The organism is Bradyrhizobium sp. 23AC, from assembly GCF_054863025.1.
Genome location: NZ_JAVAYN010000011.1, coordinates 1 through 56,930 on the forward strand (window position 1 = coordinate 1; position 56,930 = coordinate 56,930).

General features: G+C 59.7%; 54 protein-coding genes, 2 pseudogenes and 2 riboswitches (1 of these 58 running past the window's edge). Of the genes and pseudogenes, 8 read left to right on the forward strand and 48 right to left on the reverse strand.

Annotated features, from left to right (window positions below):
* Window positions 1-342, forward strand: a 342-nt coding sequence (locus RAD10_RS24075; RefSeq protein WP_461619510.1) for a TCP-1/cpn60 chaperonin family protein, incomplete at its 5' end; no start/stop codon positions are given.
* Window positions 343-1,119: 777 nt separating this feature from the next.
* Here the strand turns inward: RAD10_RS24075 and RAD10_RS24080 are convergent.
* The 20 genes from RAD10_RS24080 to RAD10_RS24175 form a co-directional block, all read right to left on the reverse strand.
* Window positions 1,120-1,578, reverse strand: a complete 459-nt coding sequence (locus RAD10_RS24080) for a hypothetical protein (protein ID WP_270162978.1) — start codon at window positions 1,576-1,578, stop codon at window positions 1,120-1,122.
* Between the two features lie 595 nt (window positions 1,579-2,173).
* On the reverse strand, window positions 2,174-3,457 hold the full coding sequence (locus RAD10_RS24085; RefSeq protein WP_270162979.1) for an NAD(P)/FAD-dependent oxidoreductase: 1,284 nt from the start codon (window positions 3,455-3,457) through the stop codon (window positions 2,174-2,176).
* A gap of 746 nt (window positions 3,458-4,203) precedes the next feature.
* Window positions 4,204-4,671, reverse strand: coding sequence for a hypothetical protein (locus tag RAD10_RS24090; protein WP_375849324.1), 468 nt, complete (start codon window positions 4,669-4,671; stop codon window positions 4,204-4,206).
* A 344-nt stretch (window positions 4,672-5,015) separates the two neighbouring features.
* Entirely contained in the window at window positions 5,016-5,966 is a 951-nt protein-coding gene (locus RAD10_RS24095) for an ABC transporter substrate-binding protein (protein ID WP_461619511.1), read from the reverse strand.
* Window positions 5,967-6,092: 126 nt separating this feature from the next.
* Window positions 6,093-7,205: a hypothetical protein gene (locus RAD10_RS24100; protein WP_270162982.1), complete on the reverse strand. Its 1,113-nt coding sequence runs from the start codon at window positions 7,203-7,205 to the stop codon at window positions 6,093-6,095.
* 239 nt (window positions 7,206-7,444) lie between these two features.
* Entirely contained in the window at window positions 7,445-8,248 is an 804-nt protein-coding gene (locus RAD10_RS24105; RefSeq protein ID WP_270162983.1) for an ABC transporter ATP-binding protein, read from the reverse strand.
* Between the two features lie 49 nt (window positions 8,249-8,297).
* A complete protein-coding gene (locus RAD10_RS24110) occupies window positions 8,298-9,074 on the reverse strand; it encodes an ABC transporter permease (RefSeq protein ID WP_270162984.1) in 777 nt (258 codons plus the stop codon).
* Window positions 9,075-9,711: 637 nt separating this feature from the next.
* Entirely contained in the window at window positions 9,712-10,710 is a 999-nt protein-coding gene (locus RAD10_RS24115; protein WP_270162985.1) for a CobW family GTP-binding protein, read from the reverse strand.
* A gap of 3 nt (window positions 10,711-10,713) precedes the next feature.
* On the reverse strand, window positions 10,714-11,181 hold the full coding sequence (locus RAD10_RS24120) for a RidA family protein (protein WP_270162986.1): 468 nt from the start codon (window positions 11,179-11,181) through the stop codon (window positions 10,714-10,716).
* Between the two features lie 25 nt (window positions 11,182-11,206).
* Window positions 11,207-11,947: a GntR family transcriptional regulator gene (locus RAD10_RS24125; RefSeq protein WP_270162987.1), complete on the reverse strand. Its 741-nt coding sequence runs from the start codon at window positions 11,945-11,947 to the stop codon at window positions 11,207-11,209.
* Between the two features lie 255 nt (window positions 11,948-12,202).
* Window positions 12,203-13,192: an isochorismatase family protein gene (locus RAD10_RS24130; RefSeq protein ID WP_270162988.1), complete on the reverse strand. Its 990-nt coding sequence runs from the start codon at window positions 13,190-13,192 to the stop codon at window positions 12,203-12,205.
* Window positions 13,189-13,389 carry a 2-hydroxymuconate tautomerase gene (locus RAD10_RS24135; RefSeq protein WP_200518423.1) on the reverse strand — a complete coding sequence of 67 codons (201 nt, stop codon included), beginning with the start codon at window positions 13,387-13,389 and terminating at the stop codon, window positions 13,189-13,191. The genes RAD10_RS24130 and RAD10_RS24135 overlap by 4 nt, the downstream gene beginning before the upstream one ends.
* Window positions 13,389-14,024 carry a resolvase gene (locus RAD10_RS24140; RefSeq protein ID WP_270162990.1) on the reverse strand — a complete coding sequence of 212 codons (636 nt, stop codon included), beginning with the start codon at window positions 14,022-14,024 and terminating at the stop codon, window positions 13,389-13,391. Before RAD10_RS24140 ends, RAD10_RS24135 begins: the two co-directional genes overlap by 1 nt.
* 47 nt (window positions 14,025-14,071) lie before the next feature.
* Window positions 14,072-15,418 carry a dihydroorotase gene (locus RAD10_RS24145; protein WP_270162991.1) on the reverse strand — a complete coding sequence of 449 codons (1,347 nt, stop codon included), beginning with the start codon at window positions 15,416-15,418 and terminating at the stop codon, window positions 14,072-14,074.
* Window positions 15,415-16,305: a dipicolinate synthase subunit DpsA gene (locus RAD10_RS24150; RefSeq protein WP_270162992.1), complete on the reverse strand. Its 891-nt coding sequence runs from the start codon at window positions 16,303-16,305 to the stop codon at window positions 15,415-15,417. Before RAD10_RS24150 ends, RAD10_RS24145 begins: the two co-directional genes overlap by 4 nt.
* Window positions 16,302-17,390, reverse strand: coding sequence for an NAD/NADP octopine/nopaline dehydrogenase family protein (locus RAD10_RS24155; protein WP_270162994.1), 1,089 nt, complete (start codon window positions 17,388-17,390; stop codon window positions 16,302-16,304). Before RAD10_RS24155 ends, RAD10_RS24150 begins: the two co-directional genes overlap by 4 nt.
* Window positions 17,391-17,587: 197 nt before the next feature.
* Window positions 17,588-18,865, reverse strand: coding sequence for a D-amino acid dehydrogenase (locus RAD10_RS24160; RefSeq protein WP_375849329.1), 1,278 nt, complete (start codon window positions 18,863-18,865; stop codon window positions 17,588-17,590).
* A 147-nt stretch (window positions 18,866-19,012) separates the two neighbouring features.
* Window positions 19,013-19,115, reverse strand: a riboswitch (glycine riboswitch).
* Window positions 19,116-19,166: 51 nt separating this feature from the next.
* A complete protein-coding gene (locus RAD10_RS24165) occupies window positions 19,167-20,606 on the reverse strand; it encodes an amidohydrolase family protein (RefSeq protein ID WP_270162996.1) in 1,440 nt (479 codons plus the stop codon).
* A gap of 118 nt (window positions 20,607-20,724) precedes the next feature.
* A complete protein-coding gene (locus RAD10_RS24170; RefSeq protein WP_270162997.1) occupies window positions 20,725-21,903 on the reverse strand; it encodes a M24 family metallopeptidase in 1,179 nt (392 codons plus the stop codon).
* 34 nt (window positions 21,904-21,937) lie between these two features.
* On the reverse strand, window positions 21,938-23,098 hold the full coding sequence (locus RAD10_RS24175) for a mandelate racemase/muconate lactonizing enzyme family protein (protein WP_461619512.1): 1,161 nt from the start codon (window positions 23,096-23,098) through the stop codon (window positions 21,938-21,940).
* A gap of 171 nt (window positions 23,099-23,269) precedes the next feature.
* On the opposite strand from RAD10_RS24175, the gene RAD10_RS24180 reads away from it, so the two are divergent.
* Window positions 23,270-23,575: a hypothetical protein gene (locus tag RAD10_RS24180; RefSeq protein WP_270162999.1), complete on the forward strand. Its 306-nt coding sequence runs from the start codon at window positions 23,270-23,272 to the stop codon at window positions 23,573-23,575.
* A 209-nt stretch (window positions 23,576-23,784) separates the two neighbouring features.
* A complete protein-coding gene (locus RAD10_RS24185; protein WP_270163000.1) occupies window positions 23,785-24,804 on the forward strand; it encodes an aromatic ring-hydroxylating dioxygenase subunit alpha in 1,020 nt (339 codons plus the stop codon).
* 179 nt (window positions 24,805-24,983) lie between these two features.
* Here RAD10_RS24185 and RAD10_RS24190 read toward each other — a convergent pair whose 3' ends face one another.
* The 3 genes from RAD10_RS24190 to RAD10_RS24200 form a co-directional block, all read right to left on the reverse strand.
* Window positions 24,984-25,949 (reverse strand): PDR/VanB family oxidoreductase, encoded by a 966-nt coding sequence (locus RAD10_RS24190; RefSeq protein ID WP_270163001.1) that lies wholly within the window; start codon window positions 25,947-25,949, stop codon window positions 24,984-24,986.
* Window positions 25,950-26,132: 183 nt separating this feature from the next.
* Window positions 26,133-27,812 carry a methyl-accepting chemotaxis protein gene (locus tag RAD10_RS24195; RefSeq protein WP_270163003.1) on the reverse strand — a complete coding sequence of 560 codons (1,680 nt, stop codon included), beginning with the start codon at window positions 27,810-27,812 and terminating at the stop codon, window positions 26,133-26,135.
* Between the two features lie 56 nt (window positions 27,813-27,868).
* Entirely contained in the window at window positions 27,869-28,852 is a 984-nt protein-coding gene (locus RAD10_RS24200; RefSeq protein ID WP_461619513.1) for an ABC transporter substrate-binding protein, read from the reverse strand.
* Between the two features lie 224 nt (window positions 28,853-29,076).
* Here RAD10_RS24200 and RAD10_RS24205 point away from each other — a divergent pair, with 224 nt between their 5' ends.
* The gene (locus tag RAD10_RS24205) at window positions 29,077-29,976 is read left to right on the forward strand and encodes a LysR family transcriptional regulator (RefSeq protein ID WP_270163006.1); all 900 of its coding nucleotides are present in this window, start codon (window positions 29,077-29,079) and stop codon (window positions 29,974-29,976) included.
* 113 nt (window positions 29,977-30,089) lie between these two features.
* Here the strand turns inward: RAD10_RS24205 and RAD10_RS24210 are convergent, their stop codons facing one another.
* The 18 genes and pseudogenes from RAD10_RS24210 to RAD10_RS24295 form a co-directional block, all read right to left on the reverse strand.
* The gene (locus RAD10_RS24210) at window positions 30,090-31,514 is read right to left on the reverse strand and encodes an L-serine ammonia-lyase (protein WP_270163007.1); all 1,425 of its coding nucleotides are present in this window, start codon (window positions 31,512-31,514) and stop codon (window positions 30,090-30,092) included.
* A 111-nt stretch (window positions 31,515-31,625) separates the two neighbouring features.
* A riboswitch (glycine riboswitch) is annotated at window positions 31,626-31,714 on the reverse strand.
* A 705-nt stretch (window positions 31,715-32,419) separates the two neighbouring features.
* Complete coding sequence (locus RAD10_RS24215; RefSeq protein ID WP_270163009.1) at window positions 32,420-32,821, reverse strand: formyl transferase; 402 nt, start codon at window positions 32,819-32,821, stop codon at window positions 32,420-32,422.
* 8 nt (window positions 32,822-32,829) lie between these two features.
* A complete protein-coding gene (gene hypE / locus RAD10_RS24220; RefSeq protein WP_270163011.1) occupies window positions 32,830-33,870 on the reverse strand; it encodes a hydrogenase expression/formation protein HypE in 1,041 nt (346 codons plus the stop codon).
* Entirely contained in the window at window positions 33,867-35,000 is a 1,134-nt protein-coding gene (gene hypD, locus RAD10_RS24225; RefSeq protein ID WP_270163014.1) for a hydrogenase formation protein HypD, read from the reverse strand. The genes hypE and hypD overlap by 4 nt, the downstream gene beginning before the upstream one ends.
* The gene (locus RAD10_RS24230) at window positions 34,997-35,233 is read right to left on the reverse strand and encodes a HypC/HybG/HupF family hydrogenase formation chaperone (RefSeq protein ID WP_270163016.1); all 237 of its coding nucleotides are present in this window, start codon (window positions 35,231-35,233) and stop codon (window positions 34,997-34,999) included. The genes hypD and RAD10_RS24230 overlap by 4 nt, the downstream gene beginning before the upstream one ends.
* A complete protein-coding gene (hypF, locus tag RAD10_RS24235; protein WP_270163017.1) occupies window positions 35,233-37,497 on the reverse strand; it encodes a carbamoyltransferase HypF in 2,265 nt (754 codons plus the stop codon). The genes RAD10_RS24230 and hypF overlap by 1 nt, the downstream gene beginning before the upstream one ends.
* The gene (hypB, locus tag RAD10_RS24240) at window positions 37,494-38,417 is read right to left on the reverse strand and encodes a hydrogenase nickel incorporation protein HypB (RefSeq protein WP_270163019.1); all 924 of its coding nucleotides are present in this window, start codon (window positions 38,415-38,417) and stop codon (window positions 37,494-37,496) included. The genes hypF and hypB overlap by 4 nt, the downstream gene beginning before the upstream one ends.
* Entirely contained in the window at window positions 38,417-38,758 is a 342-nt protein-coding gene (hypA, locus tag RAD10_RS24245; protein ID WP_270163020.1) for a hydrogenase maturation nickel metallochaperone HypA, read from the reverse strand. Before hypA ends, hypB begins: the two co-directional genes overlap by 1 nt.
* Window positions 38,751-39,845 carry a hypothetical protein gene (locus RAD10_RS24250; RefSeq protein ID WP_270163021.1) on the reverse strand — a complete coding sequence of 365 codons (1,095 nt, stop codon included), beginning with the start codon at window positions 39,843-39,845 and terminating at the stop codon, window positions 38,751-38,753. The genes hypA and RAD10_RS24250 overlap by 8 nt, the downstream gene beginning before the upstream one ends.
* A complete protein-coding gene (gene hybE / locus RAD10_RS24255; RefSeq protein WP_375849339.1) occupies window positions 39,842-40,357 on the reverse strand; it encodes a [NiFe]-hydrogenase assembly chaperone HybE in 516 nt (171 codons plus the stop codon). The genes RAD10_RS24250 and hybE overlap by 4 nt, the downstream gene beginning before the upstream one ends.
* Window positions 40,354-40,563, reverse strand: coding sequence for a rubredoxin (locus RAD10_RS24260; RefSeq protein ID WP_027544465.1), 210 nt, complete (start codon window positions 40,561-40,563; stop codon window positions 40,354-40,356). Before RAD10_RS24260 ends, hybE begins: the two co-directional genes overlap by 4 nt.
* Window positions 40,560-41,423, reverse strand: a complete 864-nt coding sequence (locus tag RAD10_RS24265) for a hydrogenase expression/formation protein (RefSeq protein WP_270163024.1) — start codon at window positions 41,421-41,423, stop codon at window positions 40,560-40,562. Before RAD10_RS24265 ends, RAD10_RS24260 begins: the two co-directional genes overlap by 4 nt.
* Window positions 41,420-41,865: pseudogene (locus tag RAD10_RS24270) on the reverse strand (thioredoxin domain-containing protein). The gene RAD10_RS24265 and the pseudogene RAD10_RS24270 overlap by 4 nt, the downstream one beginning before the upstream one ends.
* Window positions 41,866-42,097: 232 nt before the next feature.
* Window positions 42,098-42,385, reverse strand: a pseudogene (locus RAD10_RS24275) (HypC/HybG/HupF family hydrogenase formation chaperone); the annotation flags it as partial.
* Between the two features lie 26 nt (window positions 42,386-42,411).
* Window positions 42,412-42,993, reverse strand: a complete 582-nt coding sequence (locus tag RAD10_RS24280) for a HyaD/HybD family hydrogenase maturation endopeptidase (RefSeq protein WP_461619514.1) — start codon at window positions 42,991-42,993, stop codon at window positions 42,412-42,414.
* A 17-nt stretch (window positions 42,994-43,010) separates the two neighbouring features.
* The gene (gene cybH / locus RAD10_RS24285) at window positions 43,011-43,751 is read right to left on the reverse strand and encodes a Ni/Fe-hydrogenase, b-type cytochrome subunit (RefSeq protein ID WP_375849359.1); all 741 of its coding nucleotides are present in this window, start codon (window positions 43,749-43,751) and stop codon (window positions 43,011-43,013) included.
* Between the two features lie 20 nt (window positions 43,752-43,771).
* Window positions 43,772-45,562, reverse strand: a complete 1,791-nt coding sequence (locus RAD10_RS24290; protein WP_270163028.1) for a nickel-dependent hydrogenase large subunit — start codon at window positions 45,560-45,562, stop codon at window positions 43,772-43,774.
* Between the two features lie 18 nt (window positions 45,563-45,580).
* Window positions 45,581-46,672: a hydrogenase small subunit gene (locus RAD10_RS24295; protein ID WP_461619515.1), complete on the reverse strand. Its 1,092-nt coding sequence runs from the start codon at window positions 46,670-46,672 to the stop codon at window positions 45,581-45,583.
* A 125-nt stretch (window positions 46,673-46,797) separates the two neighbouring features.
* Here RAD10_RS24295 and RAD10_RS24300 point away from each other — a divergent pair, with 125 nt between their 5' ends.
* Window positions 46,798-47,199 carry a nickel-dependent hydrogenase large subunit gene (locus tag RAD10_RS24300; RefSeq protein WP_375849345.1) on the forward strand — a complete coding sequence of 134 codons (402 nt, stop codon included), beginning with the start codon at window positions 46,798-46,800 and terminating at the stop codon, window positions 47,197-47,199.
* Between the two features lie 262 nt (window positions 47,200-47,461).
* Here RAD10_RS24300 and RAD10_RS24305 read toward each other — a convergent pair whose 3' ends face one another.
* The 6 genes from RAD10_RS24305 to RAD10_RS24330 all read right to left on the reverse strand — a co-directional run bounded on the left by RAD10_RS24305 (window position 47,462) and on the right by RAD10_RS24330 (window position 52,820).
* Window positions 47,462-48,646, reverse strand: coding sequence for a hypothetical protein (locus RAD10_RS24305; RefSeq protein WP_270163031.1), 1,185 nt, complete (start codon window positions 48,644-48,646; stop codon window positions 47,462-47,464).
* A gap of 26 nt (window positions 48,647-48,672) precedes the next feature.
* A complete protein-coding gene (locus tag RAD10_RS24310; RefSeq protein WP_461619516.1) occupies window positions 48,673-49,680 on the reverse strand; it encodes an SGNH/GDSL hydrolase family protein in 1,008 nt (335 codons plus the stop codon).
* A 95-nt stretch (window positions 49,681-49,775) separates the two neighbouring features.
* Window positions 49,776-51,611, reverse strand: coding sequence for a carbamoyltransferase family protein (locus tag RAD10_RS24315; RefSeq protein WP_270163033.1), 1,836 nt, complete (start codon window positions 51,609-51,611; stop codon window positions 49,776-49,778).
* 3 nt (window positions 51,612-51,614) lie between these two features.
* Entirely contained in the window at window positions 51,615-51,767 is a 153-nt protein-coding gene (locus RAD10_RS24320) for a DUF5989 family protein (protein WP_270163034.1), read from the reverse strand.
* A gap of 7 nt (window positions 51,768-51,774) precedes the next feature.
* On the reverse strand, window positions 51,775-52,176 hold the full coding sequence (locus RAD10_RS24325; RefSeq protein WP_270163035.1) for an SxtJ family membrane protein: 402 nt from the start codon (window positions 52,174-52,176) through the stop codon (window positions 51,775-51,777).
* A gap of 26 nt (window positions 52,177-52,202) precedes the next feature.
* Window positions 52,203-52,820 (reverse strand): hypothetical protein, encoded by a 618-nt coding sequence (locus RAD10_RS24330; protein WP_461619517.1) that lies wholly within the window; start codon window positions 52,818-52,820, stop codon window positions 52,203-52,205.
* A 1,167-nt stretch (window positions 52,821-53,987) separates the two neighbouring features.
* Here RAD10_RS24330 and RAD10_RS24335 point away from each other — a divergent pair.
* Together RAD10_RS24335 and RAD10_RS24340 are read left to right on the forward strand one after the other, a co-directional pair.
* On the forward strand, window positions 53,988-55,340 hold the full coding sequence (locus tag RAD10_RS24335) for a coproporphyrinogen-III oxidase family protein (protein ID WP_270163037.1): 1,353 nt from the start codon (window positions 53,988-53,990) through the stop codon (window positions 55,338-55,340).
* 8 nt (window positions 55,341-55,348) lie between these two features.
* On the forward strand, window positions 55,349-56,302 hold the full coding sequence (locus tag RAD10_RS24340; protein WP_270163038.1) for a class I SAM-dependent methyltransferase: 954 nt from the start codon (window positions 55,349-55,351) through the stop codon (window positions 56,300-56,302).
* Window positions 56,303-56,493: 191 nt separating this feature from the next.
* Here RAD10_RS24340 and RAD10_RS24345 read toward each other — a convergent pair whose 3' ends face one another.
* A complete protein-coding gene (locus RAD10_RS24345; protein WP_270163039.1) occupies window positions 56,494-56,634 on the reverse strand; it encodes a hypothetical protein in 141 nt (46 codons plus the stop codon).
* A gap of 48 nt (window positions 56,635-56,682) precedes the next feature.
* Between RAD10_RS24345 and RAD10_RS24350 the strand changes: the two genes are divergently transcribed.
* Window positions 56,683-56,930 carry the 5' end (the start) of an outer membrane beta-barrel protein gene (locus RAD10_RS24350; RefSeq protein WP_375849355.1) on the forward strand. Its footprint extends 1,435 nt past the window's final position, so only the first 248 of its 1,683 coding nucleotides appear in the window; it begins with the start codon at window positions 56,683-56,685; the stop codon falls past the right edge of the window.

Sequence of the window (56,930 nt, forward strand, 5' to 3'; positions counted from 1 at the left end):
AAGACCGGCGTCGAGATCGTGCGCAAGGCGCTGTCGGCTCCCGCTCGCCAGATCGCGATCAACGCCGGTGAAGACGGTTCGGTGATCGTCGGCAAGATCCTGGAGAAAGATCAGTACGCCTATGGCTTCGACTCGCAGACCGGCGAGTACGGCAACCTCGTCACCAAGGGCATTATCGATCCGACGAAGGTCGTTCGCACCGCGATCCAGAACGCCTCCTCCGTGGCGGCGCTGCTGATCACCACCGAAGCCATGGTCGCCGAGCTGCCCAAGAAGGGCGGCGCCGGCCCGGCGATGCCCCCGGGCGGCGGCATGGGTGGCATGGGCGGCATGGACTTCTGAGTCCGGCCACTCAGGCGCACCACGGAATGCGAAACCCCGGCAGCGATGCCGGGGTTTTTGTTTGTGTGCCGAGCATGTTCGACAACTCTGCGGAGAGCAACCTGCTTAGTAGCGGATATCGAACATCTGCCGATTCTGGGGCGGGCGGCCAGCTCCCCACGTCGAATCATTTCGTCGCGTGCTCATCTCAATCGATCTCCTTTTCGCGGAGCCACCGGCGTCCTTCATATGCTGCGATCCTACGATCGTTCTGCCAAAGCTCAACCGCGTGGTCGCTTGCAAGCTTCCGCACCCGCTCCGTGGCGGTCCCTTCGTCCGAACAGATAAACTCGACAAAGCCTACGAGATGCCCGTCGCGTCTGACCATGTAGACAGTGTACCGTTCCATGCAAGTCGCCTCTCCACGTTGTCGGTTCAGAGCCTACTCGGCAGGGTGCTCCGGACATCGGGATGTCCTCGATCGCGCGGCCAGAGTTGCCAAGGAGAACTGACGCCACGACCGATCGTCGGGGCATCGGACATTCCCGTAAGCTGGCAACTCATATGGTCCGCAATGGTTTACTTCTTTGAAGCAATGAGCACGTCAGCATAGCCCATTGCGGCACAGAGCTCGTTCGGCTGACTAAGATGCGACATCCCGTTCTATTAGCCGCGCTTGTGCGATCCGCGGCAGCGAGTCGGCGCAAGCAGCAAGACTGGGCCAGTCCAGGTGACATTGGCCTGCTATGCCCGTGGGTAGCGTGGGTCCTATGATTCCCAATCCAGCGTTGACCAAAGCTAGGCGGAACAGCCAAAGCCGAGCGGATCATCACATTGTCGCGTCTCGTTACTCGTCGGACTCAGCGGGGCGGAAACGTACGCGATGATCGACTTGATAGCGGTGGCGGGGCATCTTTCGCGCTTGACTGCGCGCGGGTCCCTCAATGCAGCCTCCGGAATAGAATCGTCAGGAAACGCACTTTGCAGCGCTCTATTCGGAAGACGATACCAAAGATTATTGTTGACGAGCCCAAAGGCTTGCGAGCCGTGCGACAAGGCTCGCTTCAGGAGGCTATGGCGCGGGTCAGGTTCGATCAATTTCAAAAGCAAAGACACGCGTTGCGGCTCCTTGTCACCGCACTGCCCAGTAGCACGCAACCAGGATGCCGGTGAAAACGAGCCCGGCGCAACATCCCAAGACGATTTCCATTGGGCCACTCCCTGATTGTTGCGTAGTTCTTCCGGCGACCGTTTCATGTCGCCTCGCAGATCGACGGGACGGACTCAAACGCAGGTGATGCGTCCGGTCCGCCCCTGCATCACCAAGCCCTGGATTGGTGATGGTATGCCGACCGAAGCAAGCTGCGTGCCGCGACGAAAGAGCTGGATTTATAGACCCTGCGCATCAACGGAGTGTCAGCTCACGGACAATGGTACCAAAGCTGACAAACTCACAAAGCTCGCACCACGCGCTGTCAGCGTCGCAAGAGCCGCCTGAACGCGTCTCGCATTGCGCTTGTCCAAAGCGTGCCGATCTGCGCCAAATCCATGGCGCGTGAGCACGGATGCACTGCTAGCAAAGCCGACGTCCAGTTTCAGCGAGGGAGAAAACATCGCTGATCCGCTTGATAGACTTGCGGAGATCGCGACTGGAGTCGGCTCTGTTCCTTCTTTCAAACCGGTCAGGCCGTTGATAACGGTGTCGGGTGTTCGACCATGTTGTCGGCATCTGACGTCACCGATCGAGCGAGATTGGCAATAGCCGTCTCCGAGGCCGCCGGAATTGCAATATGTCGGCGAGAAGGAAGCATGTGCCTTGCGCGGAGCTCACGGACTACCGAGAGCTGGCGGATCAGAGCCGGGCTTCGGTCAAATGAACGAGTTGCGCCCCGATGCGATAGAGCGCCTCCCGCGTGTCGCGGAAGCGCGGCTCCTCCACCGGAGTGATCGGAAGCGGAAGGTCTTGGTCGGCAACGTGCCCCAGCACATAGGACGCGAGCACGCCGCCGAACACAGTGCCCGGCGCGATTCCGCGGCCGTTATATCCATTGAACCCGATTACGTTGCGGTCCAACTTGTGAAAGCGGGGTAGGTTGTCCGAGGTCATACCGATCGTCCCGAACCAACCGGCCTCGAATTCGATGTCGGCGAGCTGAGGAAACAGCTTGCCCAGCGAGCGGATTGCCCACGCCCTGTGCACTGCTGTACTGCTCCGCTCAAGAGCACCGATGCTGCCATAAACCAGCCGACCTGCACGGTCGAAGCGAAATGAACTGAGCACCTGTTTCGTATCCCAGGCTCCCTGGCGTTCGGGCAAGATCGATGCTCTCAAATTGTCCGAGAGAGGTTGGGTCGCAAAGTTGAAGTAAGGCAGTTCGATCTGCTCCTGCCGGACCTGCGACCAGGGTCCTCGTGCGTAGGCATCGGTGGCAACAATCACCCAATCTGCACGCACAGATCCGGCTGCCGTATTGACCTTCCAGCGCGAGCCGCCGTCGCTGGCGGTGAGAGCGGCACTCTGAGTGAATATTTTCGCGCCCGCAGCAAGCGCGGCACGAGCCAAACCACGAACATAGGCCAGCGGCTGAATTGTGCCAGCGCGTTTATCCAGCAGTGCACCGGCGTAGTCGCCACCACCGATCCTCCGGCGCGTCTCCTCGGCATCGAGAATCTCGACCGGCGCACCACGTCGCTGCCATTGTTCAGCACGAGCCTCGATTTCTTCCAATCCCCTGCGTCCGACTGCACAGTGCAACGTGCCCGTGGGCTCTTGTTCGCATTCAATGCCATGTTGCGCGATAAGATCGAACACTCGCCGCGGCCCACGGCCGAGCAGATCGATCAGGCGCTCCCCATGGGTTTGTCCCAGCGTCGCTACGAGAGTGTCCGGCATGACCCACATACCGGCATTCACGAGACCGACATTGCGTCCGGAGCCGCCGAAGCCGATTTCAGACGCCTCGAGGACCGCGACCCGCGCTCCTCCTTCTGCAAGGTGGAGAGCGGACGAAAGCCCAGTATATCCGCCACCGATGACGAGGATATCGACGTCGATCTCGCCGGCCAGACGACCGGTCTGAGGTGCATGCGGAGCCGTCAGTTCCCAGAGTCCGTGCGATGTCGGATCGTCTTGCATCAGGTAAACTCCCTCGGCTGCAATTGTCCGTCACGTCGGAAATGCGCCGACAAGGCTCCCCGAGCTGCGAGGCCATGGCGGAGGAAATCCGGAAGTATGGCGCAGGCTCGCGAATAATCCGCGGGAGGTCAACTTTGAATGACGATTGACAGCCTGGGCATGGAGCTCGCAGAGCGAATTGGCATGAGGAAGGCAAAAGTCCCCATTGCGCGAAAAATCGCGATAACTTCTTCACTGCATCCGGCTCAATGGCACATTGTTCGACTGGAATCGGCGAAGAAATGCGGGTGGCGGCTCGACGTACTCCGCTGGGGAGCTTGAGGTGTCGCCCCGAACATCACCATCCGGCGCAGCGCGACCTCGATAAGCGATAGCATCAGCAGTGGGGACGCACCCAACGCTTGGCTGACAACACATATCGTCCGCGCTCGCGCCGGCAGAAACCAGAAATATCACTTGACAATCAAGTCAGACCAAGGCGCGAATTGAAGTGGCGCGGTGTTGGAGCGCAAACTCGACCAGCTCACGGAGCCTTCTTCCGCGGTAAGACCAAGGGGAAATGCTTCCGCCCCTATGTCGAACAGCAACTCATTTTAATCGACGAGCCGCAGGGGGCGCTGGCGCCTTGACCCAGCAATCAACTTGATTGCTTGCTTCTGGGCCATTCGTGCCGAGATCGACCTAAACGCGGAAAAAACCTCCGGCCGCCTGCGCGACCGGAGGTTTGCCGATAAGGGTCAGCCGCGTTAGTGGCGCTTGCCGGCAGTCGGCGTGCCGCCGACGGAGGAACCGTCAGCTGCCCCCTTGTTCGGAGCGATCCCGGTGGTGCCGGCTGCACCCTTTGTGTTCTTGACCGGCTTCATACCTGCCTTTCGGTCCGCAGTGCCGAGCTGAGCGGTCGAATCCTCATCATCGTTCATGCCGCCCTGTATGCTCTTGCCTTGCATGCCGCCGCGACTCTTGGCGTCGGTCGAGGGGTCTTGCGCGAGCACCTGGCCCGCAAGCAAAGCCGAAAGGACACATGCGACTACAGAGGTCTTCACCAACTTCATCATTTCTCCTGGACTTGTTCGCGATTGAACGATTCCATCTATGCAACGCCATTCGCTTTCACCGGATCGTCCCAACGCGTCAATACTGCGAACGGCGCCGCCAGCATCAACGTGATTCTTGTGGTCATCGTTTAGAGATTTTGAGGCGATTTCGCGGAGCAATTCCTATCGGCAGCGGCATTGACCATCTGCGCAAGCAGTTGAACTGCCGGACCTAGATTCTCAACGCGAGGACCACGATCGCGTCGGAAGACGCTGCTTGGGCTCCGTCGATGACTTATGAGTTTTGGAAGCGGATCGGAGCAGCCACCTGCAGAGGCTCTCCCAGTCTCGGCCGAAGCAACAATGCAGTAAAAGGCCTGCGAGCCAATTCATCGAAAACTGCCGCCCCTGCCCCACCTGCGGGCGTCGGACTTGAATATATGTGAACGCAATAATACGCTGGATTCATATCGTCTGACCTGGCCCGACGCCCACAGTCGCACTCGCATGCTAGCTCTGGCGAGTCAGTAGGCGAGGAGTTCATTGGTAAAGAACGACGCCGTGGGTTTGGGATGATCGATCGCTTGTTCGGTCTTCAGCAACTCGATCGCTTGTTCGATGAGCTTCGCGTCGACCCAGCCGATGGGCTTTCCTTCCTCGGGCACCATCGCGTCAATCGTTGCCCTGACTTGTGCTTCGATGACATCCACCGACGGTCCGACTTGCCAAACCTTGGCGATGGCATTCGCAGCGGCCCTCGGATCCCTTCGCGTTGCCTCGATACCCTCGCCAACAGCCGCGAGATAGCGCTTGAGGACGTCGGGCTTCTTCTCGATAGCGGAATCGCTCGTGACTGCCGCCAACCCTGGAACGACAAGCCCATATTGTGCGAGATCGAGGATGGGAAACTTGATTCCGGTCCGCTGCTCGAGCACGGGCAGGTCGCTGGTGCGATAAATGCTCACAGCGTCCACTTGGTTCTGCAGGAACTGGGGTACGCGCGATTGCGCGTCCATCTGAACCTTCTTGATCTTGGTGCAGTCGATCTTGTTCACCGCGCAGAAGGTTCCGAGATAGGATGTGCCCGTCTCGCCGACGGCATGCGCCACGATCTTGCCTTCGAGATCCTGCGGTTTGAGGATGGGGTTACCAGGATGCGAGATCATAACGACGGGCGTCTTTGGATGGTAGAGCGCGATGATCTTGATCGGCATGCCCTTCTGGATCGCGGAAGCAGCGAAGATCCCAGGCATGATGACGACGTCTTCCTGGCCCTGAACGAGCGCCCCGAGTGCCGCCTGCGAACCTGCGCCTTCTCCCATGCGTACGGCGAGGTTCTTGGCAGCATAAAAACCTCTGTCCTGCGCCAGATAGAGGTGGCCATACTCGCCCTTGAGCTTCCAGCTGAACCGCACTCGCACATCGTCGGCCGCCAAGGCCGCCGATGAGCACACGATGGCTGCGAAGAGCGCCATGACCGTCAGGGCAATGCTGTGCGAGGCCGTCTTGCAGTACCTTGCAGTCATAGTTTCCCTTTCGAACGCTTAGACGGCGCCGCGGTTCGAGCGCGGCGCCGTCTGTCTTGGCTCGCCAGATCGACGCTAGAATTTCACCGAGATACCCGCGCTGGCCGACTTTTCCGTGCAGCTGTTGGTGCTGGCGCCTGTTGCCGCAATGGTGCAAGTGCCGGGAGTGGCGTTACTGTCGAGACCAAACTTGTTCTTCCAGTATCGATAGGCAACCCAGACGTCGACGAAGTGACTGTATTTGGGGCCCATGAAGGCCTTGCTGGCATCGAACGTCAGGCGAATCGGTTCGCTGTTCACTTCGATCTTGCTGGCGGTGCTGAAACGTCCGGGGCCGGACAGCGCAGGCAGCGTATTGATGTCGCCCTTTTGTCCGGTGACAGAAACGCGGCCACTGATGGCGAAATACCGTATGCTTTCAGGGAGGAAGCCGAGATCCATGTAGTAATTGGTCTCGATCTTCCAGGTGGGCGGAAACACCCTGTTGCCGTCCGCAAGACAGGTCACCCCAGGAGTGCCCGGATTGAAGAGACCGCACTGAAGAAACGATTTGTGGCTTGCAATGTTGTAGACGACCAGCGGCGCCACGTTGAAATAGCCTTTGTACGGAAGATCAAAGGCGAATTGCAGACCAGCGACGACGTTGTTCGTCGCTGGTGCGTAATAATTATTTGCCGTACCGAGATCGGCGCCGACCTCGAACGAGATATTTCGCAGCGGTCCTATTTTGAACGCCTTCGTGTCGAATATCTCATTCCAGCCGAACGTGCTGCGCTCTATGCCGTAGAACTCCGTCGCGCCGGCGCAAGCGCCTGTTTGGCCGAAAGGCAGGGTACCGGTAGGCGAGCAGGGCGAAGCAGGATCGTTATGACCGGATTTCAGCATATCGATATTGAAGAAGTTTGTGCCGTAAGCCCACACATCGAAGTGGGTGAACGAATAGACCTGCTTTGCGGTCGTGCCGTTGATGGTGCCATTTGGCTGGATGCTATAAGCACCGGGGTCGGTCGCCGTAAATTGGTACGAGTAGGTCAGCCTGTTATCATTCACGAGGAAAAACGGAACATCCGGGATCGGCTTTGCCTTGACCGGCGCCGGACTGGGTTCGTCCGCAGCTCTCACGATGGACGAGCAAGCGATCAAACTGACCGCGAGTGCAATTGGAGTCAAAAGTCTGGAAGCATGCATGTTTAGTCCCCCTCTTCAAAAAACGAGCTGCCCGTCGGGCAGACTCAAGCCGCTAGACGAAATGCGACGCGGCCTTGGAGATAGCGGCGACCATCTCAATGCCGATCGAACCCAACTCCCCACAAGGTTCTTCAACGGGCTCACGCCCGCCTGATTTCGGACGCAGGTCATCTCCCGCAGAAAATCATCCTGCGGCACACATGCCTGGCTCTCTTGAAAACTGCCGCCCCTACCCTCGCTCAGTGGGCGACGAGCACACCTTTCGCTTCGAAGATATCGCGGATCTGGCGCACGTAGCCGTAATAGGCCTTGTCCTCGTGGACCTTGCTCCACTGGCGCGGACGCGGCATGTCGATCGTGAGGTCAAGGTCGATGCGACCCGGCCGCGGCGACATCACGAGTACGCGGTCGGCAAGGAAAACGGCTTCATCGATGCCATGGGTGATGAACAGAACGGTGTTTCGCACCCTCAGCCACATGGACTGCAAGTCCATGATCATCTGCTCGCGAGTCAGCGCGTCGAGCGCGCCGAAGGGCTCGTCCATCAACAGCAGACCCGGCTCCTGGATCAGCGCGCGGCAGATCGCCACGCGCTGCCGCATGCCGCCCGAAAGCTCCGATGGATATTTGTTGCCGAAGCCTTCGAGCCCGACCTGGGCGAGAAGGTCCTCGGCGTGCAGCCGGTATTTGGCCAGATCGAGCTTCTTGATCTCGATCGGCAGCAGGATGTTGTCGAGCACGGTCCGCCAGTAGAGCAGGAGATCCGACTGGAACACGACGCCGATCTTGGGATGCGGCTTGCTGATCCCCTGCCCGTCGATGGCGATCTTGCCGGTCGAGGCGGGGGTCAGGCCAGCGAGCAGGGACAGCAGGGTGCTCTTGCCGCATCCGCTCGGCCCCACCACCGCAACGAAACTACCCGGCTCGAAGCGAAGATCTATCTTTTCAAGCGCGACGACGTCGGTATCCTCGCGAGTTTCATAGATCTTCGAAAGCCGGGAAATCTCTATCGCCGCACCGGTAGATTGGATAGGAGTATTCATTACGCTGCCTCACTGGAGCTATGCCTCGTCCACACCTGTTGCATGCGGTTCATTTGGCGGCATCGCGCTTATGGGAAACGCGCGACTCGATGATATCGATGACGAAGTAGAGCATCACACCGAGTGCCGAGATCGTCACCACGGTCGCAAAGTTGAGCGTGGTGTCGAATTGCGAATTCGCCTGGAGCTGAAGATATCCGAGCCCTCGCTCAGCAGCGACGTATTCGCCGATGACCGCACCGATGACGGCGAGAGAAATCGCAACCTTGAAGCCCGCGAAAATATTGGGCAGCGCTGCCGGCAGGCGCAGCTTGAAGAAGGTCTGCCATTCGTTCGCGCCCATGGATCGGACGAGATTGACGAGATTCTTGTCGAGCGACTGCAGGCCGACGACGGTCGAGATCACGATCGGAAAGAACGAGATCATGAAGGCAAGCACGATCTTCGGTGCCCACCCGTATCCGAGATACAGCACCAGGATCGGCGCCAACGACACCTTGGGGACGGTCTGCAGACCGACAAGGATCGGATAAATGGCTCGTTCGAAGGCCCTGGAATAGAAAATCGACAAAGCCAGAGGAATCCCGATCAGCGCTCCAAGGAAGAAGCCGAAGATCACTTCGAGCAGTGTCACATAGGTATGGGCCGAGAGCAGCGGCAGGTCGTTGGCGATGCGCTTCGCGATAGCGAACGGCGTCGGCAGGACGAACTCCGAAAGCCCTGACAGTGGCACGAGAATTTGCCAAGCACCGATCAGCACCACAGCAACGAGGAGCGCCGAATAGCGATCCAGCCAACTGACGCGAGCCCGTTTCTTGCCGCTCATGCTCTTGCCTTGCTTTGGCTGCGCCCCACCGGCGCTGACAATATCCGTACTCGCCACGGCAACCTCACCACGTTAGAAGATTACAGTTGTCTTTGAGCAGAACCATCCGCCGGAGCCTTCGACGGCCTGGCAACATCAACGAACACTTCGCCGACAAGTGCGCTCTCGAGGCACAACCGGGCTTCCCGAACGAACCAATCGAGGAGAGGTCGCCAAGATCTGACGACCGCCCGGTGCTGTCGTCGAAAAAAACCGGCGCATCGCCCCCTCAGCGCCGACATTGCTGCAGCGAGATTCACTCGAGACATCCCGTTCACTCCCTGTCGATCTGGAGCTGAATGACGCAAGCCGGGCACCACGATTCGTGTGGCCCTTGCCTGCGGTCCGACGGCGCTCCCATTCCCGGATCGACCTATATTTGATCTCATGATGTGATCACAGTTTGATGTTGTCAAGCACGTAATGCGGGCGGCATGCGATCGTTTTTCGTGCACTGGATCCATTTCGGCGGCGCAACGATGGGCATTCGCGCGTTGCGACGGCTTGCCCCCGCATCTACGACGAGCGGATCGATCTCGCGGGTGATGGATTAAGAATTGCGGTCGATGTCGTATCGGCGCGGCTGCGCTTTCGACCGTCAGTGCCTGCAGGCGAAGATGCTTGGCAGGGAATTTTCGATCGTGGTGCGCGTCAAGTTGCGCGCGATGAACACCAGCCAGCCGCGCGGCGAACCTTCCGGCCATCGCGGCAGGTATTCTGGCGGATAGACGACGTGTTGCACGCCGTGGACGACAACCGGTCGCTCGTCCCCTTCGAGCTGCAACAAGCCCTTCACACGGAGAATGGATTGACCGCGTGCAGCCAGCAACAATTCAAGCCAGTCGACAAAGGCCGGCCATTCGACTTCTCGCGTCACCTCGACCGTGAAGGTCTCGATGCCGTGGCTGTGCACTCCCCGCGCAGCCCTGTCGTGCGCCCCGAGCGAGTGGGGCTTCCAGTCCTCGCCATGGGCCAGGACGTCGGCCGCCGAGGGCATCGCATGCTTGCTCGAGGTCAGCGAGCGCACTGAAGGATTGACCTTGGCGACATCGAGCTCAAGCGTGTCCAATTGCCAACGCTCGACAAGATCCGACTTGGTGACGACAACGCAATCCGCTAGCGCCACCTGCTGGGCCGCTTCCGCGAAGTTCCGAATGCTGTTGAGGCCACTGACGCCGTCCACGGTCGTAATGATGCTGCCGGCGCGATAGCCATGCAGCAATTCGGGAGCGCTCATCACTACCTGGATGATGGGCGCTGGATCGGCGAGGCCGGTGGTTTCGACCACGACCTGGCGGAAAGGCGTCACCGCGCCGCAGCGGGCCATCGCCAGGAGCTCGGCCAAGGTTGACACGAGATCGTCGCGCACAGCGCAGCACAGACATCCGGACGACAGCAGGACCACGTCTTCCGTGACCTCCCGCACCAGCAGGTGGTCCAGTCCTATTTCGCCGAATTCATTGATGATCACCGCAGTCTCGGCGAGACCCGGCTCCCCGAGCAGGTGTCGAAGAAACGTCGTCTTGCCGCTCCCGAGAAAGCCCGTCAGCACATGAACGGGAATCCGCGCGTCGAGGGAGGGAGCGGCGGGCTGCATGGTTCAGTTGACCTCGAATATGGCGTCGACCTCGACCGGAACGTTGCGGGGCAAGGAACTGCAGCCGACCGCCGCGCGGGCGTGGCGCCCTGCCTCGCCAAACACCTCCACCATCAGGTCAGACGCCCCATTGATGACCTTGGGATGATCCTTGAAGTCCGGCTCGGCGTTGACAAAGCCGCCCAGCCGAACGACCCCAACCACCCTGTCGAGATTGCCGTCCAGCGCCTGCTTGAGCTGAGCGAGGATATTGATTGCGCAGAGACGCGCAGCTTTTTGACCTTCCTCCACGGAGAATTCCGAGCCGAGCTTACCCGTGTACTTGTCCTTGCCGCCCTCGCTGGGGACCTGGCCGGAGATGTAGATCTGGCTGCCCAGTCTGCGCGCGGGAACGTAGTTGGCGCTTGGAGACGCCGTTGCGGGCAGGCTTATTCCCAGTTGGGCCAGTTTTTGATCAATCTTTGCTTCCATGGCGCGGTACTCCGGATCTCTGTTCTCAATCGTCGAATTGCAGTTCCATTCCTTGCGCGAAGGGCAGCTCGGCCCCCTGCGAGTCGGCGATGCTGAGCAAGGCCCGGCAAGTCGTCCGGATGTCCTGGATCGTCCCGCGTTTGACCGCGGTTGGGTTGCCCTCCTTCAGCCCCGCCAGAATGTCCTCGTGGTGAGACGCGCTCCAGGGCTTCGAGGGGATCAGCAGCGACATGTACATGGTCGGCCCGAACTGCAACCAAAGCGACTCGATCAAGAGCGTGAGCGTCTCGGATTCGCTCGCCTGGTAGAGTGTGAAATGAAATTTTTGGTTGAAGGAAAGGCAGTTCAGGATGTCACGCTTGGCGATCGCCTGAAGCAATTGCTTGTTGATGGACGTCAGTCCGTTCAACAACGCAGGCGAAGCTTTCTTGGCGGCGAGCTCGGCGGCTGTACCTTCGAGCAGTTCACGCACTGAAAAGATATCGCTCAGCTTCTCGGCGCTCAGCCTCGGCACGCGTACCGAGCCCCCCTTGGTCTCTTCCAAGGCATTCGCGGCGACGAGCTGGCTCAGCACTTCGCGAACCGGCATGGGGCTGGTTCCGAGCCCTGCCGCCAGCTTGCGCAAACTCATGACCTGGCCGGGAACAAAGGCTCCGACCATAAGTCCTCTACGCATATAGCTGAGCACACGCTCGTAGATGTGGCCCCGCTGCCGCTTGCCTTCTTCGTTGCCGTTTCCGGCAACTTCCGCTTTCTCGGTCCGCATCTCCCGACTCTCTTTCTCTTAGGACGTCGCTGGGCGCCATCCGATAGGCCTGAGGACATCGAGACCATCCCTGAGAGTTGGACGGCCTGTGTCCTGTGATCTCATATCGTGATCAGTAGTAGATTTGAGAGCGGGCGGCAACCGCAGCGGAGCACTGATGCCGCAAATCGGCACGCCAAGGTTGGCTCGGCCTGCCGATTTGACACAAGGAACGTGGCCCGGATCACCTGCGTGAGCATACGGGCCGGGCCTGAGTTAAGCGTTTGCTCCGACCTGATAGAGCTCGACCTTGGTTCCGTCGGGATCGGCGATGTAGATCGTCAAGCCATACGGCCCGTCGTGCAGATCATTGTAGTAGTGTACGCCGGCTTTTTTCAACTTGGCATCGAGCGCGCGCACGTCATTGACCTCGAAGGCGATGTGGTCGAGCTGGCGATGGTCTGCAGCCTTGCCGTTGATGAGGGCGATGCCTTGGTGGAAAGCAACGAAGGGCCGCCCGTCAGCCAGCGGCTTGGCCGGCCTGATCGTGAATCCCAGTTGACGGGTATAGAAGTCGACCGACCTGTCGATGTCATTGACCATGATCAACTGGTGACCGTAGTTGGTAACCCTCGGCTTCGCCTGCTCGGCGATCCAGTCGAGAACGTCCGACGACGGCGCTATCTCGCAGAAGTACTGCTTCCAGACCTGCTTGGCGGTTGCCTCCCAATCCGCATTGACGCCCGATACGCAATCCTCGACGGCAACCACATCGAGATCCCGGAGATAGGCTTCGCGGATGCTCGTCTCGACGCAAGCATTGGTGGTTGCTCCGGTGATGAAGAGATGCTGCGTCCCCAGCATCTTCAGCATCATCTCGAGCCTGGTCTCGTAGAACGCACCGAAGCGGTGCTTGCGGATCACGAAGGAAGGATTGAACTCGGCCAGCGGCTTGAGCTCGTCGATGATCTCCTCGTCCCAACTGCCGGCGAGCGCGGATACCTGCTTGCGCCGGGCGGTGTGGCCGAGCAACTTCTTCTTGGCGCGATTCCTGTCGATGGCAAAATGCTCCTGCATTGTCCAAATGACGGGAATGTCGACATCCTGGCACCGCTTGATCAGCCTTGCCAGCGGCGAGACGATCGAGGACAGGCGCTTTGTATCCACTCCGGAAATGCCCAGCGTTCCCTTCTCGTGGATGAAGGCGTTCTGGAGATCGATGACCAGCAGGGCCGACTTGCGATAATCGAGGGCTTCCAGGCTCATTTCTTGTCCTCCACCATGTCGATGCCGAGCACGCCGGCGCGGCCCCAGCTGTCTTTTGGCGTTTCATGGATCACCACATGCAGATGATCCGGCTTGCAGGCGGCCTCCTCAACCATTGCATTGGTGATAGCCTTTACGAGTCGGCGCTTCTGCTCGACTGTACGGCCCTCCCACATTTCGACGACGACAAACGGCATCAGAAATCTCCTCCTCTTTGGATGGGTAGAGCGCCGGATGCCCAGGTGGGCACAGCGGCCGCGAAGCCCGTAACCAGATCGTTCCTTGCCAGATCGACCCCGCTGAGCAGCCACAGCGGGCGGTTGGCATAGTTGATCAAGACCTGCTCCTCCATGCACGCGCGATGGGCGGGATGCTGCGGGTCTCGATCGAAATGACTGGTGCCCGGCATCAGCCGGATGACATAAATCGGTTCCGACGGATCGAGCATCTTGAGCACATTTGTTCCGATCTCGTTGAGTCCGATCGCCCTCGGTCGCGGGTCAGCCTGGCCAACGGGCAACAAGACGATCGCCCCTGCGAATGGCACAACCGGCCAATAACGACCTTCCCGCCCTTCGCGCAGAAAGTCGGCATAGCTGCTCGTTTCCGCGAATAGCTCGCTGTCCCACAGGATGATGTCCGGCCCCAGGATCTCGCGCGCTGCATCGACGACGCCCTGGCTCTCGCAAAGGCCCAAAAAGACCCAGGGATCGGTCAAGCCGATCGCATGTCCCCATGGATTGTGGATTCCGGACAATCTCTCCTGACGGATCGTGGTCTTGCGCGCCACGATGGCGGCGACGGCTTCACGCACCGACATTTGGGCGGGCATGAGCGACTCTCGGCCTGCCAACTCCAGTCGGTGGAAGTCCGCGCCACTCATGACGGCAGGGTCACGCATCGACCGCGACCGAAGTGGTGGTCGGCGACGGAACCGTTTTCGTAGACGACGTCACCGCGAGCAACGGTCATCACCGGCCAACCCTTGAGCGTCCATCCCTCGTAGATGCAGGTACCCTTGCCGGTGTGCTTGACCGTGCGCTGCTCATCGAGGTCGACCAGCACGAGGTCGGCGTCGAAACCAACGTCGATATGGCCCTTGCGCGGCCAGAGCCCGAAGCGTCGCGCAGGGTTGAAAGAGTTGAGTTCGACAAGCCGGGTCAACGGCAAACCGCGCTGATGGACGCCGAAATGAAGCATCAGCGACAGCTCCCATGGAAAGCTCACCACTCCCGGGAATTCGGTCCAAAGATCCTCCAGCTTCTTGGGCAAGAACGGCACATGGTCGGTCCCGAGGCTGTAGACCGAACCGTTCATGACGCCGTGCCAAAGACCCTCGAGCTCGTTCCGGTCGCGCAACGGCGGCGATATCTTCGCACGCATGTCGAGATCTTCGTCGTAGCACGTGCGGGTGAGGTAGTGAGGACAGGTCTCTACCGTCACGCGGACGCCACGCGCCTGGGCCTCGGCGGCGAGTACCGGACCCATGCCGACGGAGGTGTGGACCAGATGAAGCGAACAGCCGGTCTTCTCGGCAAGGAAGAGCATGCGCCGTATGGTTTCCACCTCGCAGAAGGCCGGGCGGGATTCCGTGTACGCGCCGAGATCCTGACGGCCGGTGGCCGCGATCTCCTTTTTGATCCAGGAGGCGATCTGGGTGTTCTCGCAGTGAACGTTGATCACCCCGCCGGGAACCTTCGACAGGATGCGCATCGCGGCATAGACCCAGCCGTCCGTGGCCGGCACAATGCCAATCGGATTGTCCGGCTCGTAGCCGAAATAGCATTTGAAGGATTTGACGCCGGTCTTGGCGATGACCTCCGGAATCTCGGCGATATGTTCCTCACGCTGGATCCCGAAATGAAAGCCGAAGTCGATCACCGAGTTTTCCTCGCCAATCGCTTTGCGCTCCGCGTAGAACGGCAGATAGGACTCCTTCAGATTACGGATATAGAGAAGCGCGGTGGTCACGCCGCCGGAGGCCGCGGCGGCTGTCTCGGTCCGCATATCCTCGGCAAAGGGAAACTTCACGCCCAGATGGCAGTGCGGGTCGATCAAGCCCGGCATCAACACCCGCCCTTCGGCGTCGATGGTGCGCTTGGCTTCGGGAAGGACTTCGTCAGCCCCGGTCAGGACGATCTTGCCGTCCTTCACCGCAACGCCGCCGTGGAATTCTCCGTCGTGGCGAACCACTCGCGCGTTCTTTATGACCAGATCCGCCTTCATTGTCTTTGCTCCAGTATTTCCTCGATGCGTCGGCTGATGCCTGTCCACTGGCTGCGGCCGACGGTGATCGGTGCACGGGCGCCCATGCCGCGCGCCCAGACGGCCTTCAGTCCAAGTTCAGCGGCCGCGTCGCGGTCGATCGTTCCGGGAGGCGCTGCGACGTCGACCAGCAGCGCGTGTTTGGGCAGCAAAGCCAGCTGGTCGCGCTCGAGCAGTCGTTTTGGAACGCTGCCGATAACGATGTCCATGCGATGAAGAACTGCCGGCAATTGTTCGAGCGTTAGCGTCTCCGCGCCTGTCGCGTAGGCGGCGGCGCGCTGAACCGGATTGCGCGCCGCGACGTGGACATGAGCCCCGAGGCCGACCAACGTCTTCGTCAGAAGCGAGCCGATGGTACCTTGACCAACCAGGCAGATGTTGGACTTGTGGATGGTGATCTGCGTGTTTTCGATGATCACCTTCAATACGCCCTCGACGATCGCCGGCCCGCGCAACAGCATGAGGTCGACGTCCCATTCGTACTCGTGCAGCGCGATGCCGAGCGCCTTGCAATGGGCCCTCAGATTGTCGTCGGCCCAACCGAGGATGATGTTGCCGGGCCGCCTCATGCCGGCCAACATCTCGCGTGTCGGGACGATCTTTTGCGGACACTTGGGCGCGAAGAGCGCGCCCTCCGCGCTGATGCCTGGAATCGGAAACAGCGCGATGTCGGCCCCCTTCAATGCATCAGCCGCGTCCACAGCATGATAGACGCCTTCGATGCCCCCATCAGGCCAGGGAAAGCCGTAGGCTCGAACCGCGGCTCCAGCCCGCACGGCACAGCGAGCGATCTCCTGTTCGCGTGCGTCACCGGCTACGATCGCGACGACTGTATTCTGCCAACTCATGGGGCCCTTACCTTCTCAATGAGCTGATCCCTGGACATGCCGGCGATGCCCATTGCATCTGCAGTCCGCCCGCCGATCCGATAGTCGGTTCCGACGGCGGCCTGCGCAAGGCGATAGAGCGACGTCGCGACGGGCACGTTGACGTCGGCGATCCGCGCAAACTCCAGGAAGGGGAGCAAGCCGTGACCGAAATCCTCCTTGTAGTAGCGATATTCGAGCGAATCCGGTCCCTTGATACGGCGATTGGCCTCGCCGCCCGCGATTGCCGCGCGGTAATCGGTAACGTCAACCACGTCAGCCTCCACCGTGCCGAGCAGCTTCATCTCTTCAATCAAGTTCGGCAATTCATGCCCGAACGCCCGAGCGACCGCCAAGCGCTCGTCGTCCAATTGCCGCATGACCCGGGCGACCCCGGGCGTCATGGCGTCGACATAGAAAGTGAAGCTGCCGCCGGTCGCCTCGACCCAGGCGGCTGCCAGCACCGCGCCAGGGGGATGCAGGACCATGTTCACGTTGGAGAGGTCGGAGGCGATGACGTCCCGAACGGGCGTGACACCCGGATACAATTTTGCAGCAATCTCCAGCGCCTCCGCTCCTCCCCTGAGAGCGGCAGCCTTCAGTTGCTTCGCCCGACCGCTAATGGTGACGCCGTCAGGACGATATTTGCGCGCGACGTATGTAAGGGTCGAGAACTCAACCACCGGAGGCACTGACCGCCCGGTGCGGGAATAGGCCTCGGCGAATTCCAGTGCGCCTCCGGTGTGGCCGGGATTAAGCACGACAGGTTTGTTCGACGGCCAACCGGCCGCGGCGAGTGCGTTGGCGATGGCCGAGTGCGAGAAAGTCGGCAGGACCACGACTGCCACTTCGACTCCGGAGATGGCCGACTTGAGATCTGTCGAAATCAGGGTAGGCTTTGCAACTCCCTCGCCGAGCTTGCCGTCGAATGCAACGCCGCCGAGCTTGATGTGCGGCTCGAGCGTCTCGGCCGAACGCGCCCAGAAATGAACGGAGTGGCCCGCCAGAACCAATTCTGCGACCGAGGCCGTGCCCCCCGCCCCTCCTCCAAGTACGGCAACCTTCATTCTGTCCTCCGCAGATCGAAGCGTAAGTCGCGCCTCTTGAGAGGCAAACTTTGATCACAGCTTATGATCACAGCTATGATTGTCAAGCTTGAGAATTGCCAACCCGCTGCCTCATCGAAAGGCACTTCTGGAGCGTGACGCCGAACCATGACCGAGGGTTCGGCGGCGCAAGTCGGCTGTTTCGGGGCTGGAGCCGTTCATATCACTGGATCCGCGAGCACCCGGAACGGTTCCGTGATGCCGGGTCCAAATTCGCCAGCAAGGCAATCGGCGACCATCTCTGCGGTTGCGGCCGAAAGCGTCCACCCGAGATGGCCGTGGCCGGTGTTGTAGAAGACGCCCGGCATCCTGCCTCGACCGACCCGCGGCATCATGTTCGGCATCATCGGACGCAACCCGGCCCAGGGCACGACACGGTTGGTGTCGACAGAGGGGAACAGTGCTCGCGTCCAGTCAACCAGCGGCTTGATGCGATCCTGGCGGATGTCGCGGTTCATGCCGTTGAACTCCGCCGTTCCGGCGACGCGAAAGCGCGTGGCGCCCAATCGGCTGGTCACGATCTTGGCGCCATCATCGAGCAGGCTGACCCAAGGCGCCGCTCTCTGGCTCCGCTCGTCGTCGAGGTGCACGGTGATCGAATAGCCTTTTACAGGGTAGATGTTCAGCCGGTCGCCGAGCATCGCCGCGAGGTCGCGGCTTGCGGAACCGGCGCATATGACGACATTGTCGGCATCGATCTCTTCGACATGAGCCCCGCCTGAAGGCTCGTCACGCGAGTACTGGACGCGGAAAGTTTCGTCCCGAGCGATCTGCCTCACGGTGGCGTCAAACACGAAGCGCACGCCCCGCCTCTCGCAGGCCCTGGCGAGACCGCGGACGAACTTGTGGATGTCGCCGGTGGAATCCGACGGGGTATAGAAGCCTCCGAAGAAGTCGCCATGCAGCGTCGGCTCGATCGACTTCACCTCTGAGGCCGTCACCGGATGACGGTCAAGCCCTCCCTCCACCAGAATGGCATTGACCTTCAGCGCGTGCTGGAAACTCTGCTTGTCCCGGTAGAAGTGGAGGATGCCGCGACGTTCGTGATCGAAATCGATGCTCTCGCGCTCGGCGATGGCGAAGAGATGCTTGCGTGCGGCGATGGCGAGCCGTGTCGTCTCAACCGTGTTGTCGCGATAGTTCTTGATGTTGAAAATAAATTCGCCAAACCAGGCATATTTGTGCCAGGTCGGCGCTGGATTCATGAGGAGCGGTGCATCGCGCCTCAACATCCACTTCATTCCCTTGATGATCGTCGACCAGCTGTTCCAGACCTCCGCATTGCTCGCGGAAAGTTGGCCACCATTGGCGAACGATGTTTCCATGCCCGCGTAGCGCTGACGCTCGATCACCGTAACGGAATAGCCGCGATTGAGAAGGGCGTAGGCGGTGGTCACGCCGGTGATACCGGCGCCGATGACGACAACATGTGGCATTTCGCTCTCCGCGATCAAAGTTGGGAAGCGGACCGAAGCCCGCGGCTTGTCCCCAATCTGTCGCTGTACCTGAGAGATTAACCGCGACGGCTCAGCCGTCGCGGCGGTCCCCTTCGGTGGGCACTCGAAGTGCCACTCTCCAGATCGTTCAGCTGCACGGTCACTTTTGCCTGAGAGTTTCCTGGGGGTTGCTCCTTCGGCGCCGGTCAACACCGTCACGACGGCGACCGATCTCTCCCATGCAGCCTATTGAACGCGATAGGTTCTTCTCTCTTGCGCCTCCGCAATTGGAGTCGGCCTGTCAATTGCCAACGTCGTAAAGAGTCGTGGTCGTCTCGACCGCTTCGTCATGCAGACCAGCGCGCTCTACCGCCGCCGCGGCGAGTTGCCGGGCTTTGCGCCGAATCTGCGCCTCGTCGACTCCCTGCACCTTGCCGTCGACATATGACGGCTTCCCGTCAACCCAGGTTTGCACGATCGAAGCGGTCGATGCGGAGAATACCAGAGCCTGCAGTGGGTCGTAGAACGGCGTCCATTCGACGTGGTCCAGGTCGAAGAGGACGAAATCGGCCTTCTTGCCGATTTCCAGCGAACCGATCTCGTCGTCCCACATCAACGCCTTTGCACCTTCGATGGTCGCGGCGCGCAGTGCTTGTCGTGCGGTGAAGATGTCCGGTTGCAGGCGGGCGTCCTTGAACATGCCGGCGACGAGCAGCATTTGCCGCATGAGGTTCATGTTGCCGGCGGCCGACACGCCATCGGTGCCGAGGCCGACTTTAACACCGGCCTTCACCATCTCTGGATATTTTCCGATCGCGGTTGCTCCCTTCCCCAGCTTGAATGACGAGCATGGGCAGAAGGCGACGCTGGCGCCACGTTCGGCGAGAAGACGGACCTCTTCGTCGGAAACGGCCGCGCCGTGGGCGATCACCAGGTTCTTTCCGATGCCCCCGGCCCGATCGATGCGGGTGATGGGCCAGCAGCCATATTTCCTCTCGCAGACCTTTGCCTCCTCGATCGAGGTCGCGAGATGGTAGGTGGTGCCGACGCCAAGCCTCTCGGCCAATTTCACCGCTCCAACGTGGAGTTCGAGGCTACACGGCTCCTTGCCCTCGATATTGACCCAGCAACGTGCACGGCCGTCGAGGGCTCCGTTGTAGCGGACGACACAATCCTCGAGCACCTTGAGTGCCGCTTGGGCGTTCGGGAAGAAATGATGATCCACCATTTCCTTGGTCCAGCCGCGGGGGAGCTCAGGCGGAGGATTGTCGGCCGCGTGCCGCCCGGTGATGCCGCGAATGCCGACCTTTTCCATCGCGCGAATGACGATGCCGGGATCGTATTGCGAGCCCATGTCAAGAAAACAAGTGGTGCCACAGCGCAGCATCTCAGTGATGCCCAACAGCGCGCCCCAATATTCGTCTTCTTCGGTGATGTGAGCGTAAAACGGCTTAGCCCAGTGGAACACCCAGGCGCGGGTATTGAGATTATCCGGAAAGACCGCGCGCGACAGCGTCTCCGAAAGATGAACGTGGCTGTCGACGAAGCCCGGGCAGACACCGAGCATCTTGCCATCGATCACCTTGTCGAAACCGACCTTCTTTTGCCGCGCGGCCACGTCATCGGCTTGACCGATATCCGCGATACGGTCGTCTTCGACGACGAGGCTCGCGTTGCGCACAACCGTGTCGTTCTCGTCGACCGTAAAAGCAAAGTTCAAGTCCTTGATCAGCGTGCGCATGCCTCTTCACCCACTACTCTGCCATCACGATCGCCCCGCCGGCGCACCGCGCCGGGACGCCGGGCGATGTCGAGCGATCTTCAAACGAGCGAAACAGCTCGTCCCCTTGGAGCCACCGTCAAGCGACGGCAGCCCTGCGCACAGCCCCGCTCCTCTTGGCCGTACCCACGGGAATCAGCCGGTCGGTGTCGGCGTAGTCGGAAAGCAGTTCCGACCCATTGGCGGTCACCAGCAGCATATCCTTGTTCTGCATGCCGAAGCCATGGCCGGTGTCGTAACAAAGCGGTTCGAAACCGAGCACCATGTTCTCCTCGAGCGGCGCGTCGTTGCCCGGCTTGCCTAGCACCGGCGTCAGTCCGAGATAGGGATCTTCGTGCAGGTGCAGGCCGATGCCGTGACCCACGAACGAGATCGGCGGCAGACCGAGCTTGGCGAGCTTCGTAATGAACGCATCGTAGATGCTGCGACAGCTCGCACCCGGCTTCACCTTCTCCATGATCTCGTATTTGCATTCGACCAGATGCGCCCAGATCTTCTCGGCCATGGGCGGCGCCTCGCCGACGATCGCCGTGCGGCAAACGCCGGCCTGATAACCGTCGATGACCGAGAAAATCTCCACGCGGCAGACGTCTCCACGCTTCAAGATGCGCTCCGACGGGCCGACGTTCGGCAAGACGCTGCGCTCGCCGGTCGCCACGATCATCAGCTTGAAGTGATCGGCGCCCAGAGTATAGACATTGCGCGTCAAGTGCCCGGCGATGTCCATTTCGGAATTGCCCTCGTCGACCACGGCTAGTGTGTCGGTAATGGCCTGGTCGGCAATGCGGGAAAGCCTGCGCAAGAGCGCAATCTCCTCCGAAGTCTTGATCTGACGGAGCCGGGCCAGGATCGGCTCGGCGCGCTCGAACTTCGCGGCCGGCATGGCCGCGAGCAAACGGGCAAAATCACCTGCCGGCAGGTAATCCATTTCGAGTCCAATGCGAGCCTGAGCAAGTCCGAGCCCCGCGAGCTGGTCGGCGAGCACAAGCATGGGATCGTCCGAGAATTCCGCCCAAATGCGCGTCGGCACGTCCGGCTGGCGACGCTTGATCGTCGACGCCTCCATATCGACGCCGAATAATGCCGAGCGGCCGTCGGCAGTGACGATGGTCATTGCATGGCGGTGACGGATGAGCGGTTGCGAGGGGACCACGAACCCCGCTGTGTACGAGAAATTCTCAGGCGAAGAGCAGATGATGGCATCCAGCCCATGCTGAGACATTGACTTGACTTGTTTCGCGACAATTTCCGCCCGCATGACTGCTCCCTTTTTTCAACTTCGTGCTGCGCGCTTAATCCCGCACGCGGTACTTTTCGATTTTCTTCTGGTCGACCTCGATACCCATTCCCGGCCCGGATGGAACGACGATTGCACCGTCGACGACCTTCATCGGCTCGACGAGCAGATCGTCCTTGTAGTAGATGCCGGCCACCTGACCGTGCTGGAATTCCGCCGGCGTCGAAATCGGAATGACGCAGGACAGGGTCACGGAGGGTGAGGCTGCGGCGAGTTGGACGTTGGCAAGATTGCCGATGCCGGTCTCGATCGAACCGTTGACGTTGCAGATGATGCCCGCCGCCCGGCACACCGCCCCGACTTCCATGGCCTTGTAAAGACCACCAGCCTTTGTCGTATAGATGGACACGATTTGGATGCCGCCGGACCGAACGATCTGGATCGAATCGTGCGCGTTCCAGGCCGACTCGTCGGCCATGACGGGCGCGTCGATGCGACGACCAACCTCGGCAATGCGCTCGATGCCCATGACGGGCTGCTCGACATATTTCAGCCGATTCTTCTCCATCCTGCGAACGACTTGAACGGCCTCGCCAGGCGTCTTGTAGCCTTCGTTGGCGTCCACGCAGATTTCGACGGCATTGCCGGCGACCTCGCGAACGGCATCGACCATTGCAACGTCTCGATCCGGATCGACCCCGATCTTCACCTTGATGGTTCGCACGCCCTCCTGCACGAGCCTTGCAACCTCGACGCGCGCCTCTTCGATCGAGATCAAGCCGATGGAATGTGTCACCGGCACACGATCGCGCGCCCTACCGCCGAGGAGGGCACTGACGGGGATATCGAGCCAGCGACCGGCAAGGTCGTAGGCGGCGAACTCGACGGCAGCCTTGGAATAGGGGTAACCCCTGATCACTGCGTCCATTCGCGCGTGCAGTTCGGCGATATTACCGAGCTCGACGCCGATGATCGCGGGAGCCAGATAGGTGTCGATCACGACGCGCGTGATCAAGGTGGATTCGCCAAAATACCGGCCGAACTCGCCGCCCCAGTCCTTGAGTGCCGGCGCCTCGCCCCAACCAACGCGACCGTCGCTGTCAGTCATCTTGACGATGACGTATCGACCGATCACCTCAGTCAGACCTGCCCATTTGTGCTCTCGCCGGGTCGGCAGTTGGACAATCAATGTTTCGACGGATTTGATCGTGGGCAAATGGGCCTGCCTTATTTGGTTTTGGTTTCGCGCTCAGTTTGTTAGGGTCGAAAAGCAAGATCATCGATCGTGATCACACTTTATGATCATAAATCGCGACGGTCAAGTGTCGCGGCGCCGGCATTGCGCCTAGCTTAGGCGCCGGTTGCCCGCGGGTCAGAGGAGGAAAAATTGACGATCGTCGAAGCGACAAACTACTTCGCCAAGCAGGGTCAGGCGCCGGCGGTGCTCCAACAGCGCCGCCAGGCAAGCGGCATCCGCCGCGAACTCGGCCTGGATCCCGGTGAGATCCTTGTCCTGCGCGAGGGCAATGGACCCGACGTCAGGTGGGAGTGCAGATTTCCCTCTCGTGCAGCATATGAGGCCGATATGGCGGCGCGAGCCGGCTCAGAGGCGTTTGCTCAAGCGCGCCGGGTGATGCATACGCTGGTGGAGCGGTTCGAGCGGCACATCTATGAAATGGATGACGGCCGCTAGAGCGCTGTCGCTCACACTGCCTCTGCTTGACCGAGCAGCCTGAGCCCATCGGCGCATCCCGGTCTCCCTGGAATGGCGAAGGGCCCGCTCAATCAGCGGACTATCGGAGATGCCGATAGGTCGCATTGGAAATGCTGATTTTTAAAACCGCTCTAATGGTGAGAGCTTCCTCCGACAGCCGTCCAACAGAACGGAGCAAAGGGGAGCCGATGTCATTCATCCAGAACACTTGGTATGCCGCAGCATGGTCGCGTGAAATTACACGCAGCTTGTTGTCACGAAAGATCGCCAACGAAAGCATCGTCTTCTACCGCAAGGAAGCTGGCGATATCGCCGCGCTTACTGATCGGTGCCCGCATCGCTTCGTCCCGCTGCACCTCGGAAAGCTCAAAGGCGACATCGTCGAATGCGGCTATCATGGGCTGTGCTTCGATCCGAGCGGCGCATGCACACTTAACCCGCATGGCGATGGCGCGATCCCGAGGGCGGCTAAGGTCAAGAGCTACAAGGTCGTGGAGAAACATGACGTAGCGTGGGTCTGGCTGGGGGATGCAAGCAAGGCGGACGAGTCCTTGATCGCGGACTTCAGCGTTTTGACCAACCCGAAGTTTCGCACGGTCAGCAGCTATCTCCACGTCCAGGCCAATTATCAGCTGGTTTCTGACAATTTGCTCGATTTGAGCCACGGGCAGTACCTTCACCCGATGTTCAAGAATGCGGAGGGGCCGCCCAAATTCGAGGCGGAAAAGGAACCGCAACCCGATGAAGTTTGGGCAAAATTCTCGCGCCCCAATCAGCTGCCGAACAAGTATTTTCAGATGCTGGGCTTTCCAAAGGATCAGCGAGGCGACCATCGTAACTTCATGCGGTGGAACGCCCCGTCGCTCCTCCTGCTCGACGTCGGCATGACGGGCGTCAACAGGCCGGCAGAAGAAGGGATTTCAATTCCCACGTCTCACCTGCTCACGCCGGAGACGGAAACGTCGACGCACTATTTCTGGGCTATGTCGCGCGATTTCCGCCAGGACGAAGATGATCTCAGCCAAGAATTGCTAAGGGCCGGCGTCGCTCTCTTCGACGACGAAGACAAGCCGGTTATCGAGGCTCAGCAGCGCATGATCAACACCCAGGACTTGATGTCGCTGAAGCCAGTTCTTCTCCAGACTGACGGCCCCGCGGTCAGAGCACGGCGGATCGTAGAGGCCCAGCTCAAAGCCGAGCAGCCGTAACGGCGTAGCGTTCGGCCGCCCGACCGCGAGTCAATAAGCGACGAGCGCTGAGCGTCTCAAGCTACTCAGGTAGCAGGGTCAATCGTTTTCCGCTGGCAGACCGGGCGTCTGCCCCTCCCTGACTTGGCCGCCGCATCAGACCGGCGGCCTTTTTTTTGCGTCACGCAATCTGGACATCGCTAGATGTCGAGAACCAGTTCCTCGGACAAGGACCGAGAACAACAGATCGTTATCCTGTCGTTCCTTTGCTTCTCGGCATCGGTCTGAAAGGAATCCCTGTGCTCAGGTCGGCCCGCGAGGACCTTCGTAAGGCACGTTCCACATATTCCTTGTTCGCAGGAAAGGTCGACGCAGACTCCATTCTCCTCGAGGACCGAAGCGATCGATTTGTCGCCGGGCACAACAAGTCGTCGGCCGCTGCGCGATGCCACGACCGTGAACGATGCCCCGCCCTTCGCCTCGCCCGCGGAGAAGCTTTCGGTGTGAATCCTCTCCTCGAGGCAGCCAGCTTTTCTCGCCGCCGAAAGGGCAAAGTCGATGAAGCCTTTCGGTCCACATATGTAGATGCTCGTGCTGGAGCATACTCCGTTGAGATCCCGCTCTGGCTGAAATCGCTGCTCCGCCGGCCCATCGTCAACGTGCAGCCGAAATCGGCTAGCGAAGGGCGAGGCCGAGACTTCGTCGAGGAAGGGCGCACGATCCTGGGTCCGAACGCACAGGTGGAAGTCGAAATCATTGCCGATCGTCTGCAGCCGATAGGCCATCGAGAGAAGCGGAGTGATACCGATTCCCCCCGCCAGGAGGATCGCGCGTCCGCCATCTTCAACGAGCCCGAAATTGTTGCGCGGCCGCCCAATCTTGACGATCATTCCCTCACGAAAAGTCTCGTGAACCGCTCTGGATCCCCCTCTCGAGCCTGGATCGTTGAGGATCGCAAGTCTGTAATAGCCTGACTGGGAGGGATCATTGCAAACAGAATACTGCCGAACGAACTTGTCGGAGACATGGACATCAACATGCGATCCGGCAGAAGCACTCGGGAGTTCTTTTGACGTCGCGGATTCGAGCTCGATGCTCATGATATCGCGGGCAACGTAATGGAGCCTGCGAATCCTCACTTCCATCGTATGTTCTGGATCGACCATCGTTCCAATCCGACGCGTGTCATGAGCCACTAGCGGTTACCGCCGCAATGACTGGCCAAGGGCTGGATGTTATTCAATTCCCGAACTACGCGGAAATCGCTTTCCTGGAGACCAACTATCGGTCTGATCGATAGTATGCCCAAGTCCTGCGTATAAACGCCCCGCGCGGCCTCGGCGGCGAGCCTATGCGCCTCGAATGTCGGCAACGAGGCGTTCAACGTCGACAAGCAAGCCGGCGGACCGCTTGCTGAGTTCTTCGGCCGAACGAGACACGAGCTGCGCCGCTGCGCCGGTTTCGCTTGCCATCCGATTGACACGAACGATGTTGTCCGAGACCTGGTTCGTGCCGCGGGCCGCGTCCTGAATGTTGCGAGCGATCTGGCCAGTCGCAATGCCCTGCTGCTGAATTGCCGAGGCGATCGCCACCGTGATCTGGTTGATCGAGACGATCGTGCTACCGATGCCCTCGATGGCCTCGACCGCCTCCGTCGTCGCACCTTGCATGGCTTGTATCTGCGCGGAGATTGCCTCGGTTGCCTTCGCTGTTTGGCCAGCGAGCGACTTTACTTCATTTGCGACCACCGCGAAGCCGCTACCAGCCTCTCCAGCGCGCGCGGCCTCTATGGTGGCGTTGAGAGCCAGAAGATCGGTCTGACCGGCGATATTGGTGATCAATTTCACCACATCCCCGATCTTCTGGGCCGCGGCCGACAACCCATGCACGACTTCATTCGTGCGTTTGGCTTCATCGACGGCCTGTGAAGCAATCGTGGTCGATTGATCCACCTGGCGACCGATCTCATGAACCGACGCGGAAAGCTGCTCCGTTGCGGCGGCGACTGTCTGCACATTGGCCGAGGTTTGCTCTGCGGCAGCAGCGACCGTCGTCGCCTGTTCGCTCGCCTCTTCCGACGAAGCCGACATTCGCTGCGACGTGACGTGCATTTCGCGCGCTGCCTTGGCAAGCGTATCGAGCGATCTCCTGACCTCGGTTTCGAATTCATCGGCCATCCTGGTGATGAACTGCCTCTTTTCAACTTCGCTCTGCTGCCTCAGCTCGTCCTGAGCGTGACGCAAACGAACGGTCTCGGTCATGCCCTCCTTGAAGACCTGGACGGATCTGGCCATTGCGCCGATTTCGTCCTTTCTGTCCTGAGCGGGGATTGTCACCTCGGTTCCCCCGCTCGAGAGCTTGAGCATCGCCGTTGTCATTGCCGCGATGGGGTTGGCCACGTTGCGGCTGATCAGGAGAGATACTCCGGCCACGAGCAAGAGGATGAAGAAGACGATCCCTCCCAGGCGGCGCGCTTCGGTCCAGAAGATTTGGTCGATATCGTCGATATAGAGGGCGCTGGTCAGAACCCACCCGTATATCGGGACTTCAGTGGCATAGGTCAGGGTTTGCACCGGGTCGCTACCGCCGGGGCGCGGGAAGCTGAACGTAACGAAGCCGCCGCCACGAGCGGCGACCGCGACCGCTTCACGAAAGAAGTAGACGCCGTTTGCGTCTTTCGTTTGCGTCATATCCTTGCCCTCGACGGCTTGCTTGGGATGCACCTCGAGGATTCCCTGTTTGGTCGCGGCGTAGAAGGCGTTGTCCTTGTCGAAACGCAGCATGCGAAGCAGCGTTCTCGACCGTTCACGCGCTTCCAATTCTGACAGGCCGGCTTTGCGCCCGGCTTGGTTGTCGGCTTCGATCGCGGTGCGGGCCAGCAGAACCAGTTCTTTCACCTTCGCCTTTCTATCTTCGAGCAAGGTGTCCTTCAGGGTTGATAGACCGATGCCGGCGGTGCCGACCATCCCGAGAATTGACAACAAGACGACGATCAAGAGCTTGGTGGAGATGCGGAGCGATCCGAACATGCAATCAGTGTCCCGCGTTGGCAGAGTTGCGAGCCCGAGCGTTCACTTGGCGTGAGCTATTTCTTCAGGAGATCGTTGGTGTAGAAATCTGTAACCGGCTTGCTGACATCGACGCTCTCGGTTGCGGCGATCAGTTTCAACGCATCCGATATGGTCTTGTCGCTGATCCAGCCAGCCGGCCGGCTCTTCTCGAAATTCAGGGTGGCTGACGTGGCGACGATTTGCGCCTTGATCAACTCATCCGAAGGAGCTGCGCTCCAAGCGCCTTTCAGCGCCGCCGTCGCTGCCGCCGGCTCTGACCTTGTCAGCTCGATTGCCTCCTCGGTCGCTGCGAGGAAGCGCCTGAGCGGTTCGGATTTTTCGGCGATTCCCTTGTCGCTCACGACGACGGCCAGCCCAGGCACGGCGAGGCCGAACTTCGGCATGTCCAGCACAGGGAATTTTGTGCCGCTTCGCTCCTCGATGAGGGGCAGATCAACGTTGGTATAGACGCTGATGAGATCGACGCGCTTTTGCATGAATTGCGGAAATTTCACCTGCGGATCGACTTGAACCTTGTTGATCTTGTCGCAGTTGATCTTGTTGATCGCGCAGAAGACTTCCAGATAGGTCGTGGCCGGGTCTCCGACGGAGATCGCAAGCGATTTGCCTTCCATCTGCACGGGTGTCGTCACGGCCTTGTCGGGCCACGAAATGAGGACGAAGGGGGCTCGCTCCTGATATATCGCCGCAAGTTTGACCGGCATTCCTTTTCCGATTGCCGAGATCGCGAATATGGCCGGGACGATCACGACGTCTTCGTTGCCGCGTACAAGACCTCCGAGAGCTGCCTGTGCACCGGCGCCTTCTCCGAGAACGACTTCGATTCCCTTCTTTTCGTAGAGGCCCCTCGCTTTACCCAGGTAGAGGAAGCCATACTCCCCCTTCAGCTTCCAGCTGAACCTGACGTTCACGGTGTCCAGGGCCTGCACTGTCGTTGTCCAGAACGAGGCGGCAATCGAGACCGCAACAACCCCAAGAACCTGACGCATCTTCGACATAAGTCCCTCCTCTTCGGTTCTGTGGGCAATTTGTCCGTCGCAGAAACGGTCCCCTTGGCCGTACTTTGATCTCGTATTGTGATCACAATTCGGTTAATGTCAAGCGACTTGCTCGTCGGGAGAACCACAAAACACCCGGGCCGGCAGATGCGCATCGGGTACACTCGCCAGGGAAGGGAGCGAAGAGCTTCCTACGCACCGTGGAAACTTCGAAGAGAATACCCATGCGATTCCGGCACCTCGACATGAATCTGCTCGTCGCGTTGGACGCCATCTTGACCCAGCAGAACATATCGCGGGCGGCCGAGCGATTGTTGCTGAGCCAATCAGCGACCAGCGGAATCCTATCCAGGCTACGAGAGCATTTCGAGGACGAATTGCTGGTTCGTAATGGCCGCCGGATGGTTCTCACACCTCTGGCAGAGGAACTGGCGGGTCCGCTCCGCGCCATCCTGACCGAAACGGAAAAGCTTTTGGCCATACGCAGCTCTTTTGACCCGGCGACGTCCGAGCGAAATTTTACAATCGCCTGCTCGGATTACGTCTGGGCAACTCTCATCGTCGATATCCTTGCCGCGTTGCGTGCCGTCGCCCCCTCGGTGAATATATTCTACCAGGGTCCAAGCACCCGCTTCTTTCGCACCGAAATCGATTTCCTGATCGTCCCGGATCGATTCATGCTGGAAGATTGTCCGTTCGCTTCCCTCCCCTCGATCAGCTACGAATGTATCGTATGGAAGGAAAACGAGAGTGTCGGAGATAGCTTGACGCTCGAGCAGTTTCTCGAGATGCGTCATGCGCAGGCCTATAGCGAACGAGCAACGTTCATTGAGACTTGGTTCTTCAAGCAATTTGGCCGCGCGCCGCAGGCCGGGATAACGGCACCAAGTTTCACCCTGCTTCCGCAAGCCGTTATCGGGACTCAATTCCTCGCGCTCATTCCCGCAGATCTGGCAGATCGGGCCGCGACGACTCTCCCGATCAGAAGGGTCGAAGCGCCCATATCCCTCCCCCTCATGACCGACGTTCTTCAGTGGCGCATCTCACATGAGCGAGATCCCGGGCTGCAATGGCTGCGAACTCTCATTCTCGACGTTGCCCATCGAAGAAGCAACTCTCGATAGATGATGAGTTCCCGGTTGCGAGGTGTAGACACAGGGGTCTCGGCCAAGCCGCCATTACGTCGAATGCGTCGCACGGCTACAGTTGAAGAACGAAACCTCTATGCGTCTCATCTTCAGCAATCGACCACATTGACTGCGAGGCCGCCCAAACTCGTCTCCTTGTACTTGGTTCGCATGTCCTCTCCGGTCTGACGCATCGTTTCAATTACGGCATCGAGGGACACGTGATGCCGGCCATCACCATGCAACGCGAGCATCGTTGCGTTGATCGCCTTGATCGCGCCCATTGTGTTGCGCTCAATGCACGGGATCTGCACGAGGCCGCCGATCGGGTCACATGTGAGACCGAGATTATGCTCCATGCCGATTTCGGCCGCGTTCTCGATCTGCCGATTCGTGCCGCCTAGGACGGCCACAAGTCCTGCAGCCGCCATGGAGCAAGCTACGCCAACCTCGCCTTGGCAACCCATTTCGGCGGCGGATATCGAAGCGTTTCGCTTGTAGAGCATACCGATCGCGGACGCGGTCAGGAGAAAAATGCGGGCTTTTGCCGGGCTTGGATCCGGGAAGAATATCTCGGAAAATTTCAGAACCGCGGGTATGACGCCGGCAGCTCCATTCGTCGGGGCGGTGACGACGCGTCCCCCGGCTGCGTTCTCTTCATTGACCGCGAGAGCAAAAAGGCTGACCCACTCCATCACGTGAAATGGGTGTGTCGCCCCCTTCGACGATGCCTTGAGCTTGCTGAACAGACCTGGCGCACGGCGCGGTACATTCAGGCCACCGGGCAGAACACCCCCGTTGACACACCCGCGCTCGATGCAGCGCATCATTGCGTCGCGAACGCTATCCAGGAATGCGCTGGTTTCAGTCTCTTCCCGATGCGACAGCTCGTTGGCAGCAACGATTTCAGCAACCGACAAGCCGGTGCTCTCACCTATCGCGAGAAGTTCACGCCCTGTCGTGAATGGGTACGGCTCACATCCAACGTTTCGAACGGCGGAGTTGCTCGGCTGATCGCCTTCGCACACGATCGCGCCGCCGCCGACGGAGTAATAGGTTTGGCGAAGCAGGACTCCCGTATCCGAATGTGCGGCGAATTTCATGCCATTTGAGTGCTCCGGCAGGAACTCCCCGGTGCAGAATGCCAGGTGCTTACTCTCATCGAAGCCAACCGCATGGCGACCGCCAAGCATGACCTCGGAACGCGATCGGATCAGCCCGGCGATGATGGGTATGGCCTCAGGATCAACGGATTCTGGCAGCCAGCCCGATAGTCCCAGCAGAATGGCAATATCGGTGCGGTGACCTTTGCCGGTCAGCGCCAGTGACCCGTAGAGCTCGACGACGACGGAGCGACAGCGCCACAGATCTTCGCCCAGGCATTCGATGAATCGATGGGCCGCGCGCATCGGTCCAACGGTATGCGAGCTGGACGGGCCGATCCCGATCGTAAAGAGATCGAGTACACTGATCGGACCGGCTGAACGCCCGGGCGGCAAACCTGCAGTGGTGACTTTGTCGACGGTCTTGGACATGGGCGCGCATCTCAATCCGTTGATTGATTTTCAAATGCGCCCCATCTGTCTATTTGCCTGAGAGTATTATCCCGTCGGCGGGTGCCAAGGCACCTCTTTCCAGATGTTATTCCCTCACCCGCGGTCCTTGTTGCCTGAGAGTTTCCGGGGCGGTTGCTCCTTCGGCGTCGGCCGGAGCCGAGCTCTTCCGCAAGCGACGTCTATGGGACTCGACCTCCTGAGTCACGACATCAAATTCGTGGCTGCACTCCTCAAGTATTCTACTAAGCGGCTTGGGTCAACAATGAAGCGAAGATGCGAAGTCTTGCTGTTGTGCGGTCGTTCACGGGGTTGACTTGCCGATGGAGGGATTTCGGTCGGGGCGCTTTGCATTGAGCCATTTGGTCTTGTCGGTCAATCCGGAGTGCACAGCCAGCGATGAGTTACTTCGCTGAGGACTTCGATTGAATGCTGCTCACAGTGCTGGCTCGCGATATCGAAGATTTCAAGCGAATCCACCGGACTGAACTCTCGTGCCTTGCGGTGTAGGTATAGGACGCGGCGTTGGCATGGGGCTAAACGTGGGTCGGCCGTGCGGCGCTGGAGATGGAGCGGGCTGCGGGCGGGCGGGATCGGGAGCCGGTATCGGGGACTCGGAGACTGGGCAGGCCGGAAACGCCATGCGCTGGGTGCGCATCGAAGAGGCGGACATTCTGCCAGAACAGGCTGTCGATCAGGCCCGGCATGCCGTCGGCGCTGTTGATCTTGCGCAGGACGGTCTCGCTCGTGTCGTGCTGCCGGTCCGCGATCTGCGTGCCGGCAGAGCGCGCGGATGCCGGGGTCGTCGCTCCGCATCGGCACCGGTGTCGGCTGCCCTGCCTCGATCACGGCGACGGCTTCCAGCACCGCTTGCACCGCATGCACGGTCACCTCGTTGCGGTAGATGCTGGATTTTGCTGCACGCCGCATCGGGAAGGTCCGGAATGCCCAGATTGGTCCGGCGTCGAACTCCCCATCCGCCTGAAACACCGTGACGCCCCGCTCTGCGACGCCCTCCAGAATGGCGCAGTCGAGAGCCGCCGGTCCACGATCGCGGGCGGCCCCGGATGGACGATCAGGCAACGGACGCTGCGCCAGACATCCTCCGGGACCGCCCGCTTGAGGAACGACGCGATGACGAGATCCGGCTGATGCAGCTTCACGCTTTCGCGTGTGGTGTCGGCATGGATGTCGAGCTCGACCGAAACCGCGAGGCCGCGCTCGCGGAGCTCGGCATGCAGCCGCTGCGTCAGGCTGTTGAAGGGATGCGACATGAGCAGAATGCGCATCTTGGGCCTCAACAGATCCGGGGCAGTTGCTCGCCCGACAACCAGTCGACGATCCGGCCACCGCCAAAGCTCGTCGTCATCTGCACGAAGTGATGATCATCCGGCACCGCTTCACCGATATCGGCGGCATCGCGACTGAGCGGATGCGCTCTCATGGCGGCCAGCACGGCTCCGGCGACATCAGGCGACACGATCGCGACCAGCTTCCCCTCATTGGCGACGTAGAGCGGATCGAGCCCGAGCAGCTCGCAGGCAGCCGCCACCCCCTGCTTGACCGGGATCGCCTCTTCCTGGAGGCTGAAGCCTAGTTCGGACTGCTGGGCAATTTCGTTCAATGTCGCCGCGAGGCCGCCGCGCGTGGGATCTCGCATCAGACGGATGCCGCAGCCGCCCGCCGCCACCATCCTGGCGACCAGATCATGCAGGGCGGCCGAATCCGAGACGATCTCCGTTTCAAAGGCGAGGTTCTGGCGCTTTGACATGATTGCGACGCCGTGATCGCCAAGCGTGCCCGAGATCAGCACCCGGTCTCCGACCCTGGCATTCTCAGCGGAGAGATCGAGTCCCTCAGGCACCAGGCCAACGCCCGCGGTCGAAATGAACAGGCCGTCGGCCTTCCCGCGCTCGACCACCTTGGTGTCGCCGGTGATGATATGGACGCCGGCGGATTTCGCCGCCTCGCCCATGGAGTCCGCGATCATCTTGAGGTCTGAAAACCGAAAGCCTTCCTCGATAATGAAACTCGCAGACAGATAAAGCGGTCGGGCACCGGCCATGGCGATGTCGTTGACGGTGCCGTGCACCGCGAGCGAGCCGATATTGCCTCCGGGAAAGAACAGCGGCGAAACCACATAGCCATCAGTCGTCATCACCATGCGCCCGGCGCCGACATCGAAGGCGGATTGATCGTTGCCGCGCGCCAGCCATTCGTTGCCGAAGGCCTCGTGGAACAGGCCCGAGATCAACTGCGACATCGCACGGCCGCCGGAACCGTGGGACAGGTCGACGCAGCCGTGCTTGATGTCGAGCTTGCGCTGATGGGCTCTCATGAGGCCCGCTTCTGCTGACGATCGCGGAAGCGACCGTAGGTCCAATGCGCGGCACATGCGCCTTCCGAGGAGACCATGCAGGATCCCACCGGGGTCTCGGGCGTGCACACCGTTCCGAACAGCCTGCAGTCGACCGGTTTCTTGACACCGCGCAGGATCGCGCCGCATTCGCAGGCCGGATTGTCGGGGACGCGTAGCTCGTTCATGGCGAAGCGTATCTCCGCATCAAATCTGGCGTAGGTTTGCTTCAGCTTCAATCCGCTATAGGGCACGAGCCCGAGGCCTCGCCATTCGAACTGGTCCCGCAGCTCGAAAATATTCGAGACCTCCTCCTTGGCGCGCGGATTCCCATCGCGCGTTACGGCACGGCTATATTGATTCTCCACCTCGTTCCGGTGCTCGTTCACCTGACGCACCAGCATCAGAATCGCCTGCATCATGTCAAGCGGCTCGAAGCCCGAGATCACCACCGGCTTGCCAAATTCCTCTGCAAAGACCTCGTAGGTCTCGGTGCCAATGATGATGCTGACATGGGCGGGCCCCACGAAGCCGTCGATCTCGACGCGGCGGATGTCGGGACTCTCCAAAATGTTCTGCATCGCTGGCGGCGTCCGCACGTGGTTGCAGAACACGCTGAAGTTTTCGAGCTGCCTCTTCTCGGCACGTCGGATCATGATCGCGGTCGGCGGCGTCGAGGTCTCGAAGCCGATCGCGAAGAACACGACTTCCCGCTCCGGATTCTCTTCCGCGATCCGGATCGCATCGACCGTGGAATAGACCATACGGACGTCGGCGCCACGTGCCTTTGCCTTCAACAGCGAGGCACCTTGCGAGCCCCGCACCCGCATCAGATCGCCATAGACGCAAAGGATCACCTCCGGCCGATCGGCCAGCCGGATCGCCATGTCGATACGTCCCGCCGGCAGCACGCAGACGGGACAGCCGGGGCCGTGGATCATCCGCACGTTCTTGGGCAGTATGTCCTCCAGGCCATAGCGCGAAATCGCATGCGTATGTCCGCCGCAGAACTCCATGAAGCGGTAGGACCTCTGCGGATCGGCCTCAGACCGGATCGCCCTGGCCAACCCCAGCGCGATTGCCTTGTCGCGAAATTCGTCCGCGTATTTCACTGCATTGCTCCCTGCTCTCCGGTGCTGAGCTCACGCATGAGCTCCAGTGTCCGCCTCGCCTCATCCGGATCGATCTTGGTCAGGGCATAGCCGACATGGATGATGACGTAGTCGCCGACGGCAAGATCTTCGATCAGCGCCACCGAAACCTCCTTGCTGACGCCGTCGATCGAGGCGACGGCTATGTCGTCGGGAAGGAGCTTTGTCACCTCTGCAGGTATGGCGAGACACATCAGGCGTTTCCTTCCAGCCTTTGTTGTTCGAGCATTTGAAGAGCGGCAACCCAGGCTTGGCCGAGGCTCAAGCCGCCGTCATTCGGCGGCACCTGGCGCGCGAGCTTCGGATTGAGGCCGACAGCGACGCAGCCGCGCTGCACCTCCTCGCTCAGGATCGCGTTGAGGAAGCAGCCGCCGCTCAAAACGACGGTGGTGAGGCCGGTCTCTCGTGCCGCGCAGGCGATCCAGTCGACGCAGGCCGCCGCAAACGTGCCATGAAACAGCTCCGTGCCTACGGTCGGATCGGGGGCATCAGCCACAAGCCGTTCAAACAGCGGATACAGCGACAACACACCTTGTTCAATTGTCCAGGCATTCTCAGCGACGCGTGTACGGTGAACACGCGCCTCCAGCTTCATCGCGGCTTCGCCTTCATAGCTCTGCCGCGTGGAGAGTCCTAGCAATCCTGCGGCTGCATCGAACATCCGGCCGGCGCTGGTCGTCGTTGGCACGTCGGGCTGGTCGAGCAGGGCCAAAACACCCGCCGCCAACGGCTGCGCCGCAAAGCGACGCGGAATCTCCGCGCCACGCCCGAGCGCCTGAAGCACGCCGGCAGCCATCCGCCAAGGCTCGCGCGCGGCGCGATCGCCGCCTGGCATCCTGAGCGGCACTAGATGTCCGATCCGCCGGAAGCGCGCGCCCTCACACCGCAAGAGCTCGCCGCCCCAACTCCCGCCGTCGCTACCATGACCAAAGCCGTCAAGAACCAGTGCCAGCACGGGCCCGTCGATACCGTGCTCCGCCATCACGGACGCCGCATGTGCATGATGGTGCTGAACGGCAATCAGCCTGTGACCGCTCGCCTCGGCAAAGCGGGTGGAGGCCATGTTGGGGTGAAGATCATGCGCCACGACGGCCGGCTCGACATCCAGCGTCGAGATCAGGTGCTCGATCGTCTCCTCGAAGAAGCGAATGCCGTCCACGGTATCGAGATCGCCGATGTGCTGGGAGACGAAGGCTTCATCACCGCGCGTAATCGAGACAGATGCCTTCAGCGCGCCGCCCACTGCGAGCACCGGCGGCACGGCGCGCGCTAACCGAATCGGCTCGGGAACATAGCCGCGGGCCCTCCGGATGAATTGCGCGCGGCCGGCAACGACCGATACCACGGAATCGTCAGCACGCGAGACGATATCGCGATCATGGGTGACGATCAGGTCTGCGATGCCGGCGAGCCGCCGCTCCGCCTCGTCATTCTCGATGACTAGCGGCTCGCCGCCCGGATTGGCGCTCGTCGCCACGATCACCCAAGGAGAGCCGTCCGCACGCGGGTGTGCCGAGTTCAGCAGATGGAACACCAGATGATGCAGCGGCGCGACCGGTAGCATGACGCCGATCCGCGACAGGTCCGGTGCGATTTCCGGCGCAAGTTGCCGACGCGATGTCAGTAATACGACCGGGCGCGCCGTTGACTCCAACAATGCCAGCTCTGTTGCATCCGCGCTTGCGATCTTCGCGACAGCGTCGACTGCGGCAACCATGACCGCAAACGGCTTCCGCTCCCGCTGCTTCCGCTGCCGCAGACGCCGCACCGCCTCGTCGTCTCGGGCATCGCACAAGAGCTGATATCCACCGAGTCCCTTGAGCGCGACGATTTTTCCGCCTGCGATCTCAGCAGCGACCTCATCGATGCCGTGGCTCAAGCGCGGGCCACACAATGGACAGGCGATCGCCTCGGCATGAAAGCGGCGGCTTGCGGGATCGGCATATTCTGCGGCGCAAGCCTTACACATCGCGAAATGCTTCATCGCGGTGGAGCGACGGTCATATGGCAGCCGCTCGGCAATGGTATAGCGCGGACCGCAATGGGTGCAGTTGACGAAGGGGTAAAGATGGAAGCGGCTGCTCGGATTGAACAGCTCGCTCAGGCACTGGGCACAAGTCGCGGCGTCGGCGACGATCCGCGTCGACACCTTGCCCTGCTCGCTGGCGCGAATACAGAACTCGTCGCTTTCAACCGCGCGGATTTGCTGCACGGAGATCCCGTCGATCCGTGCCAGCGGCGGTTTCTCCAGCGGCAGCGCAGCGACGAAATCGGCAGCGCGCGCACCTTCAACCTCGATCACAACGCCGTGCGGGTCATTGGCCACGAAGCCGCCGAGGCGATAGCGTATGGCAAGGCCATAGACATAGGGGCGAAAGCCAACGCCCTGCACGGCGCCGCGCACGTGCAGGCGCAGCCTCCGACTATCGCGCGCTGCGGCTCCGCCGCTCATCATCATGCCGATACGGCACTCAGGGATGCCGCCCTCGCCTTCTCGGCGCGCTTCCGGATCCAGGCATAAAATGCCGTAAATCCCTCTCCGGTCCGCGCCGATACTGTTAGCACGTCGATCTTTGGGTTGACCCGCCGCGCATATTCGATCGTCCTGGCGAGATCGAAGTCGAGCACGGGCGCGAGATCGATCTTGTTGATCAGCATCAACGAGGACGCTGCGAACATGTTGGGATATTTGAGCGGCTTGTCCTCGCCTTCGGTAGTCGAGAACACCACGATCTTGCAGGCCTCGCCGAGATCAAACGCTGCCGGACAGACGAGATTGCCGACATTCTCGACGAAAAGGATGCCGCCGTTGAGCCAGGGCAACCGGTCATAGGCCTCGCCGATCATGGCCGCATCGAGGTGGCAGCCCTTGCCGGTGTTGACCTGGACCGCCGGTACGCCTGTCGCGCGGATCCGCTCGGCGTCGTTCGAGGTCTGCTGATCGCCCTCGATCACGCCGATCGGGCAATTGTCTTTCAGTTCGGACACAGCGCGGGCCAACAGCGTGGTCTTTCCGGCGCCGGGGCTCGAGACCAGGTTGAAGGCGAGCACGTCATCCGCGCGGAACCGCGCGCGGTTGTCGGCCGCAAGGCGGTCGTTCTTGTCGAGGATGTCACGCTCGACCTGGATGATGCGGTCGCTGCTCATGCCGGCGATCGTCTGCCCGGCCCGGTCGGCGCCGCAGTCGAGCAGGCCGGGATCGCCGCGCGTTCGATCGTGGTGATGATGAAGGTGATGATCATGGTCGTGATGACGGTGCCCATCGTGACCATGATCGTGACGGTGATCATGAGGATGCGTGTGATCATGCCCATGGGGGTGATCGCGCCCGCTCTCAATGGAAGCTTTGCCGTCACCGCAGCCGCATATCGTACACATCAGCCGACCTCCAATGCCTTGACCCGCATCTCTTCTCCACTGATCACCTGCAATTGATAGCTGCCGCAGGCAGGGCATGGCTCATGGCGCCGCTTGATTGCGACGCTTGTCGAGCAGGCCATGCACCAGGCGGTCCCAGGCGTCTCGACGATGTCCAGGGTCGCACCTTGTGCAATGGTGCGTGCTGCGACCGCTTCGAAGCAGAATATCATCGCCTCCGGCGCAACATGGCTCAACGCGCCGATCTCGAGGCACACTGCCTTCACCTTGGAGAACGCCCGCCCGCGGGCCTCCTCCTCGACGATCTCGACGATGCCTTGGCAAAGCGCCATCTCATGCATGGCCAACCTCGTGGAAGCTGAGGTTAAATCCGACGCAGGGATCGAAGGAGCCGACGAGCGCACGGACGGCATCCTGCCCCTGTCGACCGGCGGCTGGCGCCGAACCCTGCAGGCTGCGGACCAGCGGTCCACGCGCATGGAAGTTCCATTCGGTCGGAGCGAGGGATTCGAAGCGCACGGTGCGGTCCTCGTCATCGCTCTCGACGACGTGATAGAGCCGGCCGCGCGCGCATTCGACGGCCGCCGCACCTCTGCCGGCGCCAAGCCGGTAGCTCTCGATGACGCCGTCCTCGAGCGCCGCGTCGCCCGTCTCGAGCCAGGAGCAGAGGCGCGTCACTTCCGCAATCCGCGCCTTCAGCCGCTCGGCAGGTCCGGCGCTCGGAGGCAGGACCGGCTGGCGCCGGACCCGGCGTGCCCACACACCGGTCTCGGGAATTCGACCGTGGAGATCGGGGGCATCGGAGAAGCTCGCGCCATCCGCAAGCAGCCGCATGATGACATCGAGATCATCGGCGACGGAAAGAAACGAGTGTTCGACGACCGGCTGCAGCAGCGCATGCCCATCGAAGCTCGAAAAATGCGCTGCCAGCGCGCTGCCTGGCGTCAGCGCCTCTCCTTCGCCCGCGATTCCGAGTGCAGCGAGCACCGCCTTGATACGCCATACCGCCTCGCAACGCGCCGACACCTGCCCGCCTTCGCCGAGGAGGTCACCAAGGACGGCGGTCGCCTGCATCATGGCGCGGACCGCGGCGGCGCTCGCGCCGTCCAGGGTGAGCTGGCCGACGAACAGACCACGGAACAGTTCCGCCAGCCGCTCGGCGACGACAGCGGTGACGCGGCGATGCATGGTCTCCGGAGGACAATCCTCGCCGCGCGCGGCTTCCACCGCTCCCAGAAACGCCACCTGATGTGCAACCGAGCACAGCGAGAACAGCCGCGGCAGCACGGAGAGCAACGACGAGACGGGCTTGCCCGCAAACAGACGCGTCAACGGCAGCCGGCTCCGGGGCAGGATTGCGACGTCGGCGATCGTATCCTTGGCGAGCCACACCGTGATGTCGATCTCGTTGCGGAAGCCGGGGTTCATTCGTGCTGCTCCGTCAGAACAGCCCGCATGAAGCTACGCCGATCGATCGCGCTTGTAGCGGTTTCGCGGCGTCGGGTCACCTCCTTGCCGTCGGCCGGCAACATGAGTTCGTTGATGACCGCTTCCGCCGTTGCCCGCGCAGAGGCCACGTCGGCGAACCCGAACATGGGCGAGAACAGCGAACAGCTCGCGATACGGCCCACATGGTTGAGGTCGCTGAGGATGAACTCAATATCGCCGGCCGGAAAGCGAGAGCGCAATGTCGAAGCTGAGGCCGCCGGCGCCAATTCGCCGGCCGGCATCACCACGTTCATGAACCAGGGCGTGACCATGATACCGATGATCGTGCCGTTGGATACGCGAAAGCCGACTGCCTCGACGTCGAGGCCGTCGTTGTAGATCGGCAGCTCGCGCATCGCGCGCTCGCCGATGTCCCGGTAGACGTGAGCCAGCCGCTGCCCCCAAGCTGCCGCGTCGGCGTCAGTGGCAGGCGCTTGCGCATGAGGTTTCATGACGCGATGGCCATGAATTTGGACTTCGGCGCGTCACAGTTCGGGCAGCGCCAATCGTCAGGAAGGACCGCGAAGGGCGTGCCGGATGCGATCTGCGCGACATCGTCGCCATCGGCGGGATCGTACACCGTCCAGCAGATGCCGCATTCCAGCCGCGTGCCTTCGGTGACATCCTGGCGAACGCCAAAATTTTCGAATACGCTCATTTGAAATAGGCCTCGATGATTTCCTGGAGGCGCTCAGCGGAGTCTTCGAAGTCCTCGTCAGCCGCGATTGCCACGGTCGGCACACCGCCAACCTCCAGCGTGTCAAGGATGATGGCATCCATGGCGTTGAAGAACTGCACCGACCAGACGTTGCGGATACCCGTCGAGAGCACCCGGCAAGTGCCGTAGCCGCGTGAAACGAGCTGGATCGGCCCATTCCTGATGGTGTCATGGAGGAAGCTCATGTCGACGGGGCTCATCGGCAGCAGCGTGAAATTGATGATTTGCGAGCGAATGCTCGGCCGCCAGGCCAGCGCGCGCTCGCGGATTTCCGCGAGCACCGGCAGCGCGTTCATCGCGCCTTCCGGTGCCTGCCCGATCTTGAAATCCGCAGCCGTAAGATCAGCAGCGGCGCGCTTGACGATTTCCGGGATTGCGCCGACTTCGAGGTATTCATGACTGGCGTCGATCTCGAGCCGCACGTGCCAGATTCCGGCCAGCGCCGATTCCTGGATCTGCGCCAGCGATCCGTCCGGCAGCGCGACGAAGCCGGCAACCTCACCTTGGCCGAGTATGTCCGCAATCAGGTTGCGCTCGAGATCGTCGAGATTGGCGAGCCGGAACAATCGTGTCGGCACGTCGGTCTTTTGGCTTGCGATGGCCGCTACCACTTTCGACAGCAGATCGATTGCGTTCGGACAGCGCTTGGCCAGCTCCGCGCTGTCCAGCGTGGCAAGCTTCGCCAAGGCGCCCACGGCCGTCAGGCTGCCGCTCGATGCATGCAGGCTTCCCTCGCCAATCGGAAACACGTTGATCGGCTGCTCGGCGCCTCCAGGCGCGGTCCACAAACCCGCTTTCATAGTTTGACATCCTGTGAGCGATGCTGGGGAATGATGACTGTCACGACAACACGCTCGCGTCGCGCGGACGGTCGATCAGCTTGGCGATGCGGTCGACATAGACCGACCAATCCTGAATCTTGGCGATCAATCCGAGCGTTTCGCCCTTGGCGATAAAGATCAGCGTCGGCTGCACCCGCACGCCGAAGCGCTGGCCGAGCTCGCTCTCGGCGTGACGCGCGATCACGGCACCCCGCAGCCGGCCCTGAAAAGCGTCAATCAGTTCCGGCAACACGACCGCGACGTCGATCGCCTCCATAAAACGCGCGGGATCGCCCGCCGACAACAGCACGGCCACCGCACCAGCCTCATTGGCCGCGTCAAGAAACCGATCGACACTCGCGGCATCGACCTCGGGCAGGCCGCGGCGCGTCAGATCATGCTTTCCCTGCTGGAATTCCATCAGCCCCCTGGCAAGCCTGTTTCTCTGACGCGAGAAGTTAGCAAGGCATATGTCACGATCAGTTATCGCCTTTCCAGACCGATCTCATTGAGATGGATCATGCATTTTCGCGTCCGCGAAGAGGGATGGTTTCGAATGAAACTTGTCTTTCATCCGCGGCGGACCAACCCGAGCCGCCCGCGATGCGGGTGACATCGAGGATCGGATTTGGAAGGTCGGCCGCTGGGTCGAACCGGAGATGCTCGGGCAGTTGCGGTTCTCGCTCGATGAGGTCGGCGAAGAAACGGTCGCAATCCTCGCCACCGAGCACCGCGGTCAGCCCCTCGATCGCCTCAGCGATCAGTCGCGCCTCTGCCTCATCGAGCAGACGGATCGCGGTGTCGATATGGACGAGCACCTTGCTGCCGACCGGCAGGTCGGGGAGCAAAAGTATCGAGACACGCCGCCGCTCGCCGCGAAACTCGCATAGCGCCGAAACGCCGTCAGTCTCAACAATCGTCATCGGCAGGCCAAGGCACATCCCGCGTCTCCGGTCGCGCACGCCGGTCAGACCGGCCGCATCCTCATCTCGTAGTGCTGATGGTCGATATCGTTGGCGAGCAGCCGTTCGGACTCCGGCAGCGGCTTGCTGCGCGGACTCGCCGTCGCCCCCCACTCAGCCAGGATTGCGCAGACCAGCTCGATCGCCGGCCCGATCTGATCACTCACCGGCTTGGTCAGAGGGCCGCCCCAGTCTTCGAGATCGTGCGGTTGGCAGCCGATCAACGCGAGATACTTCGGGCAGCGCCCGAGCAGATCCGCCGCGCTGATGACTTCCTGAAATCCGGTCTGATGCAAGCTCATCTTCTTCGCGCCCGTGAAACGTGGAACTTCCTCGTCGCGCACCAGCTTCAACTCTCCCGGCACGAGCCCATAGTCGATCGCGTCGAACACGATCAGACGATCGGCCTCTTCCAGATAGCTGACGAGGTAGAGGCCCTGCGTCCCGCCGTCGAGAATGGTGACATTGTCCGATACGACGTAGCGGCGGTGGAATTCCTGCACCGCCCGTACGCCGAACCCCTCATCGGCCCACAGGATATTGCCGATGCCGAGCACCAGAATGCGGTCTGTTGAAGATATCGGCATAGGCCTCGTTTCCGGCTTCAGTCGCGGAATTGCCGTTCGCCGGAGACCATCGAGGAGATGATGCCCTGACGCGACATGATGTCTTCGCGGACCGCGGCATAGACGTGCACTATGACGAACGTCACGAGCGCCCACATGCCGAGATGATGCCAAGTGTGCACATCCTGACTGTTCGGCCAGATCGCGAACACCCAGCCGAACAGCTTGTGCTGCCAGCTATCGATTCCGGTGCCTTCCGAATAGAGCGCAAAGCCGGTGATGATCATGTAGGCCACGAACAGCGTGAAGCCCGTGAACATCCCGGTCCGCGCCAAGGGATTGTGGCCGACATACATTTTCGGCTTGTGTTCCAGGAACGCGTACCAGCGGATTTCATCCAGCATTTCTCCCCAGAACTGCTTGCGATGAACCGGCAGATAGAAGATCTGCCGGGAATGATGGTTGCCGACGAAAGCCCAGAAGACGCGGGTGAGGAAGAACACGGCCAGCACCTGACCAGCCGCGAAGTGGGCGAAGCGGATATAGTCCATGTCGAAGTTCGCCGACGCCTCGCCCTCCACCGATGGCAACGGCATTCCGATCAGGTAGCCGGTCATCATCAGCGCGACGATAGAGAATGCATTGACCCAGTGGCAGATTCGCACCGGTGCTTCGTAGACATAGACCGTGGGACGTCCGATCGCATGTCCACCGACCGCGTCCGCTGCGATCGCGGCGATATCCGGCTCGGATTTCGCGCGACATTCAGCCGCATTCATCATGGTGCTTCACCCCTGGTTTATCTGACCTTGACGGTCGCCAGTTCCTGGCCATCCGGACTCATGACGTGCGTCGAGCACGCCAGGCACGGATCGAAGGAATGAATGGTGCGAAGGATCTCCAGCGGCTGCCCGGGATTCACCATCGGAGTATCCATCAAGGAGGCCTCGAATGCGCCGATATTTCCCTTCGGATCGCGCGGCGAGCCATTCCAGGTGGTCGGCACCACGCACTGGTAATTGTCGATCTTGGTTTCCTTGATCTTGATCCAGTGCGCGAGCGCGCCGCGCGGCGCCTCGGTAAAGCCAAAGCCCTTGGCCTCCTTTGGCCAGCTCTCCGGCTTCCACTTGTCGACGTTGGCGGTCGAGCTATCACCCGCCTTGATATTGGCGACGAGCTTATCCTGGAAATAGCGCATCTGGCGGCCGGCCCAGACCGATTCCAGCGCGCGCACCGCGGTGCGGCCGAGCGTCGAGAACAGCGCCGACAGCGGCAGGTCGAGGTCCTTCAGGAATTTGTCGACCGGATCCTTGAACTCGGCCTTGTTCTGCGCGTAACCGACGACCCAGCGCGCGAGCGGACCGACCTCCATGGCGTGGCCTCGCCAACGCGGCGCCTTGATCCAGGAATATTTGCCGCCCTCATCGAGCTGCTCGATCGCCGTCTTGGTGCCCTTCGCATTGGGCCCGAGCACGTAGTTCGGCTCGGTGACGCCATCCCAAGGATGCAGGCCCTTGGTCTCGTCGGGATATTTGTACCAGGAGTGAACGACGAATTCCTGGATCTCGTCGGGGTTGCCATGGTCGACTGGAAACACCTCCGAGAGATTGCCGTTGATGATGGACCCTCGCGGCAGCTTCAGGTTCCTGGAGGAGTAGTCGTTGGCGTGTTCCGGCACGTCGCCATAGGTGAGCACGCTCTTGCCCGAAAGACCACCGCCATAGAGCCAATCCTTGTAGAACGACCCGATCGCCGCCACGTCAGGCAAGTAAACCTGCTCGTTGAATTCCGTTAGACGATCGATGATCGACGAGATCAGGTTCAGCCGCTCCATGTTGATGGCTCCGACCGCCCCGGTACCGTCGACATTGATCGGACAGGGAACCCCGCCGACGAGCCAGTTCGGATGAGGATTCTTGCCGCCGAATATGGCGTGGATCTTTACGATCTCCTTCTGGAAATCGAGCGCTTCCAGATAATGCGCCAGTGCCATCAGATTGGCTTCGGGCGGCAATTTGTAGGCCTTGCTGCCCCAGTAGCCGTTCTTGAAAGGACCCAACTGCCCCGACTCGACGAACTTCTTGAGGCGGGTCTGGAGGTCCTTGAAGTAGCCAGGCGATGACAACGGCCAGTTCGAGATCGACTGCGCGAGCGTGGAAGTCGCCCGCGGGTCGGCCGAGAGCGCCGAGACCACGTCGACCCAATCCAGCGCATGCAGGTGATAGAAGTGAACGACATGATCGTGCACCTGCAGCGCGAGCTGCATCAGGTTGCGGATCGAGTTGGCATTCTCCGGAATGGTGATTCCGAGCGCATTCTCGACCGCGCGCACCGACGTCAGGGCGTGCGTGCCGGTGCACACACCGCAGATCCGTTCGGTGAACGCCCAGGCATCGCGCGGATCGCGATCCTTCAGGATGACTTCGATGCCGCGCCACATCGTGCCTGTGGATACGGCGTTCCGGATGATGTTATTTGCGTCGACGTTGACCTCAATGCGCATGTGACCTTCGATGCGAGTGACCGGATCGATGACAATGCGCTTGCCGGAATTGTCGAGTTTGAATCCGTTCGGTGTCCGGATGCCCATCGTTACATTCCCTGACGACTAATGATCTTGATTTGCGTCTTCGCGCTTCGAGGCGAGCCGCTTTACGGCGGTGACGGCCGCGTGCACCGCCACAGCGGCACCGACGGCGCCGGCCGCAGCCATGCCGATCTGGTCGGCGTTCTTCTCGATGCCAAATTGTTTGATGTTGGTCAGGCGATCGTAGAACGAGCCTTCGTCCCAGAAGCCGTCCTCCGAGCAACCGATGCAGCCGTGGCCCGACTGAATCGGGAAGGACACGCCGCCGTTCCAGCGCACGGTCGAGCAGGCGTTGTAGGTGGTCGGGCCCTTGCAGCCCATCTTGTAGAGGCAATAGCCCCTGCGCGCCGCCTCGTCGTCCCACTCCTCGACGAACTGCCCGGCATCGAAATGCGATCGCCGATAGCACTTGTCGTGAATGCGGTGTGAGTAGAACATTTTCGGCCGGCCCTGGCGGTCGAGCTCGGGCAGCCTGCCGAAGGTCGTGATGAAGGTGACCACGCCGGTCATCACTTCGGCGATCGGGGGGCATCCCGGCACCTTGATGATCGGCTTGTTGGTGATGACCTGATCGATGGGCGTGGCCTGCGTCGGATTGGGTTTGGCCGCCTGCACGCACCCCCAGGACGCGCATGCGCCCCAGGCAACGATCGCCATAGCGTCGTCGGCCATCAGCTTAAGTTTCTCGACGAAGGGCTTGCCGCCGTCGATGCAGAACATGCCGCCCTCGTTCAGCGGCGGATTGCCTTCCACGGCAAGAATGTACTGGCCCTTGTGTTTGGCGCGGGTCTCTTCGAGGATCGCTTCCGCCTGATGGCCTGCGGCCGCCATGATGGTATCGTCATAATCGAGCGAAATCATCGACAGCACGGCATCCTTCGCCAACGGATGCGCGGAGCGGATGAAGCTCTCCGAGCAGCAGGTGCATTCAAGACCATGCATCCAGATCACCGGCACACGCGGTTTGGTTTCGAGCGCGTTGGCGATGCGACCCGCCGCCAACGGCTCAAGCCCGAGGCTTGTCGCCGTCAGGCTGCAGAATTTGTAAAAACTCCGACGCGTGATGCCCTGCCGCCTGATCACGCTGTAAAATGTTTCCATTGCGGCGCCCATGACCCTCCCGTCTTCGGCTTTGATTTATCGCTGCAACAAGGACAGCAAGAAGCAGGCCAGCCGCAGCGGCGCGCGGATACTGGGGAAACTCCGAGATGTTTCGGATTTGAATCGCCCAATTCACAGTGCGCGAAGAGATCGCGACAGTGAGAAACGGAACAATTCGATTTGCAGCTGGCAACGAGGTTTACGGGAAGCATACCGAGCGATTCGGAAATATCTTGCAGAGGTCGTTCGCGAACTCACTTCTCCCGCAATATGCCGCAAACAAAGAGATGCCAAACAACCGGCTGGAAGTCATCATCTCCCTGCTCATTCTCCGGCTCAATGTCGCATTCATCGAACAGCCGTTCTGCCACAATTCGCGCGAAACGCCTGATGATGCCTATGTCGGCTCGAGGCCGCGCACGGCAGCCAGGCATTGGATGGCGGTCGGCGATGGCAGGATCGAGCGCTATCAGATCAATGCGCCGACCACCTGGAATTTCTCGCCGCGCATTTCCTTCGATGCTGACGGGCCGCTGTAGGCGGCACGGTCTTCAGCGTCTAGGGGGGACGAGCGCATTGCTGCGATCGGTGATGTCGTCCGTGCGTGCTCCGCCGTCACCTACGACCGCCTCGAAGCGGGGCGTCGCCGGCACAACCTGTACTTCTTCTTTGGAAATTACCGCCTGCTTCTCGCAGCTGACGTCGGTGGTGGATGCCGTGGTAGCCCCGGCTGTTCTTGGCCATCAGCGCGGAGCGGTGCGCTGAAAACTCTATTCAGACAACCGCGACCAGCTCAGTTGTTCACTTCACGGGAGCATATAGTGCCAATATGTCGGCTGCGATCTTCCGAGATATCCGCTCATTTCCATCCTCGCCATAATGCCCGCCGTCCATGTAAATTGGGCTGGCAACATCGGAAAAGATAGTACGTAAGTCATGAATCACGTTTTTCTCCAAACTCTGATCTTCTCTCTTGACCAACTTGCTTCTCATCAGAGAGTAAAGATCGTTTTTTCCTGGAAGCCGTTTCTCTGATTTTAACAGCTGATCCTCTTCATATTTTGTCCTGTGTGTTTTATCGGACAGCTGGGGCTCAAGGTAGAATAACGTTTTAAAGGATAAGCTCCTTGAAATCGCCTCTATAAAGCGAACATTCCCTAGATAGACATCCAGAGCGCCGTCCGAGAGTACGTCTAGTTTCTTCGAGCACCCCGCGAGCTGTGTTTTGCCGGTGAGCAGTCTTATTAGCGCGAAGTTTTCTAACCTTATACTTATGCGCGCTTTTTCTTCCTTTTTAGGAGGTCTTTTTTCGAGGTTTGAGTTGCCAAGCGGAACGCCCGGTTCTCCTTCATAACAGGCGGAGAACGCCTCAACCGATCCGCTGTAAAAAACCACCAAATCAGGAACATTCCGCTTTCTCAATTCGATAACGAAGCGAATCAAGCTTTGAGTAGTTACATCTCCAATGACTGCATAATTTGTGACTTTGGCGCCGATTCCATTTTCGGCTAACATTTTGGCGACAAGTGAGGGAATGGTGAAGTCGTCCCTAGATCCAAGCCCCCACAAAGTCGACCCGCCAAAAAAGAATATTTTTAGCCCGGTACTCCTATCATCGTTGATTGCCTCGGAATCCCAAGTTCTTCTGGTGCCGTCGTTTACATTAATAAACTTCCCCTTGTAGTCAGCTTCGCGTGTTTGCGTATATGGAGCCCACGTCCGATGTTTAGCATCGGTGAGTTCTTTGAAGTACTCTTCCGCGAGGTCGGCGTTGGCATAAACCCCAGAATTGGCAGCAGCCTTGGCGGCACTTTGACGTTCTCTCTTGTCAGCTCTCTCATAGTAAGAGGTCAGCGATACTTCCAGAATCGTCAGCAAAAGAAGAGCAACACCAAGGATGACCCATATTTCGTTCAATAGGGCCGTCAAGCGAATGACCCTCATCCTCGCAACGGATGTTCTCAGCAGTGCATCATCTGCTCCCATAGGGTTTTCCGTGGAAGAGAATTCTTTCAATTTACAGACCCTCGAAAGTCTTCCGGAATTTGGGTCACTAGGACTCTCGCAATTGAGTCCGCGTAGAGTCCGGCCGCTTTACCGTTCGGGTGGGAGTCTGTCTTCGTGACCCAGAGGGATTGTGGGGCTTGATTTTCCACAGCCGGAAGAAGGTCCAGAAATGGTATATCGAGAGCTTTCACCTTGGAGGCTACGAGACTCGTTATATCTTGAAATGGGTAGGGGGACAGCTCGTGCAGGTCCGGGTAATTAACTACAATCAGTTTGATGTTTCGAGCCTTGCAATAGCTCGCAAGTTCTTTCAACGCACCCTGTGCACCCAACCAGCCGGGTTCATTCTCTTGGTAGAGACCGCGGTAATAGTGCTGCCAATCAGCCCTGCCGAAGTATGTTCGCATAAGGACATCGAAACGACCCGCGATGAATACTGCTGAATAGAAGTGCTCTAGAAAGAAATTCTCCGTTCTTCGCGGTGTGGGCTCTGCGTCATTGATAAAATAGTTCAGTACGACGATGTCAGGCTTGTATACGTACGCCTTCTTCATGAAGTACGTTGCTTCCATAGCTGTGTTCGCATTTCCAATCCCAGTATTTATGACCTCGAATTTTCTTTCCTTCGCGTTCAGCAGCCTTTCCAATCGGTATGATGTGACGTCTTCAGGTCTTGCGCCCCATCCAAACGTCAAGGAGTCGCCAAGCATTATGATCCGAACAGTGCCATTCTCTTTCGCCATGGAATGTTCGCGATCGCGCCAACCTGCTGAGTTGATCGTTATGGGGACCCCAATGTAAACCCCACCCTTTCCAGGGGTGTGTTCGTGCCCTGCACCGGGTATCTCGCTAACCACTTTCAGGTCTTTGGCGTAACGCCACATTTCGATGTCGAAATTGGTGCCGTCTGCCTGCGTTAAACGCACATAGAATTCCAGTAGGGCGGCAGCCATAATCAGGCTAGTCGCTATTGAAAGTATTCCGAAGATTGCGTTTTTTATTTTGACATCCATGTGGATGGTCTTCCTCGAAATGCGCGCCGAAATCGTTCGTACAGGAAATAGAAATCACGACCGCTGCCTGGCGCACAGCCTGAAGGCCTCGCTTTCTAATCAAGTTCATAGCAACTACGATAGTCCTTCATCAACGACCTGCTCTGGTCTTCCTTCCGTAAGAGCGAATTGCCGACGGCCAGCACTTCGATTTCTGTTCCCATGAAACAGCGGAACGCGTCCTCTGGACTGCAAACGATCGGTTCTCCTCGCACGTTGAATGAGGTGTTCACGACAACAGGACATCCGGTTAGTTCCTTAAACTTCGATATCAGCCTGTGAAACCGCGGATTGGTCGTGCTGTGCACTGTCTGCACGCGCGCGGAGTAGTCCACGTGTGTGACAGCCGGAATTTCCGAGCGCGCGACGTTCAATTTATCGATGCCGAAGAGCTGCTTTTGCTTTTCCGACATCGGCAACTGCTTCGTGTTCAGCACGTCGGCCACAAGGAGCATATAGGGGCTGTCGGAATGAAGATGAAACCATTGCGACACCTCCTCTCGCAAAACACTCGGCGCAAATGGGCGGAAGGACTCGCGATACTTCACCTTGAGATTTAGCTGCTTCTGGACGGTCGGCGAGCGGGGATCAGCAATGATGGAACGTCCGCCGAGCGCACGCGGGCCGAACTCCATCCGACCCTGCATCCACCCAACCGCCTTACCGTCGACGAGAGCATGTGCGACATTGTCAATCAGTGCTTCATCCAATTCGGCCGTGAATACCGCGCCGACCTTTCCTAGACGCTCTTCAATTTCGCGCTGACTGAACTCCGGTCCGAGGTACGCGCCGTGCATGCTGTCGCCCGCATGGATGCTCCTGGGCTTTTCAAGCATGAGATGGTAGGCAGCGAGTGCTGCGCCCACTGCGCCGCCGGCGTCGCCAGAAGCCGGCTGAATCCAGATGTTGTCGAAGAGCCTTTCCCGCATGAGCTTTCCGTTCGCAACACAATTGAGCGCCACTCCTCCTGCGAGGCAGAGGTTTCTCTGGCCGGTTGTGGTCCGGATTCCTTTTGCAAGCCTTAGGACGACCTCCTCGGTAACGGCCTGAATGGAGGCCGCTAGGTCCATCTCCCTCTGCGTCAACCCACTTTCCGGGCGTCTGGCCGGACCACCGAATAGTGTCTCGAAGCGGCCATTGGTCATTGTTAGTCCGGTACAGTAGTCAAAGAAGCTCATGTCGAGGTGGAATGACCCATCCTCCTTGAGGTTGATCAGATGCTCCTTTATCAGATGCACATACTTTGGCTCGCCGTAGGGCGCCAGTCCCATTACCTTGTACTCACCGGAGTTCACCTTGAAACCGATGTAGTAAGTGAACGCTGAGTACAACAAGCCAAGCGAATGCGGAAAGTGAATCTCCTTGTAGACTGATAGGTCCTTTCCCTTGCCGATCGCAAGCGAGGTTGTCGCCCACTCTCCGACACCATCCATCGTCAACACTGCGGCTTCGTGAAATGGCGACGGGAAGAACGCCGACGCTGCGTGACTGAGATGGTGCTCTGAAAAGCGGAGTCGCCTCGACCAATCAACATCATTCCCGAGGTGCTCTTTCAGGGCCTCAGCAATCAACGTTCTTTGAAACAGCTTGTCCTTTAGCCAAACCGGCATCGACGTTGTGAAACTCTTAAATCCCTTTGGCGCGAAAGCTAGATAGGTTTCAAATATCCGCTCGAATTTGCTAAAGGGTTTGTCGTAGAAGACGACGTAGTCGACGTCGGCTGGACATAGCCCTGCAGCGCGGAGACAGTAACGAGCCGCACAGGCAGGAAAGCCTGGATCTTGTTTTTTCCGCGTAAAGCGCTCTTCCTGCGCGGCAGCTACCAGTTCGCCATCTGAGACGAGACAAGCGGCAGAGTCATGGTAGTAGGCTGAGATACCCAGGATATTCACCGGTCAAAACAGCGTGTAAACGAACGGCGCCATGACAGAGCCTTGCGCCAGAACTAGCAAAGCGGCTATGACAACCATGAGAAGAATTGGGGGGCCGAGCCACATCTTTTTGCGAACACGCATGAAAGCCCAGAGCTCCTTGATGAAGAGAAACATATGCGCCTCAGAACTGGTGTGTGAAGGACTGAGCTGTCGGACCTGGCGGGTTACGATTGATCCAGTAACTTGCGACCGGTCGTCGCTTCAAATGAAGCTCATCGCGCCCGAGCAAGCGAGCGACGAAGGCGATCGGTACTAGAAGCCCGAAATAGATGATGCCCAGAACCAGCGGGCTGACTATCCGTCCAAGCAGCTCGCCGAAGTAGAACCAGAGTAGGTTGAGCGGCGCAAGAATTCGCGGGACGGTCAATGCTACGCCGCCGAATGCGACACCAACAGCAAAGAGTGACACGTAAGCGGCAGCGATTTTCCCCTTGATGGCCGCGCATGCGCCCAACGCAAGAAATACGGCGCAAAATGTCAGGCCGAAGCGTCGGCTGGACGGCAGTTTGGCCGGCACTCTCATGCTATGCCTCCTGCTACGTAGCCGACTCACAAGAATGGCCGCGCTGTGGCTATCTGAGCCAGACGTTCGGGCGACATCATTCCAAGGGCGACTGCTCCCGCGACGGTTCCGTTCGTCTCCGCGTAGAGCCAGCCTGTGTTGGATGGCTGCAGAATCGCTGTGACGTGGACAGGTAGATACCGCGCGAGATCATCGACCGGTTGCCACAGCGCCGCCACCCTGAGGATATGGATAATGTTGACGAGAGGCGCGACAGAGCGCCAATTCAATGGATCTGTCCCGAAGCATGCCCTGACCAATCGCTTGAATGTCGCGGACAGAGAACGATGAAATCCGAAACCAATCGTCAGCAGAGCGTTCTTCACCGAAGCCCTCGTTAATGCATCCACACAATGCAGTGTTCTAAATACCGCTGCGAACTCTTTTGAGAGGTCGCACTGCCTAGCGTCCCTGCAGCGGATGAACCTAGGGCCGCCGCCTGGCTCGTTCACGCGCATGCGAGTGAAGCGGACATGCCAAGCGCGCCTCTTCGCTGTCTTCTCCGGGTCGACCTTCAGCGCTTGCTCGATAAGCAGCTTATTGCGGATAGGTTGCTTAGCGGAGCCCGTGATGTCTGCGACCTTGCGAGTGGTGACGGTACGCATGCTCCCCTCGGAGTTCCCTGCTGGCGTTGACGGCGCTCGGCCAAGGTTTGGCAATGATCGTGCCAACTGCGTCAGGGAAACAGATCCGTGCGTTTGAAAGCAGATAGTGCGCGCGAGCGGCCTCTCCGAACATTGTTGTAATCCCGACCTAGCCGCAGACCGCTGTTACAAACCCGACAATGTCGGACATCAACAAGAGCCTGCGTTTGCTGGTAGTGATGACAGTCACCAGCGCGCGCTCACCAGGACAGCACCGGCTCCGCGATTGCAGACTCGATTCGTTCGGATCGAGGTCGCCCGATAAAGCTCGAACGTGAATGGACAAGACGGACGCCTCAGCTTCTCATCCAGCAAAAGCGGCCGCAGGAGCGTCGGCATCGCGCCGCCCCTAGGGGGCGGGACGCGGAATCGACTGCTGTCCTTAAGAGCGATTAACAAAGACGACCGCTTAACCTGAGGCGCTCGGCGCCAATCCTGTCGCCTGGTTCATCGATGTAGTGATAGGTATCATCAACGGACGGCCAAATCGCGTCGACCAGCTACCGCCCTGGACCTACCGCACTCAATATCTCAAGGCGGTAGCCTGAGGACGACGGAAATTCTCGGGTAATCGAACATGATCCGCTACGTCGGGTGACCGAAGTGCCTGGGTGCTTAATCCTGAGGTCAAGTGGATCCGATCGCATCGCGTCCACGACAGTGATGTTCGGCGGACGTGCCGCTGCGCTCGCAGTTAATCTGCCGAACACAATACAGAACGACTTTTTTGGGGGCCTGTCTTGCGGAATTGGCACGACTCTTGAGTTTCGCTCATTGCGCGGCGGCAGGAGCAGCCAACCGGCCTCACTTACTGATCTTCGCATTTGAGAAGGAGATAACAATGAAGACCGATATGCCACCCTATGGTGTGACCGAACTAACTCCTGAAAAAGGCGATCCCAACTTCGAAGGTGGCCTTTGACCGTTTGTGGGCGCAGTTGACGGATTGGTGTAGCAGCCGCTGTCGCCATATATGCGCACGTTTGGTCTTGCACCTAAGCCGCACGGTTGGATCTGAAGAACATAAGTGGCGCAAACGCCATCATGAATGCGGATTAGCAGCTTCCAGGGCGTTCGAGAAGACGGCGTTCAGGCGTTCATCTGCTTTGGCAATCAACGGGTTAAGTCATGGATCGTCTGGACTTTCTTCGGACAAACATAGCGAACAACGAGCTGCCAACCTATGTCTACGGCTATCCTTCGAAGCGAGCATATCGGGCTTTTTCCCAGCCACTCCGCATAACCGATGTCGTTGAGCAGGCCGATCGCTCAAAGCAAATCAACATCTATATCCATATTCCGTTCTGTCGCTATCGCTGCACCTATTGCACGCTCTTTCTTACAACGCGCCATGGAGGAGAGACCGGGGAGTCTTACGTTGCTCGACTGGTGGAGCACATCGCTCGATATGGAGAATACTTCGGAGATCGGGAGGTTGCGAGTATCTATTTCGGCGGCGGCACTCCAACTCTTCTGACGCAGCATCAATTCGGCGCGCTTTTCGCCGCCCTCGATGCAGCCTTTCCAAAACGAAGCCGGCGATGTGAGACGACGGTCGAGAGCACGCCAGACTCTTTCGACAACAACCTCCTGGATTGCCTGAAGGCACTTGGCGTCGACCGAATGAGCATGGGTATCCAAAGCATGGAGCCCGGCGAGCTTGCGCACTCTGGCAGGCCATATTCGCTCCAGACTGCAAAAGCGGCAATCAACGCCCTTATCGCGCGTTTCTCTCACGTCAATCTTGATCTGATCTACGGCTTGCGTGGCCAAACCCGTGACTCTTTGATCTCTTCGCTTGGCCGGGTGCTCGACTATGAGCCGCAGACACTCTCTCTGTATCCCGTTGTTGTTCGTCCGATGACGAGCATCACTATGTCGAAGGCGCACAATCCTGAACTGTTCCTCTCTGAGGCGGAAAAGTATGAGGTCTACGATCAGAACGTTGCACTGATGGCGTCCAAAGGTTACCGCCAGGAATCCTTCACACGCTTCACCAGGATTGCTGGCGATCATGCCTACCGGCAGGAGGTGTCGGATTTTAAGGGAACGCCCCTGCTAGGACTGGGGGCCGGCGCCAGAAGCTATTTTGGCCAATATCATTGTAGTACGGACTACGCCGTAGCCTCGAGTGCGGCTTCGCCCATCATCAACGCCTTCTCGGCTCGCCCCTTCGATCCCGACGCGATAGCCTCGCACGGAATCAGGCTGACGCAGGAAGATCTTCGGTGTCGTTACGTTCTGCTTGGCCTCACGTTGTCAGCTTTGAGCAGAAGTAATTACGCTGCAGAATTCGGACGAGCGCTCGCGGCTGATTTTAGCGAAGAACTCGAGGCGCTTGAATCTTTGCAACTCGTGAATTTGGCAGAGGGTGACGCTTATCAACTGACTCGAACGGGGTTTAAGTACTCTAGCATCATAGCTCGGATGTTTTACTCCGCCAGGATGGCGGCCCTCGAGCAGCAATATCAGGCAGCGTAAGGTCCGGCATGCAAAAGATGGCGAAGGACTCACCCTTTTGGTGGGATTCGGGCTACGCTGACCACGACGTGTCGTGTATGGGTGGTCCGAGTCCCGAAATCTTCGAGATAACCCCGGCTCTGCGCGCCAAGAGTGTGATCGTCGAGCTCGGTTGCGGCGAGGGACGCAACGTTCTCTATTTGGCCCAGCTTGGTCATCAGGTCGTCGCAAGCGATATATCTGAAGCCGCTATCTCCAAACTGAATCGGCTCGCAGGAGCTCTGGGCGTGAATATAACGAGCGCTGTCGCTCCTGTTGAAACATTCCAGTCGCCTGCTTACCTCGACGTCTTTATAGCGCACTGCGTGTTGCATTTTACGGAACGGACCATCTGGAGGCCCCTCGTGACGGAATTGATGGATCGGACACGGCCTGGAGGGTTCCACTGCTTCACCAACACGCTTGATCAAGCAGATCATCCTATCCCTGAGGAGAGTTTGGCATGCGGTCACAAGAAATCGTTCTCGCGTGGAGAGCTTGCGGCGATCTATGCGCAAGGCGGCTGGGAGATCTTACGGTCCGATCACTACATTAAATGGGACTCGCACCCCGGCATTCCAATTCATTCTCACTGCATCGAGAAAGTTGTGGCTCGTAAGCCAATTGGATCTGAAAATCTCTCGCGAATGAGAGCTGAGCCCATTAAGGCAGCCGGAGTAATCCCGGCCAAACAGTTTGATAACTTGAAACTTGGCACACAACGCGCTGCTGCAATTGAAATGTTTGGTTGGCCATCAGGCGGGCAGATGATGACAATCACTCAGAAGACAGTTGGAGGCAATAATCAAGAAGCCATATCTGACGGATACGTGCGTGAGGATATGATTTATGGCAATCACGGCTTGCAGTTCGTTAACGGCACGCTCGCCGGCAAGTATCGATACTTTACGCCCCCGAAGCGCTTAATCATTCGAGATGCGTGATCCTCGAACGTAAGTTCTCACTAGTCGCCTTGGCCGCTGAGGGTTCGCATTGCCCTTCCAGCTCAAAGAACAATAATTGCAAGCTTGCGAGGCCGCTGGAGCAAGAGATGAACTATTTCGCAAGAGAGCGGCGACGTATTCAATCCTGAATCGCCGAGCATGCGGCGCGCGCTTTGTGTCCGTCATCAGACTCATCGCGTTTCAAATTCGCCATCCTTGACAGGAGAAGACGACATCGCCAGCGAAAACCGCAGGCGGTGCGCATCGCGTCTGCTGGCCTCGATCCTGCACACTACAAGCAGCGTGGAAGCGGCGCCAACAACATCGTCCATTCGGGCCTCGTTCCAAGCTGGCGCGCGCGTTGTGTTTCGTGAGGTGAGATGCGATCTGGAGTTCTTTCTTGGGGTGCCGCAACAGCAGCGCTCGTTGCAAGCGGAGCGGTCAATTCGGCAGATCTTAAGCCGGCAGTAAAAGTCCCACCGGTGCGGTGGAGCTGGACCGGAGGATATTTCGGCGCGCTCGTTGGTGGGGGCTACGGCCGGACATCATTCAGTGATCCGTATGGTCCGTCACTCTACGGAGACGTCGTTGATACCCCAGTGTTCCTGCTGGGAGGCCAGATGGGCTA

What these genes read in the sequence shown, in the direction of transcription:
- RAD10_RS24080 (WP_270162978.1), bottom strand. Translation starts at nt 1,578, where the DNA reads ATGAAACGGTCGCCGGAAGAACTACGCAACAATCAGGGAGTGGCCCAA.
- RAD10_RS24085 (WP_270162979.1), bottom strand. Translation starts at nt 3,457, where the DNA reads ATGCAAGACGATCCGACATCGCACGGACTCTGGGAACTGACGGCTCCG.
- RAD10_RS24095 (WP_461619511.1), bottom strand. Translation starts at nt 5,966, where the DNA reads ATGGCGCTCTTCGCAGCCATCGTGTGCTCATCGGCGGCCTTGGCGGCC.
- RAD10_RS24100 (WP_270162982.1), bottom strand. Translation starts at nt 7,205, where the DNA reads ATGCATGCTTCCAGACTTTTGACTCCAATTGCACTCGCGGTCAGTTTG.
- RAD10_RS24105 (WP_270162983.1), bottom strand. Translation starts at nt 8,248, where the DNA reads ATGAATACTCCTATCCAATCTACCGGTGCGGCGATAGAGATTTCCCGG.
- RAD10_RS24110 (WP_270162984.1), bottom strand. Translation starts at nt 9,074, where the DNA reads ATGAGCGGCAAGAAACGGGCTCGCGTCAGTTGGCTGGATCGCTATTCG.
- RAD10_RS24115 (WP_270162985.1), bottom strand. Translation starts at nt 10,710, where the DNA reads ATGCAGCCCGCCGCTCCCTCCCTCGACGCGCGGATTCCCGTTCATGTG.
- RAD10_RS24120 (WP_270162986.1), bottom strand. Translation starts at nt 11,181, where the DNA reads ATGGAAGCAAAGATTGATCAAAAACTGGCCCAACTGGGAATAAGCCTG.
- RAD10_RS24125 (WP_270162987.1), bottom strand. Translation starts at nt 11,947, where the DNA reads ATGCGGACCGAGAAAGCGGAAGTTGCCGGAAACGGCAACGAAGAAGGC.
- RAD10_RS24130 (WP_270162988.1), bottom strand. Translation starts at nt 13,192, where the DNA reads ATGAGCCTGGAAGCCCTCGATTATCGCAAGTCGGCCCTGCTGGTCATC.
- RAD10_RS24135 (WP_200518423.1), bottom strand. Translation starts at nt 13,389, where the DNA reads ATGCCGTTTGTCGTCGTCGAAATGTGGGAGGGCCGTACAGTCGAGCAG.
- RAD10_RS24140 (WP_270162990.1), bottom strand. Translation starts at nt 14,024, where the DNA reads ATGCCCGCCCAAATGTCGGTGCGTGAAGCCGTCGCCGCCATCGTGGCG.
- RAD10_RS24145 (WP_270162991.1), bottom strand. Translation starts at nt 15,418, where the DNA reads ATGAAGGCGGATCTGGTCATAAAGAACGCGCGAGTGGTTCGCCACGAC.
- RAD10_RS24150 (WP_270162992.1), bottom strand. Translation starts at nt 16,305, where the DNA reads ATGAGTTGGCAGAATACAGTCGTCGCGATCGTAGCCGGTGACGCACGC.
- RAD10_RS24155 (WP_270162994.1), bottom strand. Translation starts at nt 17,390, where the DNA reads ATGAAGGTTGCCGTACTTGGAGGAGGGGCGGGGGGCACGGCCTCGGTC.
- RAD10_RS24160 (WP_375849329.1), bottom strand. Translation starts at nt 18,865, where the DNA reads ATGCCACATGTTGTCGTCATCGGCGCCGGTATCACCGGCGTGACCACC.
- RAD10_RS24165 (WP_270162996.1), bottom strand. Translation starts at nt 20,606, where the DNA reads ATGCGCACGCTGATCAAGGACTTGAACTTTGCTTTTACGGTCGACGAG.
- RAD10_RS24170 (WP_270162997.1), bottom strand. Translation starts at nt 21,903, where the DNA reads ATGCGGGCGGAAATTGTCGCGAAACAAGTCAAGTCAATGTCTCAGCAT.
- RAD10_RS24185 (WP_270163000.1), top strand. Translation starts at nt 23,785, where the DNA reads ATGTCATTCATCCAGAACACTTGGTATGCCGCAGCATGGTCGCGTGAA.
- RAD10_RS24190 (WP_270163001.1), bottom strand. Translation starts at nt 25,949, where the DNA reads ATGGTCGATCCAGAACATACGATGGAAGTGAGGATTCGCAGGCTCCAT.
- RAD10_RS24195 (WP_270163003.1), bottom strand. Translation starts at nt 27,812, where the DNA reads ATGTTCGGATCGCTCCGCATCTCCACCAAGCTCTTGATCGTCGTCTTG.
- RAD10_RS24200 (WP_461619513.1), bottom strand. Translation starts at nt 28,852, where the DNA reads ATGTCGAAGATGCGTCAGGTTCTTGGGGTTGTTGCGGTCTCGATTGCC.
- RAD10_RS24205 (WP_270163006.1), top strand. Translation starts at nt 29,077, where the DNA reads ATGCGATTCCGGCACCTCGACATGAATCTGCTCGTCGCGTTGGACGCC.
- RAD10_RS24210 (WP_270163007.1), bottom strand. Translation starts at nt 31,514, where the DNA reads ATGTCCAAGACCGTCGACAAAGTCACCACTGCAGGTTTGCCGCCCGGG.
- RAD10_RS24215 (WP_270163009.1), bottom strand. Translation starts at nt 32,821, where the DNA reads ATGCGCATTCTGCTCATGTCGCATCCCTTCAACAGCCTGACGCAGCGG.
- hypE (WP_270163011.1), bottom strand. Translation starts at nt 33,870, where the DNA reads ATGAGAGCCCATCAGCGCAAGCTCGACATCAAGCACGGCTGCGTCGAC.
- RAD10_RS24230 (WP_270163016.1), bottom strand. Translation starts at nt 35,233, where the DNA reads ATGTGTCTCGCCATACCTGCAGAGGTGACAAAGCTCCTTCCCGACGAC.
- hypF (WP_270163017.1), bottom strand. Translation starts at nt 37,497, where the DNA reads ATGATGATGAGCGGCGGAGCCGCAGCGCGCGATAGTCGGAGGCTGCGC.
- hypB (WP_270163019.1), bottom strand. Translation starts at nt 38,417, where the DNA reads ATGTGTACGATATGCGGCTGCGGTGACGGCAAAGCTTCCATTGAGAGC.
- hypA (WP_270163020.1), bottom strand. Translation starts at nt 38,758, where the DNA reads ATGCATGAGATGGCGCTTTGCCAAGGCATCGTCGAGATCGTCGAGGAG.
- RAD10_RS24250 (WP_270163021.1), bottom strand. Translation starts at nt 39,845, where the DNA reads ATGAACCCCGGCTTCCGCAACGAGATCGACATCACGGTGTGGCTCGCC.
- hybE (WP_375849339.1), bottom strand. Translation starts at nt 40,357, where the DNA reads ATGAAACCTCATGCGCAAGCGCCTGCCACTGACGCCGACGCGGCAGCT.
- RAD10_RS24260 (WP_027544465.1), bottom strand. Translation starts at nt 40,563, where the DNA reads ATGAGCGTATTCGAAAATTTTGGCGTTCGCCAGGATGTCACCGAAGGC.
- RAD10_RS24265 (WP_270163024.1), bottom strand. Translation starts at nt 41,423, where the DNA reads ATGAAAGCGGGTTTGTGGACCGCGCCTGGAGGCGCCGAGCAGCCGATC.
- RAD10_RS24280 (WP_461619514.1), bottom strand. Translation starts at nt 42,993, where the DNA reads ATGCCGATATCTTCAACAGACCGCATTCTGGTGCTCGGCATCGGCAAT.
- cybH (WP_375849359.1), bottom strand. Translation starts at nt 43,751, where the DNA reads ATGAATGCGGCTGAATGTCGCGCGAAATCCGAGCCGGATATCGCCGCG.
- RAD10_RS24290 (WP_270163028.1), bottom strand. Translation starts at nt 45,562, where the DNA reads ATGGGCATCCGGACACCGAACGGATTCAAACTCGACAATTCCGGCAAG.
- RAD10_RS24295 (WP_461619515.1), bottom strand. Translation starts at nt 46,672, where the DNA reads ATGGGCGCCGCAATGGAAACATTTTACAGCGTGATCAGGCGGCAGGGC.
- RAD10_RS24305 (WP_270163031.1), bottom strand. Translation starts at nt 48,646, where the DNA reads ATGGGAGCAGATGATGCACTGCTGAGAACATCCGTTGCGAGGATGAGG.
- RAD10_RS24310 (WP_461619516.1), bottom strand. Translation starts at nt 49,680, where the DNA reads ATGGATGTCAAAATAAAAAACGCAATCTTCGGAATACTTTCAATAGCG.
- RAD10_RS24320 (WP_270163034.1), bottom strand. Translation starts at nt 51,767, where the DNA reads ATGTTTCTCTTCATCAAGGAGCTCTGGGCTTTCATGCGTGTTCGCAAA.
- RAD10_RS24325 (WP_270163035.1), bottom strand. Translation starts at nt 52,176, where the DNA reads ATGAGAGTGCCGGCCAAACTGCCGTCCAGCCGACGCTTCGGCCTGACA.
- RAD10_RS24330 (WP_461619517.1), bottom strand. Translation starts at nt 52,820, where the DNA reads ATGCGTACCGTCACCACTCGCAAGGTCGCAGACATCACGGGCTCCGCT.
- RAD10_RS24335 (WP_270163037.1), top strand. Translation starts at nt 53,988, where the DNA reads ATGGATCGTCTGGACTTTCTTCGGACAAACATAGCGAACAACGAGCTG.
- RAD10_RS24340 (WP_270163038.1), top strand. Translation starts at nt 55,349, where the DNA reads ATGCAAAAGATGGCGAAGGACTCACCCTTTTGGTGGGATTCGGGCTAC.
- RAD10_RS24345 (WP_270163039.1), bottom strand. Translation starts at nt 56,634, where the DNA reads ATGGACGATGTTGTTGGCGCCGCTTCCACGCTGCTTGTAGTGTGCAGG.